The following is a 55,927-nucleotide window of genomic DNA, read 5'->3' on the forward strand; positions in this document are numbered from 1 at the left end:
ATCGGCCTAGCCGATCAACATCGGGGCCCGTCAGGGCTGGGACTTGGTGCGGTGGAGGAGCCAGTCGCGGTCGGTGCGGATGAGGGCGTAGCGGACGGGGCCGCGTACGCCGTGCAGCACGAAGACGAGCCGCTTGTCGGTGCGGCTCTCCTCCTCCCACCAGCCGATGTCGGCGATGGACTTGTCGGCGTCGGTGTAGGTCAGGTGGTCGAGGTCGTGGTCGGGCACGGCGACGGCGAGGCGGTTCTGGCCGGTGGCCTCGGGCAGGCCGCGGGGCACCGCCCACGAGCGGAGCACGCCGTCCTCCTCGAGCCGCAGGTCGAAGTGCGGCCGCGGCTTGCGGTGGTCGTGCAGCACGAACGCCGGCCGGTCGTCGGTCACCACCGCGACCTCGACCGGAGAGCGGGACGTCGCCGCGCGTACGCAGCGGTGGCCACGAGCGCGAGGCCGCCGACCGCGACCTCCGCCGACGAGCCGTGCACGCCGTCCCGTCGCAGCTCGACGAGGCGGCCGAAGACGTAGTCGTCGTCGGCCGGGGAACGCCGCGGGAGAGCCAGCGCCCGTTCGAGCGCCGCGTCGCGCGGGACGGTGCGGGTGCGCCACCACCGGTCCTGCCAGACGACCGAGTCGGACAGCGGGTCTGCCTCGAGCCGCCACCACGGCCCGAGGCGCTGGACGCCGCCCGGCTCGACCGAGCGCGGGGCGCCGCCACGCTCAGCGCGGACCAGCGCAGCGGCGGAGCCCTCCCGCGGCCACGTCCACCACACTGGCAGTGCGCACGCGGCCACCACCAGCGCGAGCGCCGCGAGCACGACGCGCCGGGGGAGTCGCCGTCGCCGTGCAGCCCGACCAACGACGAGGGCGCCCGCCCCGGTTGGCACCGGCACGGACGCCCTCATGGCGAGGAGCCTCAGCTCTCGCCGAGGGTGTTGCCGGCCCCTGCGGCGCGGATGTCGCCGAGCTGGTACTTCTCGACGGCCTCGCGGGCCGCCTCGGGCTTGACCCCGCCCTGCCTGGCCAGCTGGGCCAGCGTCGCGACCGTGATGGAGGCGGCGTCGACCTTGAAGTGCCGGCGCAGCGCTCCGCGGGTGTCGGACATGCCGAACCCGTCGGTGCCGAGCGAGGTCCAGTCGTGCTGCACCCACGGGCGGATGCCGTCGGGCACGGCCCGCATGTAGTCGGACACCGCGACCACGGGTCCCGGCGCGCCCGCCAGCTTGCGGGTCACGTAGGGCACGCGCTGCTCGCCGTCGGGAGAGAGCAGGTTGGCCGAGTCGCAGTCGAGGGCCTCGCGGCGCAGCTCGGTCCACGAGGTGGCCGACCACACGTCGGCCGACACGCCCCAGTCGTCGGCGAGCAGCTGCTGGGCCTCGAGCGCCCAGGTCAGCCCCACGCCCGAGGCGAGGATCTGCGCCTTCGCCGCGTCGGCGCCGAGGTCGGGCCCCGGTGCATAGCGGTAGAGGCCCTTGAGCAGCCCGTCGAGGTCGAGGTCGGCGGGCTGGGCCGGCTGGAGGTAGGGCTCGTTGTAGATCGTGAGGTAGTAGAAGACGTCCTCGGGGCTCTCGCCGTACATCCGCCGCAGGCCGTCGCGGAAGATGTGGCCCGCCTCGAAGGCGAACGCCGGGTCGTACCAGACGGCGGCCGGGTTGGTCGCCGCGATCAGCGGCGAGTGCCCGTCCTCGTGCTGGAGGCCCTCGCCGTTGAGCGTGGTGCGGCCGGCGGTGGCGCCGAGCAGGAAGCCGCGGCCGAGCTGGTCGCCCAGCTTCCACATCTGGTCGCCGGTGCGCTGGAACCCGAACATCGAGTAGAAGATGTAGATCGGGATCATCGGCTCGCCGTGCGTCGCGTAGGACGTCGCGGCCGCGATGGTCGAGCCCATGGAGCCGGCCTCGGTGATGCCCTCGTGGAGCAGCTGGCCCTGGACCGACTCCTTGTAGGAGAGCAGCAGCGCGCGGTCGACCGCGTCGTAGCGCTGGCCGTGGGGCGAGTAGATCTTCGCCGTCGGGAACAGCGCGTCCATGCCGAAGGTGCGGGCCTCGTCGGGGATGACCGGGACGAAGCGCGACCCGATCTCCTTGTCCTTCATGAGGTCCTTGATGAGCCGGACCAGCGCCATCGTGGTGGCGACCGGCTGCTTGCCCGAGCCCTGCGCCATGGATGCGTACGCGGCGTCCCCGGGCAGCGTGAGCGTGCGCGGGGCGTCCACCCGGCGCGGCACCGAGCCGCCGAGCGCGGCCCGGCGGGCGCGGACGTACTGCACCTCGGGGGAGTCCTCGGCCGGCCGGTAGTAGGGCGGCAGGTCGGCGAGGTCCTCGTCGGTGAAGGGCATCTGCAGGACGTCGCGGAAGCGCTTGACGTCGTCCTTGGTGAGCTTCTTCATCTGGTGCGTGGCGTTGCGCGCCTCGAAGGACTGGATGCCCCAGCCCTTGACGGTCTGCACGAGGATGACGCTCGGGCGGCCCTGGTGCTCGGTCGCAGCCTTGAACGCCGCGTAGACCTTGCGCGGGTCGTGGCCGCCGCGGCGCAGGCTCTTGAGCCGCTCGTCGCTCCAGCCCTCGACCATCGCGGCGAGCTTCGGGTCGCGGCCCCAGAAGTGCTCGCGGAAGTAGGCGCCGGACTCGACCGAGTAGGTCTGCCACTGGCCGTCGGGCACCTCGCCGAGCGCCTCGGTGAGAACGCCGTCGACGTCCTGGGCGAGCAGCTCGTCCCACTCGCGGCCCCAGACGACCTTGATCACGTTCCAGCCCGCGCCACGGAAGTAGCCCTCGAGCTCCTGGATGATCTTGCCGTTGCCGCGGACCGGGCCGTCGAGGCGCTGCAGGTTGCAGTTGACGACCCAGGTGAGGTTGTCGAGGCCCTCGCGGGCGCCGACGCCGAGCGCGCCGAGCGACTCGACCTCGTCCATCTCGCCGTCGCCGAGGAATGCCCACACCCGGCAGCCGGAGACGTCCTTGATGCCGCGGTTGGTGAGGTACTTGTTGAACCGCGCCTGGTAGATCGAGTCGATCGGGCCGAGGCCCATCGACACGGTCGGGAACTCCCAGAAGTCCGGCATCAGCCGGGGGTGGGGGTAGGACGGCAGGCCGCGGCCGGGGCCGGTCAGCTCCTGGCGGAACGAGTCGAGGTCGTCCTCGCTCAGGCGGCCCTCGAGGAACGCACGGCCGTAGACGCCGGGCGACGCGTGGCCCTGGAAGAAGATCTGGTCGCCGCCGCCGGGCGCGTCCTTGCCCTGGAAGAACGAGTTGAAGCCGGTCTCGTAGAGCAGCGCGGACGACGCGTAGGACGCGATGTGCCCGCCGACGCCGACTCCCGGGCGCTGCGCGCGGGTGACCATGACCGCGGCGTTCCAGCGGTTGATCGCCTCGATGCGGGCCTCGAGCGCCTCGTCACCGGGGAACTCCGGCTCGGCCTCGACCGGGATCGTGTTGACGTAGTCGGTGCGCACCAGCGAGGGCAGCCCGATGTCGGACGCGCCGGCGCGCTCCAGCAGCGTGCGCAGGACGAAGCGGCTGCGCTCCGGCCCGGCGTGCGCGACGAGGGCCTCGAGCGAGTCGAGCCACTCCTGGGTCTCCGCCGGGTCCGCGTCGGGGTGCGACGGGGCGACGGTCTGGGCCGGGGAACTGGGTACGCCCACCGGTGTCTGCTTGTCTGCCACGGGTCCAGTGTCCTACCCGACCGCCCCATCCGTCACCACGGGGTCCTCCGGCCGCTGGTGAGAGGCTCCTCGCATGCAGACCCTGGTGCTCCACGTCCCCACCGGCGGGCGCGAGGCGGCCGTCGACCTGACCCGCCGCTGCGCCCAGTTCGTCGCCCAGGCCAGCGGCGGGGGCGACGGGCTGCTCTCGCTGTGGGTGCCGCACGCGACGGCGGGGATCGCGGTCATCGAGACCGGCGCGGGCAGCGACGACGACCTGCTCGCGGCGCTGCGCGACCTGCTGCCGGCCGACGACCGCTGGCGCCACCGGCACGGTACGCCGGGGCACGGCCGCGACCACGTGCTGCCTGCGCTGGTGCCGCCGCACGCCACCGTGCCCGTCCTCGGCGGGCACCTGGCCCTGGGCACCTGGCAGTCGCTGGTGCTCGTCGACACCAACGTCGACAACCCGCAGCGCGAGGTGCGGCTCAGCTTCCTGTCGGGCTGACGGGAGCGCTACTCCTCGCCGTCCGCGCGGCGCAGGGAGGTGGCGCGCAGGCCGTGCTCGCCGGAGACGTACGCGACGGCGACCAGGTCGCCGACCTCGACGTCCCAGCCCTCGACGTCGTCGACGACGTCGGCGCTGACCGCGATCTCGCTCGGCACGCCGTGGGCGACGACCGCGCCGACCCCCTCGGGCGCGTCCCAGCGCACGACGCGTCCGGTGGCGTGCGAGGCGTCGCTGGTGCGGCTCATGGCCCGCATTCTGCCGTCGCGCCCGACCGGCCCGGCACGCCGGGGGAGCGCCAATACGGGCGTTGCGCTTGCGCATCGCTCCGCGTGGGGCGTTGACTACCCCGCAACCGGTCCCCGACCACGGGTGGGGCCACGCACGTGGAGGAGCACGGTGAGCGCGACCGCCGGTCCCACCGAGGGCCAGCGCACCCTGGCGTCCAGGCTCGGCATGCAGCCCGGTCAGGTCGTCCAGGAGCTGGGCTACGACGACGACTGCGACGCCGAGCTGCGTGCCTCCATCGAGGAGGTCACGGGCAACGCCCTGGTGGGCGAGGACCCCGACGACGTCGTCGACGTGGTCGTCATGTGGTGGCGCGAGGACGACGGCGACCTCGTCGACGCCCTCGTCGACGCCCTGACCGACCTGGCCGACGGCGGCGTCGTCTGGCTGCTGTCCCCCAAGACCGGCCGCTCCGGGCACGTCGAGCCGAGCGACATCGGCGACGCCGCGCCCACCGCCGGCCTCTCCGCCACGAGCAGCATCAGCGCGAGCCGCGAGTGGCAGGGCACCCGCCTGGTCGCTCCCAAGGCCTCTCGCAAGTGAGGCTGGGCGACCCCGCGCCCGCCTTCACCCTCGAGGACACCCACGGCACTCCGGTCTCGCTCGCGAGCCTGCGCGGCACCCGCGTGCTGCTCGTCTTCTTCCCGCACGCCTTCACCCCGGTCTGCACCGGCGAGGTCGCCGAGCTCGACGGGCTGCGCGAGGCGCTGGCGGGCCACGGCGTACGCGTCCTCGGCGTCTCGTGCGACCCCGCGCCCGCGCTGCGGGCCTTCGCCGAGCAGCAGGGCTTCGGCTTCGACCTGCTCTCCGACTTCTGGCCGCACGGCGCCGCGGCCCGCTCCTACGGCGTCTTCGGCGAAGCCCGGGGCATCGCCGGGCGCGGCAGCTTCCTCGTCGACGAGGACGGCCTGCTGCGCTGGTCGGTCCTCAGCAGCGGCGGGGAGCCGCGCGACGCGGCCGGCTACCTGGCTGCGGCGGCTGCTCTAGGCTGAGCACGCGCTGACGGGCCTGTAGCTCAGTGGTAGAGCATCTCGTTTACACCGAGAGGGTCGGCGGTTCGAAACCGTCCGGGCCCACCGTCCCTCGCGAGGAGGTCGTCCTGCACCGCCTGCACTGCACCCGGTGCCACGCGTCGTGGCCCGACGAGTCGGGCGGCGACCCGTCGACCCGCGTGTGCCCGGTCTGCTCGCTCGAGGTGACCGGCAACCCCAACGCCCACGGCAGCCCCTCGCCCGCCGAGGACCTGCTGGCCACCGAGCTGGAGCCGCCCGCGTGACCGCCACGCTCGCGCAGGTCGTCGCGGCGCTCGAGGGCCTCTGGGACCCGCGCACCGCCGAGAGCTGGGACGCGGTGGGCACGGTCTGCGGCGACCCTGACGCCGAGGTCCGACGCATCCTGATGGCGGTCGACCCCGTCGAGCAGACTGTCGACGAGGCGGTCGAGGACGGCTTCGACCTGCTGGTCACCCACCACCCGCTCTACCTGCGAGGCACCTCGACGGTGTCGGCGGCCACACCCAAGGGCCGGCTGGTGCACCGGCTGATCCGCAGCGGCGTCGGCCTGCACGTCGCCCACACCAACGCCGACGCGGCGGTGCCCGGCGTGTCCGACGCGCTGGCCCGGGCGGTCGGCGTCGAGGGGCCGCTGGAGCCGCTCGACCCGCAGCCGGCCGACCCGCTCGACAAGATCGTCGTCTTCGTCCCGGCAGCGCAGGCCGAGCAGGTGGTCGACGCTCTGGCGGCCGCGGGCGCCGGGGAGCTCGGCGACTACTCGCGCGCCGCCAACCTCTCGGACTCGACCGGTACGTTCCGGCCCGGTCCCGGCGCGCACCCGAGCGTCGGGCGCGCGGGGGAGTCGGCGTACGTCGCGGAGACCCGCGTCGAGATGGTGCTGCCGCGCGCGCGGCGGGCGGCGGTGGTGGCGGCCATGCGCGCGGCGCACCCCTACGAGGAGCCGGCCTTCGACGTGCTGGAGCTCGCGCTCCCTGCCGGTCCCCGCGGCATCGGGCGGGTCGGGCGGCTGGCCCGGCCCGTGGCGCTCGACGAGTTCGCCGCGCGGGTGGCCTCGGCGCTGCCGCCCACGGTGGTCGGCGTGCGCACCGCGGGCGATCCTGACGCGGTCGTCGAGCGCGTGGCGGTCTGCGGCGGGTCGGGGGACTCCTTCGTCGCGGCGGCGACGGCGGCGGGCGCCGACGCCTACGTCACCGCCGACCTTCGTCACCACCCGGTCTCCGAGTCGCAGCTCGCAGGGGGTCCGGCGCTGCTCGACGTGGGGCACTGGGCCAGCGAGTGGCCGTGGCTCGCCCAGGCGGCGCAGCAGATCGTGACCGTGCTGTCGGAGTCCGGCACTACGGTGGAGGTCGAGGTCTCGGAGACCTGCACCGACCCGTGGACGATCCAGAGCAGCGTCCCCGACTGGTGACCGGAAGAGCAGCGAGGAGCAGGCGTTGAAGGCAGACCCGTCGGAGCAGCTGCGGCTGCTCGACCTGCAGGCCCTCGACACCCGGCTCGACCAGCTCGAGCACCGGCGGCACTCCATGCCGGAGCTCGCGGAGATCGCCGCCCTCGACAAGGAGCTCGCGCACCTGCGCAACCTGCTCGTGGCGGCCGAGACCCAGCTCTCCGACCTCGAGCGCGAGCGGGCGCGGGCCGAGACCGACGTCGAGCAGGTGCGCACCCGCGTGCGCCGCGACCGCGACCGCATGGACTCCGGGCGCATCACCAACTCCAAGGAGCTCGTCGAGCTGTCCTCCGAGCTCGAGTCGCTCGCCCGGCGCCAGTCGGTGCTCGAGGACGTCGAGCTCGAGGTCATGGAGCGCATCGAGGTCTCCTCGGCCGAGCACCAGCGCGTGAGCGTCGACGTGGCCGCGGTCGAGGAGAAGCGGGCCGCCGCCGCAGGCCGCCGCGACGCCGTGCTGGCCGAGGTCGACGGCGAGGCCGCCCTCACCACCTCGGCGCGCGAGGCCGTCGTGCGCGACATCGGGCCGCAGCTGCTCGCGCTCTACGACAAGGTCCGCGCGTCCTCGGGCGGGCTCGGCGCCGCCGAGCTCAAGGCGCGCCGCTGCCAGGGCTGCCGGCTCGAGCTCAACACCGTCGACCTGAGCACCTTCCGCGACGCCGCGCCCGACGAGGTGCTGCGCTGCGAGGAGTGCCGCCGCATCCTGGTGCGCACCCCCGAGTCCGGGCTGTGACGGTGCCGGAGCTGTGACGGGTCGCAGGCTGGTCGTCGAGGCCGACGGCGGCTCGCGCGGCAACCCCGGGCCCGCGGGCTACGGCGCGCTGGTCAAGGACGCGGTCACGGGCGAGCTGCTCGCCGAGCGGGCCGAGGCCATCGGCAGGGAGACCAACAACGTCGCCGAGTACCGCGGCCTGATCGCCGGGCTCGAGGCCGCCCGCGAGATCGACCCGGAGGCGCGGGTCGAGGTGCGCATGGACAGCAAGCTCGTGGTCGAGCAGATGAGCGGGCGCTGGAAGGTCAAGCACCCTTCGATGCAGCCGCTGGCCCTGCGGGCGCGCGCGGTCTTCCCGCCCGGCCAGGTGTCGTTCTCCTGGATCCCGCGCGAGATCAACAAGCACGCCGACCGGCTCGCGAACGAGGCGATGGACGCGGCCGCGCGCGGCACCACGTGGGTGGCGCCGGGCCTGTCGCCCGAGCGCGGCGAGCCCGCACAGCCGGAGCCGGTGCAGGAGCCGCGCGCCGGCTCCCGGCTCGTCGGCTGGGACGACCCCGGCGCGCCGACCACGACGGTGCTCGTGCGCCACGGCGAGACGGCACACACGGTGGCCAAGGTGTTCTGCGGCCGCGACGGCCTCGACCCCGGTCTGACCGAGCGCGGCCGCGCGCAGGCGGCGGCGGTCGGCCGGGCGCTCGCGGCGGGCTTCACCGACGACGCACCGGTCGCGGTGGTCTGCTCGCCGCTGCGCCGGGCCCGCGAGACCGCCGACGAGGTCGCGGCGGCGCTCGGGCTCGAAGTGCGCGTCGACGACGCCTTCGTCGAGGCGTCGTTCGGGCAGTGGGACGGGCTCGGCTTCGCCGCTGTGCGCGAGCGGTGGCCGGCCGAGCTGCAGGCCTGGCTCGACGACTCGGCCGTGGCGCCGCCGGGCGGCGAGAGCCTCGACCAGGTGCACCGGCGGGTGCGCCTCGGTCGCGACAAGCTGCTCGCGCGCTACCCCGGGCGCACCGTCGTGGTCGTGAGCCACGTGACGCCCATCGGCCAGCTGACGCGGCTCGCGCTCGACGCCCCACCGGCCACCGTCTACCGCGTCGAGCTCTCTCCGGGCTCGCTCCACGTGCTGCGCTGGTGGCCCGACGGCGGGTCCTCCGTGCGCGCGCTCAACGCGACGACGCACCTCGCGGGCATCGCCGCGCCCGACTTCGTCTGACGTTCAGCGCCAGGCCAGCGCGAGGCACCCGCTGACCACGGCGAGCGGCGCCACGAGCAGGCCCTCGCGGGCGAAGGCGAAGGCACCGACGCGTACGCCGCGGCTGGCGCACCGCTCGCGCCACAGCAGCGTCGCGAGCGAGCCCCAGACGAGCACCAGCGGGCCGGCGTTGACGCCGACCAGCAGGGCGAGGACCTGGGTGGTGCCGTGCGCGACCGGCTCGACGGCGAGGAACGCCGGCAGGTTGTTGACCAGGTTCGAGGCGACCGCTGCCACGCCGCCGAGCCGCAGCAGCCCGCCGGTCGAGCTGCCGCCGGCCCCGGCGAGGTCGGAGATCGTGCCGTCGAGACCGTGCTCGAGCAGCGTCTGCACCACCAGGAAGAGCCCGAGCGTCATCAGCACCAGCTGCCAGGGCAGCAGGCCCGCCAGCCGGCGCGGGCGCACGGACGCTGGGCGGCGCGCGGCGAAGCCGGCGACCAGCACCACCGCCGCCGCCGTTGCCACGACCCACGGCGCGAGCCCGGCCACGAGCAGCGGGCCGACGGCCAGCGTCACGACCGCGCTGAGCCGCAGCAGCACGCGGTCCTCGACCGCGACCTCCGGAGGCGTCGAGTAGCGGCCGCGCAGCGTACGCCGGTGGCGCAGAAGCAGCACGGCGAGCGTGACGACGAGCAGCGCGAGCTGGGCGGGCCACGAGTGCGACGCGAACTCCACGGCTCCGAGCCCGGTCTTCGTCTCGGCCAGCAGGTTGGTGAGGTTCGAGACGGGCAGCAGCAGGCTGGCCGTGTTGGCCAGCCACACGGTCGCGAAGGCGAAGGGCAGCGGGTCGAGCTCGAGCGCCGACGCCAGCGCCAGCACGACCGGCGTCAGCAGGACCGCTGTGGTGTCGAGGCTCAGCACCGTCGTGGTCGCGGTCGCCAGGACGCAGACGAGGAGGAAGAGCGTGCGGGTGCGTCCGCGCCCGAGCAGCGCCGCCCGCCGGGCGGCGACGTCGAACAGCCCGGCCTCGTCGCTGAGCTCGGCCACCACGGTGATCGCGACGAGGAAGCCGAGGACGGGCAGCGTACGGTGCGCCACCTCGCTCGCGCCGTGCCGGGACAGCGCGCCGGTCAGGACGGCGAGCAGCCCGGCGAGGGCTGCGGCGATGGGCACGAGGCGGAAGCGTACGGTGCGCGGCCCGTCGGGCACGCTGCCGCTCCGGTAGCACCGGACGCCGCTCCGGTAGCATCGGGAGCGGACGAGCCGGCCGGGCGGTCGCGTCGTCGCAGCTCGCTGCGGCGCCGAGGAAAGTCCGGACTCCACAGGGCAGGGTGGTGGCCAACAGCCACCCGGGGCGACCCGCGGGACAGTGCCACAGAGAACAGACCGCCGGCACGCGCGCTCTCGGGCGTGCGGCGCCGGTAAGGGTGAAACGGTGGTGTAAGAGACCACCAGCGTCCGGGGTGACCCGGACGGCTCGGCAAACCCCACCCGGAGCAAGGCCAGACAGGGAGCGATCGGCGGCTGCTCGCAGCTGCCGGGGAGGGCTGCCCGCCCGAGCTCCCGGGTAGGCCGCTCGAGGCTGTCGGCAACGGCAGCCCTAGATGGATGGCCGCCGGGACCGCTCTCGCGGTCCTACAGGATCCGGCTTACAGGCCGGCTCGTCCCCCGCCTGCCGCTCGCATGATCTGCCCCCTTCGAGGGCATCTGCCCCGCACCACCACCGGGAGCGGGGAGCAGACATGCCAGACGCACGCACCACCACCCGCCGGGCGGTCCTCCGCAGCGGCGCAGCCGTCACCGGGGCGGCGGCGCTGGGCGCAGCGGCGCCGGCCACCGCCCAGGCCGCCCCGGAGCCACCCCGGCCGAGGGTGACCGCGAAGGTCGGCTTCGTGCTCTCGCACGAGCAGTTCCGCACGCAGTCGCTGGTCAGCTGGGCCTCGCAGGCCGAGGCCGTCGGCTTCAGCCACGTGTGGACCAGCGACCACCTCCAGCCGTGGGAGGACGTTCAGGGCCACTCGATGCACCCGTGGATCACCCACGGGATCATCAGCCACACGACCTCCCGGGTGCACTTCGGCACCGGCGTGACGTGCCCGACCTACCGCCACCACCCCAGCGAGGTGGCGCAGGCCTTCGCCTCGCTGGGGATCCTGGCGCCGGGCCGCGTCTTCCTCGGCGTCGGCACCGGCGAGGCGCTCAACGAGCAGGCCGGCACGGGCAGCTTCGGCCCCTACGCCGAGCGCGCCGCCCGGCTGGTCGAGGCGGTGCAGCTGATCCGCCGGCTCTGGGAGGGCCAACGCGTCAGCTTCCGCGGCACCTACTACACGGTCGACCAGTTCCAGCTCTACGACGTGCCCTCGAAGCCGGTGCCGATCCTGATGGCGGCCAGCGGCCCGAAGAGCGCCTACAACGCCGGGCGCTACGGCGACGGCTGGATCTGCAGCGCCAAGGACCTGATGAAGCCCGAGCTCCAGGCGGCGTTCGCGCAGGGTGCACGCGACGCGGGCAAGGACCCCGACACGATGCCGAAGTACGCCGAGAGCTTCGTCAACATCGGCGGCCCGGCCGAGCTGCTCTACTCCGGCGTGCGCTGGCGCTTCACCTACGACTCGTGGAACCCCGAGCTGCTCTACGAGCCCAACCCGCTGCGCATCCAGCAGAAGGCGGCCGCGTCGTTCTCGCTCGCCCAGGCGACCGCCGCCTGGCCCAAGGGTCCCGACCCCGACGTCCACATCAAGGCGGCGCAGAAGATCCTCGACATGGGCGGTACGCCGTTCATCCACTCCGGCGAGCACGACCAGCCCGGTGTGATCGAGTTCTACGGCAAGAACGTCCTGCCCCGGCTCACCGCCTGAGGACCGACTCCACCTCGGCCGCCGTCGCCAGGGCGGCGCGCGCTCCCACGGCGCGCGTCGCCAGGGCGCCGGCAGCGCACGCCTGCTCGACCGCGTCGCCGAGGGGACGCTGCGCGGCGAGCGCCCAGGCGAGGGTGCCGCTGAACGCGTCGCCCGCTCCGGTGGTGTCGACGGGGCCGCCGGCCACCGCGTACGCGTCGTGGTGCTCCTGCCCCTGCGCCGTCACGACGTCGGCGCCGGCGGCGCCGCGGGTCACGACCACCGCACCGACACCCGCCTCGAGCAGGGCGGGCGCCCCGCCGGGGGAGAGCAGGCCCAGCTCGTGCTCGTTGGGCGTGAGCACGTCGACGAGCGCCAGCAGCTCCGCCGGCAGCGGCTGGGCGGGCGCAGGATTGAGCACGAAGCCCCATCCCCGCTGCCGGGCGGCCCGCGCTGCCGCGTGCACCGTCTCCACCGGCACCTCCAGGCAGGCGAGCACCACGACGTGCTCGCCCGGCAGGGGCGCGAGCGCACCGGCCACGTCGTCCGGAGAGAGCCGGGCGTTGGCGCCGGGCACCACGGCGATGGCGTTCTCGCCGTCGCCTTCGAGGAGGACCAGTGCCGTGCCGGTCGGCTCTCCGGCCGTCGGAAGCAGCGCCGCGCAGTCGACGCCGTCATCCTCGAGCGCTGCGCGGGCCGCGGCGCCCTCGGCGTCGTCGCCGACCCGACCCACGAAGCGGACGTCGCCGCCGAGCCGGGCAGCGGCGGCCGCCTGGTTGCCGCCCTTGCCGCCCTGGCGTCGCTCGAGTCCGCTCGCGGTCAGCGTCTCGCCCGCCCGGGGGATCCGCTCCAGCGCGACGACGAGGTCGGCGTTGACCGATCCCACCACGACGACGACGCCCGGGCCGGCCACGCCGGTGCTCGCTGCGCTCACCGCCCGGAGTGTAGGAGGGATCGCTGCCCGCAAGGGCGTTGACGAGCCGCGGACCCGATGGGACGGTGATCAGGAGAGCAGGGACGGTGGCATCCGATGGGCTCCTCGCAGCACGACAGCTCCCGTGGCTTCCACGCCTCGGCGCCATGGCGGGCCCTCCGGGCGTTCGCCCGGGTGGTCGACCAGCGCCGCGGCTGGGACCGGCTGCCGCTGCCGCTGAGCCTCGTCGTGCTGATCGGCCTGCGCGACTCCTTGCGCCGCGACAACCTCTACGACCCCGCCGATCCGGCGTCCTACGTGCCGCCCGCGGCGCCGCCCACGACCGTGGAGGCGTGGACGACGCGCACCGTCGACGGCAGCTCCAACGACCTCGACGACGTCACCGCCGGCATGGCGGGTCGGCGCTTCGGCCGCAACGTCCCGCCCTCGGTGCTGCACCGCCCGACGCGGGACGAGGTGCTGCACCCGAGCCCGCGGGAGGTCAGCCGCGCGCTCATGACCCGGGTCGACGGCCGCATGGTGGAGGCGCCGGGCGCGAACGCCCTGGTCTCCGCCTGGCTGCAGTTCATGATCCGCGACTGGTTCAGCCACGGTCCAAGCGTCAAGGACGACCCGTGGGAGGTCGACCTGGTCCCGGGCGACGCCTGGCCGCGGCGCACGGTGACGGTGCTGCGTACGATGCCCGATCCGACGGTGCCTCCGGGCACCCAGCCGCCGTTCCCCACCTCGGTCAACACCTGCACGCACTGGTGGGACGCCTCACAGGTCTACGGCACGACCACCGAATACCAGCAGATGACGCGCACTCACGTCGGCGGCAAGCTGGTCATCGGACCCGACGGCCGCCTCCCGGTGCCCCAGGGCGAGGACGGACCGACGAAGGAGCCGGGCTTCTGGGTCGGCCTGGCGATGCTGCAGACGCTGTTCACCCTCGAGCACAACGCGATCTGCGACATGCTCAACGCCGCCTACCCGTCGTGGTCCGACGAGCAGACCTTCCAGCGGGCGCGTCTCGTGCTCGCGGCTGTCACGGCCAAGATCCACACCGTCGAGTGGACTCCGGTGGTCATCGGTCATCCCACGACGAAGTTCGCGATGCGAGCCAACTGGTTCGGGCTCCAGGGTGAACGGCTGCACCGCAGGTTCGGCCGTCTGTCGAAGAGCGAGGTCATCAGTGGCATCCCCGGCTCGGAGCTGCAGTCCTACGGCGTCCCCTACTCGCTGACAGAGGAGTTCGCTGCGGTCTACCGCATGCACCCACTCGTACGCGACTGGTACGACCTGCGCTCGGTCCGCGACGACAGCCTCCACGCGCGTCGCTCGCTGCGTGACCTCTCCGGGCAGGGCGGGGTCGACGTGCTGTCCGAGGTCTCGCTCGAGGACCTGTTCTACTCGTTCGGCACCGAGCAGCCGGGCGTGGTCACGCTGCACAACTTCCCGCACTTCCTGCAGGAGTTCGAGCGCCCCGACAACGGCGAGCCGATGGACCTGGCGGCCACCGACATCCTGCGCCACCGTGAGATGGGGGTGCCGCGCTACTGCGAGTTCCGCCGCCAGCTGCGCCTGCGCGCCCCGCGCAGCTTCTCCGAGATCACCGACGACGTCGACGCGGTGCGGGAGATGAAGCGCATCTACGGCCCCGACGGCATCGAGCGGCTCGACCTGATGGTCGGGCTGTTCGCGGAGCGGCGGCCCGAGGGCTTCGCCTTCAGCGACACCGCGTTCCGCATCTTCATCCTCATGGCGTCGAGGCGGCTCAACAGCGACCGCTTCTTCACGACCGACTACCGGCCGGAGGTCTACACCCGGCAGGGCATGCGCTGGATCGCCGACGCGAGCATGGCCTCGCTGCTGCGCCGCCACTACCCGGCGCTGGCCGCGTCCATCGGCACCCGAGCGAACGCCTTCGAGCTCTGGGACCGGGCGCGGACCTGACCCACCCCTCGAAAGAGGCGCGGCGTCAGTCGGCGAGCGCCTGCTCGAGGGTCGGCACGAGGGTGAAGACCTGGTCGAGGGCGGTCAGCTCGAACAGCGTGAGCACCACGGGCCGGTCGCTGACGATGCGGATCTCGCCGCCCTCGGGCAGCAGCCGCTTGTGGGCGCTGACCAGCACGCCCAGCGCGCTGGAGTCGAGGAACGAGACGTCGGTGAAGTCGAGCACGAGGCGGTGGCGGCCGGCGTCGACCGCGTCGTGCAGTGCTGTGCGCAGTGCCGGCCCGGTGTGGGCGTCGATCTCGCCCTTGACCGACAGGACCGTCCAGGTGCCCTCGTCGCGGCGCTCGACACTGAGCTCGGGAGGAGGTTCCTCCGACATGGCGCTCCCTGGGGTGAGGCTGGACCGGTCTCCGCACGCCGGTCCCTGCTTGACCCGACTGACGAGTGCCAGTATGCCCAGCCCGTGATCGTCTGACCAGCCCGTCGACCGCTGCCCCTGCGGCCGCTGTGACGAAGCCGTCGTTCGTCGCAGGCGTGGCGAACGCCTCGCAGGGGGTAGAACGGGCTCGACCGCCATCCGCGCCGGCTCCGCTGCGGCGACCCACCTCCAGACACGGGGGCCCCTGCTGTGTGCAGCACCACCGCACCTGTGCAGCTGGTGCTGGCCCCGCGGACCGACTCGGGCGCGGTGGCCCGGCGGTTCCTGCGGGCCGCCACGTGCGCCGACCACCCGGGCGCCATGCTCGACGACGCCGCGCTGCTCGTCTCCGAGGTCGTCGCCAACGCGGTGCGCCACGGCGCACCCCCCATCGTGCTGAGCGTCGAGTGCCTCTCGGCCCGGGAGCTGGAGGTCGCAGTGCGCGACGGCAGCCCCACCGACCCCCTGCCCCGCGTCGCGTCGGAGCTCGACGAGAGCGGCCGGGGCATGGCGCTGGTCGCCGCGCTCAGCGAGAGCTGGGGGACCCGGCACGACGCCACCGGCAAGCAGGTGTGGTTCCGGGTCCGCAAGACCGCCTGAGTCGCCGGCGCCGGTCGCTCAGCGCTGGCGCGCGACCGGTGTGGTGGCCGGCTCGAGCACGACTCCGACCAGCCGCTCGGCACGACCGTCGGGCCCGGGCAGGGCCCGGCCGCGCACCTGCAGCCGGCGCAGGGAGCCGCCACCCTCGCGTACGCGGTAGTCGGCGACGAGGTCGCCGACCGTGGAGACCGCGGTGTCGACGGCGCTGCGCAGGCGCGGGACGTCGTCCGGGTCGACTGCGGCGAGGAACCGCTCGAAGGTGCCGGTGGTGCCGCGCCACCCCGCGTCGTGCATCACGACGAGCAGCTCGTCGGCGACCAGCTCCCCGCTCGCGACGGTGAGCTCGAACGAGCCGATGCGTGCGGCCTGCATCGCCTGGTCGAGGCGCACGGAGACGGTGTAGGTGCGGACGTTGTCGAGCGCCACGCCGGCCCGGCGCCCGACGTCCTCGACGGTCGCGACGTCGTCGACCGGCAACGGGTGCGGGCCGGGGCGCGCGACGGACACGGCGCCGACCGCGCCGCCGCGCGAGACGAGCGGGACGACGATGCACTGCTGCCGGGAGCCGGCGCCACCGGGCCCGCCGGCGCCGGGCACGTCGGCGAGGTCCTCGACGAGGCGGGTCGCCCCGGAGGCCATGACCTCGCGCACCGTCGGTGAGCCGCCGTCCTGCGCGAAGCGGGCGAAGACCTCGGCCGTCCCCGGCGCCCGACGGGCGTCGTCGCTCCGGCGGGCGAGCGGGCACCAGACCCGGCCGTGGTCGCCGACCAGGTGCACCGCGACCCACTCGCCGTAGCGCGGCACGAGGGCGTCGGCGACGGCGTCGAGCACCGCGGCCGGGCTGCGCGAGGCGGCCAGCGCCTCGCCCAGGCGGGCCAGGCTGCGGCTGCGCTCCTCGGCCTCCCTGACACGCTCGAGCGCGTCGCTGCGCGCGACCGCCTGGGCGGTCTGGGCGGCCAGCCCGTCGAGGTAGGCGCGCTCGGGCGCGGAGAACACGTGCGCCCTCGGGAAGGAGAAGCGCAGCGCGCCCACGACCTCGCCGGCGACCAGCAGCGGCGCGGCCGCCACCGCGAGGGCGCCGGGCTGCATGGAGACCAGGTGGGGGAAGCGGGCGTCGTACTCGTCGCGGCTCTCCACGTAGACGGCGCGCCCCGTGCGGATCGCCCGCGTCGAGGGCCCCGCCGGCCGGTTGGGGTCGAAGCCGTAGCGGGCACCGAGCCCTTCGTCGACGCCGCGCTCGAGGATGGGCAGCGTGAGGCCGCCGCCCGGGCGCGACAGCGTGCCGCCGGCCGCCCGCAGCGCGAGCATGCCCTCGCTGACCGCGGCCTCCGCGATGTCCATCAGCGTCTCGGCGGCGGCCAGCCGGGCCGTGACCTGCTGCAGCTGGGCGGCCAGCGCGCTGTCGCGGTAGCGCTGGTCGAGGCTGCGGACCTCGCGCAGCAGCCGCGCCTCGAAGCTCTCCGCCGGCTGGACCGGCCGGCCGGCCTCGGCGTCGCGCAGTCCGGCGACCAGCCCCTCGACGTACCACTCGCGCAGCACCCGGAACTCGACCGGCGACTCGAGGCTGAGCAGGCGCTTGTCCTGCGCCACCGAGTCGGCCGCCGCGAGCGCGCGCAGGTAGCCCTCGCCGGCATCGGCGAGCTCGACGGGCAGCGTGAACCGCAGCGTGACGCGGGGGAGCCGCTGCTCGAGGGCGTCTGCCAGCAGGGCGCGGATCTGCACCCGGGCGACGGTGAAGCGGGCGACGGCGGCGCGGATGTCCTCGACGACGCGGTGCGGCAGCGCACCCCCCTCGGTCGTGTCGGCCAGCGCCAGCTCGCGCAGCACGCCGTCGAGGTGGTCCTTGGCAGCGGCGAGCAGCTGGGTCGGGGCCTCGCCGACCGTCACGCGGTGCCCGACCGGGCCGGGCACCTCGACGTCGTCGCCGAACATCGCGAGCAGCGCCTCGGGGTCGATGTCGGGGCCCTCGGGCTCGGCGACCCCGCCGCCGAGCTCGCACCACACGACCTTGCCCGGCCGGCCGTCGGCGCGGGGCCCCGCGCCCCACGAGCTGCTGACGGCGCTGAGCAGGTTCAGCCCGCGTCCGGTGGTGCCGCCGTCGCTCGCCTTGCGGCGGACCGGCAGCGCCGGGTTGGTGTCGAGCACCTGGAGGCGCACCCCCTGCGGCTCGCTGGCGACCTCGACGACGGCCGGGCCGGGCGCGTGCAGCACCACGTTGCCCACCAGCTCGCTGACCGAGAGCTCGGCCTCGTCGACCAGGTCGTCGTGGCCCCACCCGACCAGCAGCCGGCGCAGCCACCGGCGCACCTCGGGCACCACCGCCGCGCTGGACTCGAGCGCGAGGGACTCCCTGCGCGCGAGCTCCTCGTGGGCCATGGGGCGAACTGTATTGAATGGTGCGCCAGCGCACCTCTCCTACCCGCCAGAAACCGTGAACTCGACCGGTGCACCGGGTTCGTTCCTCGCCCGAGCAGGGGCCTGTGTGTGCGTCAGCGCGACCCCAGGTGCACGCACTGCGCTCCGCTAGCCTCGCCCCCATGCCCGTGCAGCGCGTCGCCTCCCCTTCCCGCTACGCCCCGGTCATCGGGTTCTCAGCCGCCGTGCGCGCGGGGGACCTCGTCTTCGTCGCCGGCACGACCGCGGTCGACGGCTCGGGCGAGGTCGTCGGGGGTGACGACGCGTACCTCCAGGCGCAGGACGTCTTCCGCAAGATCGGCGCCGCGCTCCAGGGAGCGGGGGCGAGCATCGACGACGTCGTGCAGACACGCATGTTCCTCGCCCGGGCGGGCGACTGGGAGGCCGTCGGCCGCGCCCACGGCGAGGCGTTCGCCACCGCGATGCCTGCGGCGACGATGGTCGAGGCGCGCCTGCTCGACGAGCGGATGCTCGTCGAGGTGGAGGCCGTCGCCTCCGTCGGTGCCTCGGGGCAGGGCTAGCGCGCGAGCGTCGCCGGGTCCTCGTCGCGCACGTCGACGATGCGCAGCGGCCGCAGGTAGTGGGCCGCGCGGGTGCCCCTCGTCTCCTCGACGATCCAGCTCGCGCCCTTCGCCGTGGTCGACGGCTCGTCGGGCAGTGCGACGGCACCCGAGTCCCGCCAGCGCTCGAGCAGTGCGCTGAGCACCTCGCCGTGGGTGCAGAAGAGCGTGCCCTGGGCGGCCGGCTCCGCCAGCAGGGCGTCGAGGGCGGCCGCGTCGGACTCCGGCGCGAGCAGCGGCTCGTCCTCCGGCTCGGTGCCGAGCGCGGCGGACAGCGGCACGAGCGTCTGACGGCACCGGCGGTAGGGGCTCGTGCGCAAGGAGGTGACCGGCAGCTCCCGCAGCAGCTGGGCGAGGCCTTCGGCCTGCTGGTGGCCACGGGCGCTGAGGGGACGGTCGACGTCGCCGAACGGCCACAGTCGCTTGTCGCCGGCGTGCGCGTGCCTCACCAGGATCAGCAAGCCGGGCTCCTCGCGTTGCCGTGCTCTCGACAGTGCCGAGGCAAGTAGACGCTCTCCGGCCACCTGCAGGCAACCTGCCCTCGGGCGCCGGACCTCAGGGCTCGACGAGGCGGTCGCGCTGTGCGGCGAGCCAGCGCTCGTCGAAGCCGGTGCGCGCGGCGGTGTGGGCGACGGAGTAGCCCTGGCGGAGCAGGTCGACCGCCTGCTCGGGCGTCCACCCCTGCTTGGGGACGTTGGCCTGGCGCACGACGACGTCCCCGAACGCGGGGGTTCCGTCCGTGGGGCGGGTGGCGCCGAGCCGAGGCATGATCACATCGTACGCGCCCGTGGTCTGTCAGGGGAGTGCGCGAGACTGGTCGTCCGGGTCGAGACCGTGCGACGAGAGGTCGACCCGTGCCGCCCCCAGCCTCGCTCCCGCGACCGGTCGAGGTGCGCCACCAGGGCCGCTGGGTGCACGGTTCGCTCCTCGCGGTCTACCGCCGCGGCGGCCGCTGGCGCGCCGTCGTGCGCTACTCCGTCGCCCCGGGCGAGCAGTACCAGCAGGCGCGCTGGGCCGACGACGTACGCGCGGCGGGGGCCCAGCAGGAGGCAGGGCGGGCGCAGCGGTAGGGCGGGCGGGCTTAGGGGGAGACGGCGCCGGGCAGGACGCCCTCATGTTCGAATCGGAAAGCATCACCCTCTGGCGCGACGCCGACGTCATCGACCCCAAGGGCGACAAGATCGGCTCCCTGGAGTCGGTCTACGTCGACACCGCCACCGACGAGCCCTTCGTCGCCGGGCTCAAGGTCGGCATCATCGGCCGGCACCGGCTGGTGTTCGTGCCGCTCACTGCCGCGACCGTGGGGCCGGGCTACGTGCGCGTGCGCTACGACAAGGACCTCGTCCGCAACGCTCCCGGCATCGAGACCGACGGCGAGATGGCTGCTGACATGGAGCCGACGATCTTCGCGCACTACTCGATGGACTACTCGCCCGGCGCGAGCGGGGAGCGCAGGCTGGCTCGCCGCTGACGGCGCGTCGCGAGCGCTAGGCCGAGGCGCGTACGCCGGGCAGCGTCAGGACGTCGGCGCCCGTGTCGGTCACCACGAGCGTGTGCTCGAACTGAGCGGTGCGCCGGCGGTCCTTGGTCAGCACGGTCCAGCCGTCGTCCCACATGTCCCAGGCGATCGTGCCGAGCGTGAGCATCGGCTCGATGGTGAAGACCATCCCCGGCTCCATGACGGTGGTCGCCGCGGGATCGTCGTAGTGCGGGATGACGAGGCCCGAGTGGAACGCCGGACCGACGCCGTGGCCGGTGAAGTCGCGGACGACGCCGTAGCCGAAGCGCTTGGCGTAGGCCTCGATCACCCGGCCGATGACGTTGACCTGGCGGCCCGGGCGCACCGCCTTGACGGCCCGCTCGAGCGCTTCGCGGGTGCGCTCGACGAGCTGGCGCGACTCCTCGTCGACCTCGCCCACGAGGTAGGTCGCGTCGGTGTCGCCGTGCACGCCGTCGACGAAGGCGGTCACGTCGATGTTGACGATGTCGCCGTCGCGCAGCACGGTCGAGTCGGGGATCCCGTGGCAGATGACCTCGTTGACCGAGGTGCAGCACGACTTGGGGTAGCCGCGGTAGCCCAGTGTCGAGGGGTAGGCGTCATGGGCCACGAGGTAGTCGTGGCAGACCGCGTCGAGCTCGTCGGTGGTCACGCCGGGAGCCGCGACCGCAGCGGCGGCCTCCATCGCCTCGGCGGCGATGCGTCCGGCGTGCCGGATTCGTTCGACGGTGGCGGGGTCCTGCACGTGGCTGCCGGTGTAGGGCGCGGGCCCGGGACGCCCGACGTACTCGGGCCGGGGGATGCGGGCAGGGACCGGGCGCTGGGGGGACAGGGTCCCGGGTACGAGCGTGGGCATGATGGGCGCGAGTCTAGTTGGCCGCACAGTGAGCGAGAGGGACGAGATGGCCGAGTTCTGGTACTGCCTCAAGCACGGAACGGTCGAGGACGAGCCGCGCTGCCAGGGTGCTGACCGGATGGGTCCCTACGCGACCCGCGCCGAAGCGCAGAACGCGCTGCAGACCGCGGCGCAGCGCACCGAGGCGTGGGACGAGGACCCGAAGTGGAAGGACGAGTGAGCGACGAGCAGGCTCCGCGCGTCGGGGTGCTCGGCGGCACAGGTGACCTGGGTCGCGGCCTCGCGCGCCGGTGGGCGGCGGCAGGCGTACCCGTCGTCCTCGGCTCCCGCGACGCGGCGCGCGCGCAGGAGGCGGCCGACGCGCTCAACTCCGAGCTCTCGCCCGACGTGCCCGTCGCTGGCGCCGCCAACGCCGACTGCGCCCGCGCGGCGCAGGTGGCAGTGGTCGCGGTGCCGTGGGAGGGGCACGCGGCGCTGCTCGAGGAGTGCCGCGACGCGCTGGCAGGCAAGGTCGTCGTCGACGTCGTCAACCCGCTGGGGTTCGACGAGCGAGGCGCCTTCGCGCTGCCGGTCGAGCAGGGCAGCGCGTGCCAGCAGGCCCAGGCGCTGCTGCCCAGCAGCACCGTCGTCGGCGCGTTCCACCACGTGTCGGCGGTGCTCCTGCTCGACCCCGAGGTGACCGCGCTCGAGCTCGACGTGCTCGTGCTCGGCGACGACCGCGCGGCCACCGACACCGTGCAGGCACTGGCGGAGCGGCTGCCCGGGGTGCGCGGCGTCTACGGCGGCCGGCTGCGCAACGCCCACCAGGTCGAGGCGCTGACCGCCAACCTCATCTCGGTCAACCGGCGCTACAAGACCCACGCCGGCGTGCGCGTCACGCGCCCCTAGCTGTAGGAGTTCTCCTCCGACGGCCAGGTGCCCGAGGTGACGTCGGCGGCGTACGCGGTGGCCGCCTCGCGCAGCACGCCGCGGACGTCGGCGTAGCGGCGGACGAACTTCGGCACCGGTCCGCTGGTCAGGCCGGCCATGTCCTGCCACACCAGCACTTGGGCGTCGGTGCCGGGACCGGCGCCGATGCCCACGGTCGGGATGTCGAGCTCGGCGGTGACCTTGGCGCCGAGCTCGGCAGGCACGGCCTCCAGCACGACGGCGAAGGCGCCCGCCGCCTGGAGGGAGCGGGCGTCCTCGAGCAGGCGCGTGCCGGCGTCGCCGCGGCCCTGCACCTTGAAGCCGCCGAGCTGGTTGACCGACTGCGGGGTCAGTCCGAGGTGGCCCATGACGGGGATGCCAGCGGCGACGAGCGCCTGCACCTGCGGCACGACCGCAGCCCCGCCCTCGAACTTCACCGCGTGGGCGCGCCCCTCCTTGAGGAACCGCGACGCCGTGGACAGCGCCTGCTCGGGGCTGGCCTGGTAGCTGCCGAAGGGCAGGTCGGCGACGACGAGGGCGCGGCGGGTGCCCCGCACGACCGCGGCCACCATGGGCAGCAGCTCGTCGACCGTCACGGGCAGTGTGGTCTCGTAGCCGAGAACGACGTTGGCCGCGGAGTCGCCGACGAGCAGCACCGGGATGCCGGCCTCGTCGAAGATGCCTGCGGTCAGGGCGTCGTAGGCCGTCAGCATCGGCCAGCGCTCGCCCTCGAGCTTGGCGGCCGAGATGTCGCGGATGGTGACACGCCGGGTGGCCGGCACGTCGGCCAGCGGGTGGTGGGAACTCGCCATCAGTGGCGCTCCTTGCGATCTCGAGGCGCTCTGCCGCGTCCCCGGACTGCTCCCTATCGTGCCACTTCCTTCGGTGCCTCGTGGGAGGCGCCGGGCGCGGGCTCGCGCCAGCGGCTGGTGATGGGGAGGCGCCGGTCGCGGCCGAAGTTGCGCACCGAGATCTTGGGGCCCGGCGGGTACTGCCGGCGCTTGTACTCGGCCGCGTCGACCATGCGCAGCACTCGCTCGACCAGCTCGGGGTCGAAGCCGGCCGCCACCAGGTCGGCGCTGCCGAGGTCCTGCTCGACGTAGGCGTCGAGCAGCGCGTCGAGCACCGCGTAGTCGGGCAGCGAGTCGCTGTCGCGCTGGTCGGGGCGCAGCTCGGCCGAGGGCTCCTTCGTGATCGAGCTCTCCGGGACCGGCGGGGTCTCGCCGCGCGACTCGGCGTCGGCGTTGCGCCAGCGGGCGATCTCCCACACCAGCGTCTTGGGCACGTCCTTGATCGGGGCGTAGCCGCCGACCGCGTCGCCGTAGAGCGTCGAGTAGCCGACCGCGAGCTCGCTCTTGTTGCCGGTCGCGAGCACGAGGTGCCCGTGCTGGTTGGACAGCCCCATCAGCGTCGTGCCGCGCACCCGGGCCTGGACGTTCTCCTCGGCCAGGCCGGTGAGCTCGACCGAGCCGAGGAACGCCTCGACCATCGGTGCGATCGGCACGGTCGAGAAGTGCAGGCCGGTGCGCTGGGCCAGCTCGGCCGCGTCGTCCTTCGAGTGCGCGGAGGAGTAGCCGCTGGGCAGCGACACCCCGTGCACCGCGTCGGCGCCGAGGGCGTCGACCGCCAGCGCCGCGACGACGGCGGAGTCGATGCCGCCCGAGAGGCCGAGGACCACCGAGCGGAACCTGTTCTTCTGCACGTAGCCGCGCAGCCCGACCACCAGTGCTCCCCACACCTCGGCGCAGTCGGGCAGGTGCTCGGCGACCGTGCCGGTGACCGGCTCGCCGAGCTCGCGCGGTGCGGTGGGAACCGCGGTGCGGGTGATGCGTACGCGCCTGCCGTCGCGCGCGGTCTGCGTGCTGTCCTCGTCGCGCAGCGGCGCGGTGGCGGCCGGCAGGTCGACGTCGAGGACGAGCAGCTCCTCGCGGAACTGCGCCGCGCGCGCCAGGATCTCGCCGTCGGGCGCGACGACCAGCGAGTCGCCGTCGAAGACCAGCTCGTCCTGGCCGCCGACGGTGTTGACGTAGGCGAGCACGCAGCCGGCCTCGGCGGCGCGCTTGCGCACCAGCGCCAGCCGGGCGTCGTCCTTGTTGCGCTCGTAGGGCGAGGCGTTCGGCACGACCAGCAGGCCGGCCCGCGCCTCGCGCGTCACCGCGGCCGGACCGCCCTCCTGCCAGAGGTCCTCGCAGATCGCGATCGCGACGTCGACGCCGCGGAAGCGCACGACGGCGGAGGCCAGCCCCGGCACGAAGTAGCGGGCCTCGTCGAAGACGCCGTAGTTGGGCAGGTGGTGCTTGGCGTAGCGCGCGACGACCCCGCCACCGTGCAGGAAGGCCGCGGCGTTCTGCGGCCAGCCGGCCGGCTTGCCGAGCTCGGGCACGGCGTCGGGGGAGTGGTCGAGGTAGCCGATGACGACAGCGGTCCCGCCGAGCCCCTCGTCGCCGAGACGGACCGCCAGCTCCTCGAGCGCCGCGGCCGAGGCGCGCTGGAACGAGCGGCGCAGGGCCAGGTCCTCGACCGGGTAGCCGTCGAGGGCCAGCTCCGGCAGCACCACGAGGTCGGCCCCGGCGGCCGCCGCGCGGCGGACGGCGTCGAGCGCCCGGTCAGCGTTGCCGGCGAGGTCGCCGACCACGATGTCGATCTGGGCGAGGGCGAGGCGCAGCGTGGGCACGGCCCGACTCTAGTGCGGCGCGCCGTAACACGGATTTAACACTCGGGCGGCAGACTCCGCGCTCATGGGACGGCAGGAAGAGTTCGTACTCCGCACGATCGAGGAGCGCGACGTCCGCTTCGTACGGCTGTGGTTCACCGACGTCCTGGGCTTCCTGAAGTCCGTGGCCGTGGCGCCCGCGGAGCTCGAGGCCGCCTTCACCGAGGGCATCGGCTTCGACGGCTCGGCCATCGAGGGCTTCGCCCGCGTCTCCGAGTCCGACATGCTGGTCAAGCCCGACCCCTCGACGTTCCAGATGCTGCCGTGGCGCTCGGAGTCCCCGGGCACCGCGCGGATGTTCTGCGACATCCTCATGCCGGACGGCACGCCGTCCTACGCCGACCCGCGCTACGTCCTCAAGCGCACGCTGTCGCGCGCCGCCGAGCTCGGCTTCAGCTTCTACACCCACCCCGAGATCGAGTTCTTCCTCTTCGAGCGCCAGCGCGCGGCCGACGGCCGCCCGGTGCCCGTCGACCAGGCCGGCTACTTCGACAACACGCCCCACGGCGTGGGCCACGACTTCCGCCGCCAGGCCATCACGATGCTCGAGTCGATGGGCATCTCGGTGGAGTTCTCCCACCACGAGGGAGCGCCGGGCCAGCAGGAGATCGACCTGCGCTACGCCGACGCGCTCACCACGGCCGACAACATCATGACCTTCCGCCTGGTGATGAAGCAGGTCGCGCTCGAGCAGGGCGTCGAGGCCTCGTTCATGCCCAAGCCGTTCACCGAGTTCCCCGGCTCGGGCATGCACACCCACCTCTCGCTGTTCGAGGGCGACAGCAACGCCTTCCACGAGGCCGGCGCCGAGTACCAGCTCTCCAAGGTGGGCCGCGCCTTCATCGCCGGCGTCCTGCGCCACGCCGCCGAGATCACCGCGGTCACCAACCAGTGGGTCAACTCCTACAAGCGGCTCTCCGGCGGCGGCGAGGCCCCGAGCTACGTCTGCTGGGGCCACAACAACCGCTCGGCCATGGTGCGCGTGCCGCTCTACAAGCCGCAGAAGGGCGGGTCGACGCGCATCGAGGTGCGCTCGCCCGACACCGCGACCAACCCCTACCTCACCTTCGCCGTGCTGCTCGCCGCCGGGCTCAAGGGCATCGAGATGGACTACGAGCTGCCCGAGGGCGCCGAGGACGACGTCTGGTCGCTCACCGACGCCGAGCGCCGCGCGCTCGGCATCCCGCCGCTGCCGGCCTCCCTCGACGAGGCGATCCGCGTCATGGAGGGCAGCGAGCTGGTCGCCGAGACGCTGGGCGAGCACGTCTTCGACTTCTTCTTGCGCAACAAGCGCCAGGAGTGGCTCGACTACCGTCGCCAGGTGACCGCGTTCGAGCTCGATCGGCTCCTCCCCGTCCTGTGACCGCCGGGTCCCCGAGCCGCAGCGCGCTGATCGGCGGCCGACGCTGACCGAGCGCGGAGTGCTCCGGCTGGCGCGGCTCGGGTTCGGCGACTCGGAGCGCGCCGCCGCGCTGCTCGCGGGTGGCGCGCTGGCCGAGCTCGCCGACGACTCCGCCGTCGTCGCCGCGCTGGGCGGAGCGGCCGACCCGGACCTGGCGCTGCGCACGCTCGCCGACCTCGCCGCGGCGCAGACCGAGCCTGCGGCGCTGGTGGACGCACTGCGTACCGACCCGGCGCTGCGTACGCGGTTGTTGGCGGTCCTCGGCACCACCGCCGCGCTCGGCGAGACCCTCGTGCGGCACCCCCCGCTCTGGCGCGAGCTCGCTGGCGCCGCACCGCTGCGGCTCCCGGACCTGCGCGCGACGATGCTCGCCGCGGTCGACGCGGCGCCGGCGCCGGTCGACGCGCTGCGGCGCGAGTACCGCCGCCTGCTCCTGCTGGTCACCGCCCGCGACCTGACCGGTGAGGACGACCTGGCCGCGACCGCCGCGTCGCTCGCCGACCTCGCCGGCGCTGCCCTCGACGCCGCGCTCGCCGTGGCCCGCGCCGCGGAGCCGGACGGGGGAGCGGGCGTCCGGCTGGCCGTCATCGGCATGGGCAAGTGCGGCGGGCGCGAGCTCAACTACGTCAGCGACGTCGACGTGGTCTACGTGGTCGAGCCGGCGGAGGGCACCGACGAGAGCGAGGCGCTGCGGGTCGGCACCCGCCTGGCGCAGGGGCTCATGCGCGCCTGCACCGCCCCCTCGCCGGAGGGTGCGCTGTGGGAGGTCGACGCGGCGCTGCGTCCCGAGGGCAAGCAGGGCCCGCTGGTGCGCACGCTCGCGAGCCACGCCGCCTACTACGAGCGGTGGGCCAAGGGCTGGGAGTTCCAGGCGCTGCTGAAGGCACGGCCGGTCGCGGGCGACCTCGAGCTGGGTGCCCGCTACGTCCAGACCGTCTCGCCGCTGGTGTGGCGGGCGGCCGCCCGGGAGGGGTTCGTCGCCGACGTGCAGGCGATGCGCCGCCGTGTCGAGCAGCTCGTCCCCAAGACCGAGCAGGCCCGCCAGCTCAAGCTCGGCCGCGGCGGCCTGCGCGACGTCGAGTTCGCGGTGCAGCTGCTGCAGCTCGTGCACGGCCGGGCCGACGAGACGCTGCGCTCGGGCACGACGCTGGCCGCGCTGGCCGCCCTCGGGCACGGTGGCTACATCGGGCGCGAGGACGCCGCCGCCTTCGACGAGGCCTACCGGTTCCTGCGCACGCTCGAGCACCGCATCCAGCTCTTCCGCCTGCGCCGCACGCACCTCGTGCCCGAGCGCGAGGAGGACCTCCGCCGCATCGGGCGCTCCCTCGGGATGTCGGGCGACCCGGCGGCGGCGCTCGTCGACCGGTGGCGGCGCTACGCGCTCGAGGTGCGGCGCATCCACGAGAAGCTCTTCTACCGCCCGCTGCTCGACGCGGTCGCGCGGCTCTCGGCCGGGGAGGCGCGGCTGACGCCGGAGGCTGCGCGGGCCCGGCTCGAGGCGCTCGGCTACGCCGACCCCGCGGGCGCGCTGCGCCACCTCGAGGCCCTGACGAGCGGGCTGTCCCGCCGGGCGACCATCCAGCGCACCTTGCTCCCGGTGATGCTGGGCTGGTTCGCCGAGGCGGCCGAGCCCGACGCCGGTCTGCTCGCCTTCCGCCGGGTCAGCGACGCGCTCGGCGAGACCCACTGGTACCTCCGCGACCTGCGCGACGAGGGGCTGACCGCCGAACGGATGGCGCGGGTGCTGGCCTCCAGCCGGTTCGCCGCCGACCTGCTGCTGCGCGCTCCTGAGGCCGTCGCGATCCTCGGCGACGACGCGGAGCTGCAGCCGCGTACGCGTGCCGCCCTCGTCGACGAGGTGCGGGCAGCCGTCGGCCGGCACGACGACCCGACCGCCGCGGCCGCCGGTGCGCGCGCGGTCCGCCGCCGCGAGCTGTTCCGCACCGCGGCGTCCGACGTGCTCGGCCTGCTCGACCGGCGCGGCGTCGGCGCGGCGCTCACGGACGTCGCCGTCGCCACCCTGCGCGGTGCTCTCGACGCGTCGGTGCGCTTCGTCGAGGGCGAGCGGCGCGGCCCGCTGCCGGTGCGCTTCGCGGTGGTCGGCATGGGCCGGCTCGGCGGCGGCGAGATGGGCTACGGCAGCGACGCCGACGTGCTGTTCGTGCACGACGCCCTGCCCGGGGCCGACGAGCGCGACGCGACCGACGCGGCCTACGCGGTGGCCAACGAGCTGCGCCGGATCCTCGCGCTCCCGGCGCCGGACCCGCCGCTCCTGGTCGACGCCGACCTGCGGCCCGAGGGCCGGCAGGGGCCACTGGTGCGCTCGCTGTCGTCCTACGCCGCCTACTACCGGCGCTGGGCCGTGGTGTGGGAGCGGCAGGCGCTGCTGCGCGCCCGCCCGGTGGCCGGCGACGTCGAGCTCGGGCGCGAGTTCCTCGAGCTGGTCGAGCCGCTTCGGCACCCGGCGTCAGGCATCACCGACGCCGACGTGCGCGAGGTGCGGCGCATCAAGGCGCGGGTCGAGGCCGAGCGCCTGCCGCGCGGGGTCGACCGGTCTCGGCACCTCAAGCTCGGGCCCGGCGGCATCGCCGACGTGGAGTGGGTGGTGCAGCTGCTGCAGCTGCGCCACGCCGGTCGCGTGCCCGGGCTGCGCACGGCCAGCACCCGGGACGCGCTCGCGGCGGCCGTCGAGGGCGGGTTGCTCGCCGCGGACGACGCGGCGGCGCTGGGTGCCGCGTGGGAGTTCGCTGTCACCGTGCGCGACGCGGCCGTGCTCGTGCGCGGCAAGGCGGGCTCGGAGCTGCCGAAGGACCTGCGCGAGCTGCGCGCGGTGGCGCAGCTCGCGCTGGGACGCGACAGCACCGCCGGCGATCTCCTCGAGGAGCACCGCCGGACGGCGCGTCGCGCACGGGCGGTCTTCGACCGCGTGTTCTTCGTCTGAGCGCTCGTCACGTCCTCAGATGCGGGCGCGGCCGCGGCCGTTGGCGGCGCGGTAGACCAGCAGGGCGATGACGGCGCCGATGACCGAGCCGATGAGGCCCGAGGGCTGGAAGGCGCCCTCGTCGAGGTCCTTGCCGAAGATGACGTAGCCGAGGAAGCCGCCGATGAACGAGCCGACGAGGCCCAGCACCAGAGTGCCGACCACGCCCATCGGGTCGCGGCCCGGCACGATGGCGCGCGCGAGGAAGCCGGCGACGAGGCCGACGACGAGGAAGACGATGAGCGCGCCGATCACGGGGACCTCCATGCGGTGAGTACGTCGTTGCAGCGTCGATACCCTGCTGTGCAAGGGAATTAACGAGTTCTTCCCCCGAGGTCGTGACAAAGCGAGTGGGGCGTGCCAAGGTCCCACCTGTCGGTCCACCTCAGGAGGGCACTGCATGCACGTCTCACGTCTCCGCGCCTCGGCCGCACTGGTGGGCGCGGTAGCCCTCCTCGCCGGCGCCCAGGTAGGCACGTCCGCCGCAGCGTCAGGGCCGGGGCGCACGCTCCCGCCGTGGCCGGCCGCCCAGCGGTACTCGCCCTCGACCGGCCCCTCGGTGTCCGCGTTCGCGCGCTCCGAAGGGGGCGACGGCGACGGCGACTCGGGTGAGGAGAAGGCCAGCGAGATCATGGACGGCGCCGAGCAGTACGCGTACGCGCGCACCGCTCCCGCCGCCTCCCTGCCTCCCGCCGCGCTCGCGGCGGCGAAGGCGGCTGCTGACGCCCTGCCGGTCGCCAACCGGTCGTGGAAGGAGGTCACCGACCAGCCCTACGACTCCGAGCCGGCCGGGTTCGACGACCCCTTCTGGTCCAACGCCGGTGCGGGCACCGGGCACGCTGCAGGCCGCATGACCGCTCTGGCCAGTGACGGCGTCTCGCAGGTCTACGCCGGAGCCGCCATGGGCGGGGTGTGGCGCACCGGCGACGGCGGTGCCCACTGGAAGCCGGTGTTCCAGGACCAGGCGAGCATCTCCATCGGCGCGCTGGCCGTCGACAAGGCCGACCGCTCGCTGTGGGTCGGCACGGGCGAGTCGAACACCAGCCAGGACGCCTACATGGGCCAGGGCGTCTACCGCTCCGACGACCGGGCGCGCAGCTTCGCCAAGGTCGGCGGCTCCGAGCTCGACGGCACCACGATCTCGCGCCTGGTCTTCGACGGCTACGGCACCGTCTACGCCGCCACGAGCGGCGGGCTCTGGCGCCACGCGGCCGGCACGGCGTCCGGAGCGTGGCAGCTCGTGCTGAAGCCCGACCCCAACCCCGACGGCTCGCCCTACCGCCAGTCGTTCATCAGCGACGTGGTCGTCCGGCCGGGGTCGCACGGCAAGAACGTGCTGGCAGTGCTGGGATGGCGCGGTGGAACGGCGGCCAACGGGTTCTACCTGTCCACCGCCTACGGCGCGGCCCACACCTTCGGCAAGATCACGCCGACGGGCGACATCGACGTCGACGACATCGGCCGCACGACGCTGGCCTACTCCTCCGACGGGCGCCGGCTCTACGCCATCATCGAGTCGCCCGAGCGGCTGGCCGACGGTGACGACTCGGTGCTGCAGGGCGTCTTCGTCTCGCGCAGCGGGCGTCCCACCGGTCCGTGGTCGCTGATCGCCGACACCGACAAGCTCGCGGCGTCCGGCTCGGCCATCGCCGACCCGGGCTACCGCCCCGGCGTGCAGGCTTGGTACAACCAGGCGCTCGCGGTCGACCCGAAGAACTCCGACCACGTCTACGTGAGCCTCGAGGAGACCTACGAGACGCGCAACGGCGGCAGCACCTTCCAGACCATCGCGCCCTACTGGAACTACGGCCTCGCCTGCGGCGACGACTGCCCGATGACGACCCACCCCGACCAGCACGCGCTGCTCATCAGCGGCGGGCAGGTCTGGCAGGGCAACGACGGCGGTGTGTTCCGCCGTCCGCTGACCGCGACGGGGCTCGGCTCGTGGACGAGCACGAACGACACCCTGCACACCCTGCAGTACTACGGCGTCGACACCAGCGCGCTCGGCAAGGACACCGCCTACTGGGGCGGCCTGCAGGACAACGGCACCTCGCTGCTGCTCGGCGACAAGGCGCCGACGATGCTCGAGCCGGCAGGCGGTGACGGAGGCAAGACGATCTCCGACCCGGGCAACGCGGACAACGCGCTCGGCGAGTACGTCGACCTCGACATGTACATCACCCAGGACGGCGGCCACTCCTTCCGCCAGGCGACGCCGACCTGCGAGTCGAACCCCGACTTCGCCGACTGCGACCCGTCGGCGCGCTTCATCGCCCCGGTCGTGCAGGACGTCGACGACCCGACGCACTGGGTGTCCGGCGGCAGCCGCATCTGGGACGACACGGTCGGCTGGGACACCACCTGCGACGAGGACTCGTGCGACTGGAAGCCGGTGCACGACCTCGGCACGGACGCCGTCGGCGGCGAGAACGTCGCGACGGCGCTGGCGGTCAAGGGCGGCGTGACCTACGCCGGGTGGATCGACAGCGGCGGCAACCCGAGCCCGAGCTTCGCCACGGGCATCGACACCAACTACGGCGGCACCTGGCACCGTGTGACGGCGCCGAACCTCCCGCAGCGCATCGTCGCTGCGCTGCAGGTCGACCCGACCGACGCCGCGCACGTCTACGCGGTCTACGGCGGCTACTCGCGGCGCTGGATCCCGGACGGCGGGCTCGGGCACGTGTTCGAGTCGCACGACGGTGGTACGTCGTGGACCGACATCACCGGCAACCTGCCCGACGTCCACGCCGGAGCAGCCGTGCTCGACGGCGGATGGCTCGTCGTCGGCACCGACGTCGGCGTCTTCGCCACCTCCGCGGCGTCTCCGGGCACGTGGACCCGTCTGGGCAAGGGTCTGCCGACGGTGGCGGTCGACGACCTGAACGTCACGCCGGACGGGCGGTACGTCGTGGTCGGCACCCACGGTCGAGGCATCTGGAAGGTGCGCCTCTAGGCCGCCTGCGACCCGACCGACCGGCCGGCCCGGACCTCTCGACGAGGTCCGGGCCGGCCGGCTGTCGGGCGGCCGCGACGGTGGACGTGGCGCATCTCGCCCAGGTGGCCCAACCGCGCCTGCTCAGGTGCTCGGAGCAAAGGCCGATGAGTGCTGCCGACGGGACGGCTGGCAGTAGGGGGACTGATGCGCTGGAGGCGGAGGTCCCTCGCGCGCCGGCTGCGGGTGCGCGAGGCCCAGCAGCGTGCCACCGCCCAGCTCGGTCAAGCCGCGCTCTCGGGCCGTCCGCTCGCGGAGCTGCTGCCCACGGCAGTCGCGTCCGTGGCCCGCGTCCTGGACCTGCCGGTCGTCAACGTCTTGCGCTCGGCGCCCGGCGCAGAAGCCTTCACGTTCGTCGCCGTGCACGGCTGGGACAAGCCCGTGGGATCGACGGCGCCCATGGGCGGCGGTCCGGTCACCCAGCTGCTCAGCTCCGGCGGGACGCTCGTCGTCGAGGACACCGAGTCCCTCGACGAGCCCGGCCGCACCACCTTCCGGCGGCTCGGGCTGCGCTCGAGCGCCTCGGTGCTGGTCGCCTCGCACGACGGCAGCCGCTGGGTCGTCGCTGCCCACGCGCGTACGCCTTCCGCCTTCACCCCTGACGACACCGCCTTCCTGCGCGCCATGGCCAACGTGCTGGCCGCCGCCGCCGGCCGCGAGGCGGCTGAGGCGGAGGTGCAGCGCCGCGCGACGCACGACCGCCTGACCGGGCTCGCCGACCGTGAGCTGTTCCGCAGCCGGGTGGGGACGGCGCTGGAGCGCCCCGGCGAGGCGGTGCTGGCGCTGCTGCTGCTCGACCTCGACAACTTCAAGGACGTCAACGACTCGCTGGGCCACGACGTGGGCGACCAGGTGCTGCTGGCGACCTCTCAGCGGCTGCGCGACGTCGCGGACGAGGGGCTCGCCTGCCGGCTGGGCGGCGACGAGTTCGCGTTGGCGCTCAGCGGCGACCTCGACGAGATCGGCGCGCGGGTCCAGGCGGTCAGCGAGCAGCTGCGACTGCCCATCGAGACCGCCGTCGGGCCGGTCACCGTCTCGGGCAGCGTGGGCGTCTCGCTCTCGCCGCGGGACGGCGCCTCCGTCGCCGACCTGCTGCGCCACGCAGACCTGGCGATGTACCGCGCCAAGCGCCAGCGGGCCGTCGTCGCGTGGTACGACCCCTCGACCGACCTCGACCCCTCGCGCCGGCTGCGCGCGGTGCAGGACCTGCGCGAGGCCATCTCCGACGGCAGCATCACGGTCGCCTACCAGCCGTGCGTCGACCTCGTCACGGGCGTCGTCACCACGGTCGAGGCGCTGGCCCGGTGGAACCACCCGACGCTCGGGCCGCAGTCGCCGGCGGAGTTCGTCGCCCTCGCCGAGGAGACTGGGCTGATCCTGCCGCTGACCGACTGCATGGTGCGCCAGGCGGCGGGGCAGACGGCGCGGTGGCTGCGAGAGGGTCGTCGGCTCGGGGTCTCGGTCAACATCCCCGGCTCGGTGCTCGAGGTGGAGGGCTACCCGGACCGCCTGCGCGCGCAGGTCGCCGCGAGCGGCCTGCCCATCGAGCTGATGCGCATCGAGGTCACCGAGACCGCACTCGTCAACGAGGGCGCGGTCGACGCCCTGCGCGAGCTGGCGCGCGACGGCATCCGCATCGCCATCGACGACTTCGGCACGGGCTACTCATCGCTCGGCCGGCTCAAGCAGCTGCCCGTCAAGACCATCAAGATCGACCGCAGCTTCGTGACGGACCTCGGCCGCGACAGCCGGGACGCCGCCATCGTGCGGGCGGTCGTCGCGCTCGCAGCGGACTTCAACCTCAACGTCGTGGCGGAGGGCGTCGAGACGGTGGAGGTCGCCGACCAGTTGCGCGTGTTGGGCGTCAACCGGGCACAGGGCTACCTGCACAGCCGACCGCTGCCGGCCGCGCAGTTCGCCGCGTGGCACGACCAGTGGTTGGCGCAGACGACCCTCTGCTCCGCCTAGAGCTGCGGTCGCAGGAAGTCGACGGTCGACTCCTCGCCCTTCCAGGCGATAGTGGTCTCGGCTGGTCTGGTACGCGCGACGACCTTGCCGTCGCGCAGCACCAGCAGGCGTCGAGGGACCAGGCGCAGCGCGTCGGCCTCGGTGGGCGCGTCGTGCACCACGAGGTCGGCCGGGCCGCCCACACGGATGCCGTAGCCCTCGAGCCCCAGCGCCGCTGCGGGCGCCGTGGTCACCATGGACAGCAGCCGGCGCAGCTCCTCGTCGCCACTCATGTGGCCGACGTGGACCAGCACCATCGCGGCTTGCACGGGATCGGCGTAGCCCAAGGGGTACCACGGGTCCATGACGGAGTCGTGCCCGATGGCGACGTTGACGCCGGCCTCCTGCAGCTGCTTGACCCGGGTGAGGCCCCGGCGCACGGGCCCGGTGTCGAAACGACCCTGCAGCACCGAGTTGTCGAGCGGGTTGACCACCATGTGGAGGCCCGCACGGGCGATGTTGCTGACCAGGCGGTAGGCGTAGGCGGCGCCGTAGGAGCCCATCGCCGTGGTGTGGCTCGCGGTGACGCGGCCCGACATCCCTCGCCGCAGCGTCTCGGCGACCATGACCTCGACGAACCGGGAGTGCTCGTCGTCGGTCTCGTCGCAGTGGATGTCGACGCGCAGGCCGTGCTCCTCAGCCAGCGCGAACGCGAACTCGACCGAGGCGACACCGTCCTCGCGGGTCATCTCGTAGTGCGGGATGCCGCCGACGACGTCGGCGCCGAGCTCGACGGCCCGGCGCATGAGGTCCTTGCCGCCGTCGTAGCCGAGGATGCCCAGCTGCGGGAAGGCGACGATCTGGAGGTCGACGACCCCGCGCGCCTCTTGGCGCAGCTGGACCATCGCGCGCAGCGCGGTGAGCTCCGGGTCGCAGACGTCGACGTGCGTGCGGACGTGCTGGACGCCGTTGGCCAGCTGCCAGCGGAGCACCTCGCGGGTGCGGGCCAGCACGTCGTCGACGGTGAGGTCCTTGACGCGGTCGGCCCACACCGCGATGCCCTCGAACAGCGAGCCGCTGACGTTGGGCCGCGGCTGGCCCACGGTGAGGACGGCGTCGAGGTGGATGTGCGGCTCGACCAGCGGGGGAGTGACCAGCCGCCCCTCGAGGTCGAAGGTCTCGCGGGCCAGACCATCGGCGGGCGGGTCGACGAGGACGCCGCCCGAGACGGCGAGGTCGGTGAGCCCCTCGGTCCCTGCGACCTGCGCGCGGCGCAGGAGCAGGTCGACGGGCCCTGCCGAGGTGGGCTCGCTCATGCTGCTGACGCGGAGGTCGTACGGCTGCGGCGGGTCTCCCACGTGTGCACCGCGACGTAGACGGCGAGCGAGACGACGAACCCGACCTCGAAGGTGAGGTCGCCGACCTTCGGGGCGTGGTCGGGCACCACGCCGACGTACTTGGTCTGGTTGGAGAACAGCGGGATGGAGACCGCCATGCCGACCGCCATCGCCAGCCACCCGGCGAGCGGGTTGTGGGTGCGGTCGAAGAGCAGGCCCTCGAGCCGGCCGCCCCTGCGCAGCCACTGGTCGGCGAAGAAGACGCCGAGCCACGGTCCGATCCAGTAGGCGATGATCAGCAGGAAGTTCTCGTACTTCGCACCCGCGTCGTCGAGCGAGGTGAGGGCCAGCACGAAGCCGATGGCACCGAAGCCGACGGCGACGATGGCGCGGCGCAGGGCCAGCGGTAGGCGTACGCCCAGGGCCAGGAACGACATCGAGCCCGAGTAGATGTTGATCGCGTTGGCCGAGACCGCCCCGATCGCGATGCAGAGCAGCGTGAGCTTCGCGAGCAGCGTCGGGAGGTGCGAGGTGAACTCGGAGGTGGGGCTGCCGCTGCCGTAGGCGCCGATGGTCATGGACGCCGCTCCGGCGATCTCGAGCACGCTGCAGGAGACGAAGACGCCCAGGCCGGCGTAGAGGCCGACCTTGACGCGGTCGGCGGAGCGGGGGAGGTAGCGGGTGTAGTCGGAGGCGTAGGGGTTCCAGCCCGCGGCGTAGCCGAACGTCGCGCCGAGCAGCACGAGGAAGCCGCCGATGCCACCGCCACCGCCGTGGGCGCCGGGGTGCGACTTGGCGAGGATGACGACGGTCGTCACCGCGAAGACCACCGCGAGCAGCGGGAACGCGTAGCGCTCGAACGCGTGCACCATGTTGTGGCCGAGGAACGCGACGGCCAGCTGCGCGGCCACGATGATGCACAGGCACAGGGAGTTCGGCAGGTCGGTCAACGAGCCGAGGGCCAACGCGCCGCTCACGCTGTTGACGGCGAACCACCCGATACCAGCGGTGAGCGCGTTGAGCCCGGCGGGCAGCACGTTGCCGCGGAAGCCGAACGGCAGGCGGCTCAGCACCATCTGCGGCACGCCGAAGGACGGGCCGCGGGCGCTGAGGACGCCGTGCGTGATGCCGCCGAGCGCGGAGCCCAGCAGGATGGCGGCGACGGCCTGCCAGAAGCTCAGCCCGAAGGCGAGCAGCCCGAGCACGCCGACGAACACGGTCGCGAACTCGAGGTTGGGCGATGTCCAGGTCCAGAACAGCTGGACGGGCGAGCCGTGCCGCTCGTCGTCCGGGACGACCTCGGCACCACCGGGCTCGACCGCCGCGACCTTCGTGCCGTAGTGGCCCTCGCGGACCTCGACCGGGCCGGCGGGCTCGGGCGCGTAGGGACGGGTCGTCGTGCTCATCGGCATGCCTCTCGGTACCTGCGGGGGCGCAACGGTGAGCAGGATGCCTCGGGCGTGTTACGGGGAGATGTCGGGGGGTGCCGTCTGGGAGTCAGAGGAGCCGCACCTGCGCAGCCTCGGGCAGCTTCGCCCACCAGTGCGCGTAGCGGGAGTAGGCGGTGGGCTCGCGGTCGGCGAGCAGCGCCGTGAGGACGTGCGCCTCGGCGGCCAGGCCGTCCCACGCCGCGGCCGGGAGCGGCTCGAACGCGGTCGCCTCGACGCGCCCCTCGACCGGACGCCACACCCCGGCCACGCGTCCGTCCACCAGCAGGGTGGGCAGCGAGTCCCCGTTGACCCGGCCGACGAGCCGGCGGTGCTCCTCCGGCACCACCCGGGCGCGGTCCCCGTGGGCCAGCAGCGCGCTGTCCCACATGCCGAGCAGCCGGGGAGGTGCCGGCTCGTCCTCGTCAGGCAGCGCAGCGCCCGCGAGGTCGACGAGCTCCTCGCCCGACGGGCCCTCGTAGCGCACGAGCTCGTCGTCGAGCGCCTCGAGAGCGGCTCGCACCCGCGGCCGGTGGACCATGGCGAAGGCCCACACGTCGGCGACCGTGGCCGGCCCGAAGGCCGCGAGGTAGCGGCGGACCAGGTGCACGACGCCGGCGGTCTGCTCGGACTCGCCGGGCACCTCGCCCGCCGCCTGGTAGGCGGGCCGGCGCCCGAACGACCACGAGCCGCCGGTCGGTGCGTGGCGCACGGGCGCGTAGGTCTTCAGCGCCCACCAGAGCCGCTTCGCGGTCTCGGGGTCGCGGTGCCCGGCGAGCGCGGTCTCGACCTCGGCCCCTGTGCGCGGCTGCTGCAGCAGGTCGAGCACCTCGGGGAGCGCGTCGTCGGCGTCCTGCGCGGTGAGACCGGTGGAGGTGAAGCGGCGGTCAGCGAGGCGCGAGGCGCGCAGCGTACGCAGCACCGCCGCGTGCAGCGGCGCGCGCTCCGCGGCAGCGACGGCGTGCAGGGTGATGCGCATCAGCGTCGCCTTGACCAGGCGCCGTTCGGCGAAGGCCGTGTCGAGCTCGGCCGGGTCGAAGGCCTCGACGCGGTTCCAGAGCGCGAGGTAGGGAGAGGCCGGCTCCTGAGCCTGCAGGGCGCCCACGCGACGCACCGCGTCGACGACGTCGAGGCGCTCGCGCCGCAGCAGCAGCTGGCGGGCGAGGGTCGCCCGGCCGAGGCGGCGGGCCGACAGCTGGGGGCGGGGACCGGTCACGGTGCACATCCTGCCCCTGCGGTCTGACAGCCGTATCACTAGCTGAGACGTCATCCCGCTGGATGAGACACCCGGGCTAGCCTGCGCTCATGGAGACTCCACGACCGAAGGACACCGCCACCTACACCCACGGCCACGCCGAGGCGGTGCTGCGCTCGCACCGCTGGCGCACCGCCGAGAACTCCGCCGCCTACCTGCTGCCGCACCTGCGACCGGGGGACCGGGTCCTGGACGTCGGGTCGGGGCCAGGCACGATCACCGCCGACCTCGCCACGCGCGTACCCGCCGGGTCGGTGACCGCGCTCGAGACCTCGGAGCAGGCGGTCGACCTGACCCGCCAGGAGGTGCAGCGGCGCTCGGTCGGCAACGTGGACTTCGCGGTGGGCGACGTGCACGCGCTCGACTTCGCGGACGACAGCTTCCACGTCGTCCACGCGCACCAGGTGCTGCAGCACGTCGGCGACCCCGTGCAGGCGCTGCGCGAGATGCGCCGGGTGTGCCGGCCGGGCGGCATCGTCGCCGTGCGCGACAGCGACTACTCGGCGTTCACGTGGTTCCCGGCCTCGCCGGGCCTGGACACCTGGCTGGAGCTCTACCTGGGTGCCGCGCGGCGCAACGGCGGCGAGCCCGACGCCGGCCGCCGGCTGCTGTCGTGGGCGCACGCGGCAGGCTTCTCCGACGTGACCGCCTCGTCGTCGACGTGGTGCTTCGCGACGCCCGAGGACCGCGAGTGGTGGGGCGGCATGTGGGCCGACCGGATCCTGCACTCCGCCATGACCGAGCAGCTGCTCGCGGAGGGCACCCCGCAGTCGGTGCTCGACGAGGTGTCCGCGGCCTGGCGCGCCTGGGCAGCGGAGGCGGACGGCTGGTTCTCCTTGCTGCACGGCGAGGTGCTCGCGCGGGCGTGACCGCCCTGCGGCCACGCACGGAGGGTCGGCAGCAGCGGCGCACCGCGGCGTACTCCGCTCGGAGTACGCCGAAGTGCCTGCCCTGGGCAGACGCGTCACCCGCGCCCGCTCGGCAGCCTGGCTGTCATGACTTCGACCGTGAAGACGCCCGCCCGCTCCGCCGCCGACAGCAGACCGCGGAGGTCACGCACCAAGACCGTCCTGCCGTGGCTCGTGCTCGCCGTGTGGGTCGGGCTCCTGCTGGCCGGCACCTCGCTCGCCGGCAAGCTCGGCTCGGTGACCCGCGACGGCCAGGTCGACTACCTGCCGGCCAGCGCCCAGTCGACCAAGGTGCTCCAGGCCGAGGCCCAGCTGCCCGGCGGCGAGAACGGACTGTTCGTGGTCGTCTACCAACGACCCGGCGGCCTCCGGCCCGGTGACCGGGAAGCGGTCGAGCGCGGGCAGGCCGCGCTGGCGCAGCGGTTCGGCGACGGCACCGCAGCGGCTCCCGCCATCGTCGACTCCGACGACGGCACGGCCCTGATGTACGCGCTGCCGCTCGACCACGCGTCGGTGGACGACGAGGCTGCCGCCACCACGGCAGCCCGCGACCTGCTCGCCGACCGGCCGACCGGGCTGGACGCCTACGTCACCGGTCCTACCGCGATCGGGTCCGACATGGACGAGGTCTTCGACTCCGTCGACTCGACGTTGCTGCTCGCCACCGCCGCTGTGGTCGCAGTCCTGCTGGTATTGACCTACCGGAGTCCGGTGCTGTGGCTGGTCCCCCTGGCGGCGGTCGGCGCCGCGGCGGTCCTCTCGATGGGTGTCGTCTACGCGCTCACCCAGGCCTTCGACATCACCGTGACCAGCATGAGCTCGGCGCTGCTGATCGTCCTGGTCTTCGGCGCGGGCACGGACTACGCGCTGCTCCTCGTGTCGAGGTACCGCGAGGAGCTGCACCGCTTCGAGCACCCGGTCGACGCCATGCAGGCTGCGCTGCGCGGAGCCGGCCCGGCGGTCCTCGCCTCGGCGGCGACGGTCGTGGCCGGCCTGCTGTGCCTGCTCTTCGCGGACCTCAACAGCACCAGCGGTCTCGGGCCAGTGGGTGCAGCGGGCATCGGGTCCGCGATGCTCGTCATGCTGACGTTGTTCCCCGCCCTGCTGGTGGTGCTCGGGCGCCGGGTCTTCTGGCCCTTCGTGCCGCGGCTCGGGGACGACGCCCACGCGTCCGGCTCTCGATGGGGCCGGCTCGCCCAGCTGGTCGCTCGCCGCCGCGTCGTGAGCTGGGCAGTGCCGCTGGTGGTCCTCGGCGGGCTCGCGCTGGGCACGGTGGGGGCCAGCGGCTCGCTCCCGCAGCTGGACCAGTTCGCGCGTTCGACACCGGAGTCGGTGGTCGGTGCGCGGCTGGTCGAGGCGCGCTACCCCTCCGAGAGCGGGCAGCCGCTCACCGTGATGAGTCGACCCGGCCAGAGCCGAGAGGTCCTCGCCGCCGTCACGAGCACGCCGGGGGTGGCCGGAGCCGAGCTCGGCCGAGCCGGCGACGACTGGGCGGAGATCTCCGTGACCCCGGTCGACCCGCCGGACAGCGCGGGTGAGACGGCCACGATCCACCGACTGCGGGCAGCCGTGCGTGACATCGGCGGGGGATCGGTGCTGGTGGGCGGGCCGAGCGCCGAGCGGCTCGACGAGGCCTCGGCCAACTCGAGCGACCGCACCGTGGTGATGCCGCTGATCCTGCTGGTGGTGCTCGGCATCCTGGGCCTGCTGCTGCGAGCGGTCGTGGCTCCGCTGGTGCTGGTCGCCACCGTGGTGGTGTCGTTCTTCGGGGCTCTCGGCCTGTGCACCCTGGTCTTCGAGCACGTGCTCGGGTTCGCCGGGCTGGAGGCGTCGGTGCCGCTGATCGGCTTCCTCTTCCTGGTCGCTCTCGGTGTCGACTACAACATCTTCCTGATGACCCGGGTGCGCGAGGAGTCCGCGCGGCACGGCACCGTCGCGGGCACGAAGCGCGGCCTCGCCATGACCGGTGGGGTGATCACCTCAGCCGGCGTGGTGCTGGCGGCGACGTTCGCGGTGCTCGCCTCGTTGCCGCTCGTCCAACTCGTCGAGATCGGGATACTGGTCGCCGTCGGCGTGCTCGTCGACACCGTGCTGGTGCGCTCCGTCGTGGTCCCGGCACTGACGATGTCGTTGGGCTCGTGGACCTGGTGGCCCAGCAACCTGTGGCGCAAGGGACAGGACCGTGCCCATGACCTCGTGTGAACCATGATGGCGCTCCGGCCGCCCGCAGCCGACCGGCTGCTGGCGGCGGGCGCGTTCGTGCTCGGCGTCGTCGTCGCCGTCACGCTCGAGGCGCTCCTGGTCGAGGACGAGCGGAGCGTGGACCTGTGGGCGGTCGCACTCCTGGGAGCGATGTCGGCGCCGTTGCTGGGCCGCCGGCGTCGGCCGATCGCCGTCGTCCTCGCGGTCCTCGCCGTGTCGACGCCCTACCACATCCTCGACTATCCGCACGAGGCCACGATGCCGGCCCTGCTCGTGGCGGCGTTCACGGCGGCGCGCTACAGCGAGCTACCCCGTCCTGCCTACTCCGCACTAGTGGCGGTGGCCGCGGTGCTGCTGCCGGTGGTCGCGGCGTCGGGGCAGACCAGGTACGCGCTCATCGCCGTCGGTTGGCTGTTCGTGGCCTTCTTCGCGGGGCTGGCGGTCCGCTTCTACAGGAACTGGAAGGCTGCGGACACCGCGCGGCTCGAGCGGGAGCGAGCCGACGAGGTCGAGCGGCGCGTCGCCGAGGAGCGGGTCCTGATCGCTGCCGAGCTGCACGACGTGCTCGCGCACGGCCTCGCGGTCGCCAACGTCCAGGCGTCGGTCGCTGCGCACCTCATCGACCAGCTGCCCGGGCGCGGGGACGCCACGCTGCAGGAGCTCTCGACCACGCTGCACCACCTGTCGGACACGAGCCGGGCCACGCTGCACGAGCTCCGCGTCGTCCTGGACCTGCTGCACGGCGGCGAGGTCGAGCCGACCGAGCCGGCGCCCCACCTCGGCGAGCTGCAGCGCCTGGTGGAGATGGCCGAGGCGGCGGACCTCCGGGTGGAGGTGCAGGCCGACGCGCTGCCGGAGGCGCTACCGTCGACGGTCTCCGTCGTGGCCTACCGGATCATCCAGGAGTCGCTCATCAACGTCGTCCGGCACTCGACGGCGACGCACGCGACCGTCCGGCTCGACCGCGACGGCGACCGGCTGCGCATCGCGGTCGTCGACCGCGGAACGGCGCGACCGAGCTCGAACCTGACGCCGGCCGGCTTCGGGATCCTCGGGATGACCGGGCGGGCGCAGGCCGTCGGCGGCGAGCTGTCCGCCGGGCCGGGGGAGTCCGGCGGGTTCGAGGTCCGCGCCAGCCTCCCGCTGCCGCAGGTCTTGCGGGTGCCGTCGTGATCCGCGTCCTGCTCGCCGACGACCAGGCCCTGGTGCGCGGCGCGTTCGCACTGCTGGTCGGCTCCGTCGACGACATGAGCGTCGTCGGGGAGGCCGGCACCGGCGACGAGGCGGTGATGCTCGTGCGGGAGCTGCGCCCCGACGTCGTCCTGATGGACATCCGGATGCCGGGCACCGACGGCATCGAGGCGACCCGGCAGATCTCCGCGGACGATCGCTCGCGCGGGAGCAAGGTGCTGATCCTGACCACGTTCGAGAACGACACGAACGTCCTGCGCGGCCTGCGCGCGGGAGCGTGCGGCTTCCTGCCCAAGGACACGCTTCCGGAGGCGCTGCTGGACGCCGTCCGCACCGTCGCGGCGGGGGACTCGTTGCTCTCGCCCGGCGCGACGAAGGCGGTCATCACCCGTGCACTGAGCCGCCCTGACGCTCCCGCGCACGAACGGCTGGCCAGCCTGACCACGCGCGAGCGCGAGGTCCTCCAGCTGGTCGCCGCGGGCCTCACCAACCAGGAGATCGCGTCGGAGCTGGTCGTGAGCCCGCTCACCGCCAAGACGCACGTGGCCCGCATCCTCGCGAAGATGGGCGTCCGCGACCGGGTCCACCTCGTGATCGCCGCGTACGAGGCCGGCCTGCTCTAGGCGCTCCGGCTGCGGCGCCACCGTACGGGTCCGGCCCCCGCCGCGCCATCCCGTGAGGGGGTGCGGGGCGAGGGCCGGCTCGTGCGTACGGCAGTGAGAGGCCGAGTGGCCTCCACCGGTCAGATGTCGAAGTACATCTCGAACTCGTGCGGGTGCGGGCGCAGGCGGATCGGGTCGATCTCGTTGGCGCGCTTGTAGGCGATCCAGGTCTCGATCAGGTCCTCGGTGAACACGCCGCCCTCGGTGAGGTAGTCGTGGTCGGCCTCGAGCCGGTCGAGCACCTCGCCGAGCGAGCCGGGGACCTGGGCGATCTCCGCGTGCTCCTCGGGGGGCAGCTCGTAGAGGTCCTTGTCGATCGGCGTCGGCGGCTCGATCTTGTTCTTGATGCCGTCGATGCCCGCCATCAGCATCGCCGAGAACGCGAGGTAGGGGTTGCTCGACGGGTCGGGCACCCGGAACTCGATGCGCTTGGCCTTCGGGTTCGAGCCCGTGACCGGGATGCGGATGCAGGCCGAGCGGTTGCGGGCGGAGTAGACCAGGTTGACCGGCGCCTCGTAGCCCGGCACCAGGCGGTGGTAGGAGTTCACCGTCGGGTTCGTGAACGCGAGCAGGCTGGGCGCGTGGTGGAGCAGGCCACCGACGTACCAGCGGGCCGTGTCGGACAGCCCGCCGTAGCCGAGCTCGTCGTAGAACAGCGGCGCGCCGTCCTTCCAGAGCGACTGGTGCACGTGCATGCCCGAGCCGTTGTCGCCGAAGAGCGGCTTCGGCATGAAGGTCACGGTCTTGCCGTGGGCGTGTGCGACGTTCTTGATGACGTACTTGAACAGCATGACCTTGTCGGCCGACTTCGCCAGGCTGTCGAAGCGGTAGTTGATCTCGGCCTGGCCGGCGGTGCCGACCTCGTGGTGCGAACGCTCGACCTGGAGGCCCAGCTCGTCGAGCGCCACGACCATCTGGTCGCGCAGGTCGGAGTAGTGGTCGACCGGGGCCACGGGGAAGTAGCCGCCCTTGTAGGGCGTCTTGTGCCCGAGGTTGCCGCCCTCCTCGACCCGGCCGGTGTTCCAGGCGCCCTCGATCGAGTCGATGAAGTAGTAGCCGGCGTTCTGCTTGGTCTCGAAGCGGACGTCGTCGAAGATGTAGAACTCGGCCTCGGGGGCGAAGAACGCGGTGTCGGCGATGCCGGTGCCGCGGAGGTAGGCCTCAGCCTTCGCGGCGATCTGGCGCGGGTCGCGGCTGTAGGGCTCGCCGGTGTAGGGGTCGACGATCGAGAAGTTGAGGACCAGCGTCTTCTCGGCGCGGAACGGGTCGATGAACGCGCTCGTCACGTCGGGGATGAGCTTCATGTCCGACTCGTGGATCGCCTGGAAGCCGCGGATCGAGGACCCGTCGAACATCTGGCCCTCGGTGAAGAAGCTCTCGTCGACGGACTGCGCCGGCACGTTGAAGTGCTGCATGACGCCCGGCAGGTCGCAGAACCGGACGTCGACGAACTTGACGTCGTTCGCTGCGATGTAGGACGTGACCTCGTCCGCGTTGCTGAACATGCACCCTCCTGGTTGCCGCGGTCCGACGCCGCTGTGCGGAAAGGTAGGCACGGCGGATTGCGCGTCGGTGACCCGGTTGTTTCCGGTGTGTTACGGACCCGCCGCTGCTCCTGGTGCCGCGGCTCGGACCCGACAGTAGCCTGGTCGCATGGCAGCTCCCGTCGACCGTCGTGCACTGGGTTCCTGGCTCGAGGGGCCGCGCGCGGCCGCTCAGGCCGACGGCGTCGTCTTCGCCCCGCGCGGGGAGCGACTGGGCCTGCCGGCCGAGGGACCGGGATCGATCGCGCCCGTCGGGCGCCGGCTGCTCGCCCTGGTCGTCGACTGGCTCGCCGCCAGCCTGCTCGTGCTGGCGACCGGTACGCACACCTCCGACCGCGCCTACGGCTGGCTCGTGCTCGCCGTCTTCGCGGTGCTGACGACCGCGCTGCTCGCGACCACGGGACGCAGCCTCGGCCACGCCGCCCTGCGGATGCAGCTCGTCGACGCGCGCCCGCGGCGGCTGCGCCCGCTGCGCGTCCTGCTCCGTCAGCTGCTGCTGTGCCTGGTGGTGCCCGCGGTCGTCTGGGACGGTGACGGCCGCGGCATGCACGACAAGGCCGCCGGTACGGTGCTCGTCCGCAGCTGACGGCTCGCGCGTCGACGCGTGGGCGACGGCGTCGTCAGCGCATCTGGCGCGGTGCGCGCATCCCCTTGGGCAGCGGACCCTTCGGCACCTGCATGCCGAGCGAGCTCAGCGCCGAGATGCGTCGCTCCACGTCGGCGACCTGCGAGGGCTGCAGGATGCGCGGGAGCTTGACCAGCTTGCGCTGGAACTCCTTGAGCGAGATCTGACCCTCGCCGCTGCCGACCTGGAAGTCGATGACCGGTGCGTCCGGGGCGACGCGGCCGAGCTTCTTGCGCTCCTGCGCGAGCAGGGTGCCGACCCGCTGCGGCGAGCCCTCGCCGACCAGCACGATGCCCGGGCGGCCGATGGCCCGGTGGACGATGTCCTGCTTGGGCGTCGCGGCCACCGCGGGCTGCACGGTCCAGCCGCGCTTGAGCTGGTTGAGCACGGCGGCCGCTGCGCCGGGCTGGCCCTCGACCGTCGCGTAGGCGGCCTTCTCGGCGCGGCGCCCGAACACGATCAGGGCCGACAGCACCGCGAACGGGATGCCGACGATCGAGAGGTAGACCGGGTGGTCGAACACGATGCCCAGCACGACGAACACGGCCAGGACGGCCACGAACGTGCCGAGGACCCAGGCGCCGATCCAGCGGTCGGTCTTGCGGGTCATCGAGTACGCCTGGACGATCTGCCGAGCAGTCGCGAAGCGTTGCTTCTTGGGGGCCGGTCCGGGGTCCATCGCGCGCGCCATGCGCACCAGGGTACGGGCCCGCGGGCCGCTCAGCGCCGCGTACCCGACGGCGCCCGCTCAGGCCGAGGTGCGCGCCTCGACCGCCTGGGCGTAGAGCCGGCCTGCGCGGTAGGACGAGCGCACCAGCGGGCCGGAGAGCACGCCGGCGAAGCCCACGGCCTCGGCCTCGGCGTTGAGCTCGACGAACTCCTCGGGCTTGACCCACCGCTCGACGGGGTGGTGCAGCGGGCTCGGGCGGAGGTACTGCGTGATGGTGATCAGCTCGCAGCCGGCCGCGTGCAGGTCGCGCAGCGCCTCGGAGACCTCCTCGCGGGTCTCGCCCATGCCGAGGATGAGGTTCGACTTCGTCACCAGCCCGGCGGCGCGGGCCTGGGTGATGACGTCGAGCGAGCGCTCGTAGCGGAAGCCGGGGCGGATGCGCTTGAAGATGCGCGGGACCGTCTCGACGTTGTGCGCCAGCACCTCGGGCGCCGAGCCGAAGACCTCGGCGAGCTGCTCGGGGACGCCGTTGAAGTCGGGGATCAGCACCTCGACACCGGTGCCCGGGTTGAGCTCGTGGACCTGGCGGACGGTCTCGGCGTAGAGCCACGCGCCGCCGTCGGGCTGGTCGTCGCGGGCGACACCGGTGATCGTCGCGTAGCGCAGGCCCATCGTGGCCACGGACTCGGCCACGCGGCGCGGCTCGTCGCGGTCGAGCGCCAGCGGCTTGCCGGTGGCGATCTGGCAGAAGTCGCAGCGCCGGGTGCACTGGTCGCCGCCGATGAGGAACGTGGCCTCGCGGTCCTCCCAGCACTCGTAGATGTTCGGGCAGCCGGCCTCCTCGCACACCGTGTGCAGGCCCTCGCGCTTGACGAGGCCCTTGAGCTCGGTGAACTCAGGGCCGGTGCGCAGCCGGGTCTTGATCCACTCGGGCTTGCGCTCGATGGGCGTCTCGGCGTTGCGGGCCTCGATCCGGAGCAGCTTGCGTCCCTCGGGCGCGACCGTGGTCATGCCGCCCAGCGTACGTGCCGGTCGCCCACGTGCCCGTCGGAGCCGGTGGGTACGGTGCGCTGCGTGGACCTCCGCATCTTCACCGAGCCCCAGCAGGGTGCGACCTACGACGACCTCCTGCGCGTCGTGCGCGCGACCGAGGACCTCGGGTTCGACGCCTTCTTCCGCTCCGACCACTACCTCGTGATGGGCGACGGCGACGGGCTCCCCGGCCCCACGGACGCGTGGGTGACGCTGGCAGGGCTGGCGCGCGAGACCAGCCGCGTGCGCCTCGGCACCCTCATGACGGCAGCGACCTTCCGCCACCCCGGCCCGCTCGCCATCGCGGTCGCGCAGGTCGACGCCATGAGCGGCGGGCGGGTCGAGTTCGGCTTCGGCGCCGGGTGGTACGAGCAGGAGCACACCGCCTACGGCCTGCCGTTCCCCGCCCTGGGCGAGCGGTTCGACCGCTACGAGGAGCAGCTCGAGGCGATCGTCGGGCTGTGGGAGACGCCGGCCGGCGAGACGTACTCCTTCGACGGGCGCTACTACACGTTCACCGACTCGCCGGCCCTGCCGAAGCCGGCGCAGTCGCCGCGCCCGCCCGTGCTCGTGGGCGGCGGCGGCAAGCGGCGCACGCCCGCGCTGGCGGCCCGCTTCGCCGACGAGTTCAACATGCCGTTCCACAGCGAGGACGACACCGCCGCGCAGTTCGAGCGGGTCCGTGCGGCCGTCGCGGCGGCCGGGCGCGACGCGGGCTCGATGACCTACTCGGCGGCCCAGGTGCTGTGCTGCGGGCGCGACGACGCCGAGGTGGCGCGGCGGGCGGCGGCCATCGGGCGCGACGCCGACGAGCTGCGCGCCAACGGCCTGGGCGGCACGGTGGCCGAGGTGGTCGACAAGCTGGGCCGCTTCGGCGCGCTGGGCGCGACGCGCGCCTACCTCCAACTGCTCGACCTCTCCGACCTCGACCACCTCGAGCTGGTGGCCTCCGAGGTCATGCCGCAGCTGCGCGGCTGAGCACCTCGCGCAGGTGCCCCTCGACCAGGGGCAGCACGTCTCCGACGCCCACGTGGCGGCCCAGTTCGGCGCTCAGCGTCGTCACGCCGGCGTCGTCGATGCCGCAGGGCACGATCCGGTCGTAGGCGCTGAGGTCGTTGTCGCAGTTGATCGCGAAGCCGTGCATGCTCACGCCCTTGGCGACGCGGCAGCCGATCGCGGCGACCTTGCGCGCGCCCTGCTCGACCCACACGCCGGTGCGACCGTCGACGAGGCCGGTCTCGAGGCCGAGGTCGGCGCACGTGCGCTGCACGACCTCCTCGAGGCGGCGCACGTGCGCCACGACGTCGACGGGGTGGGGCAGCGCGACGATCGGGTAGCCGACGAGCTGCCCGGGGCCGTGCCAGGTGATGCGGCCGCCCCTGTCCACCTCGACGACGGGCGTGCCGTCGGTGGGCCGGTCGTACCACGCCGTGCGCTTGCCGGCGGTGTAGACCGGGGGGTGCTCGAGCAGCAGGACGGTGTCGGGCGCGTGGCCCGCGACGACCGCGGCGTGGAGAGCCCGCTGGCGCTCCCACGCGTCGGCGTAGTCCACCAGACCGGCACGGACCAGGCGGAGCGGCTCGTGCGGCATATTCACGAGCGTACGTGTCGGTCCCTGGCCCTAGGCTGGCGCGCATGGCGACGGGACTCGATCTTGGTTCACCGGGGACATCGTCCTCCGAACGCGGCCCTTCCACGCTCGTGCGGCTGGCGGCGGGCATCGGCGTGGTGCTGGTGTGGCTCGTCCTGGGCGGCGTGCTCGGCTCGCTGGGCGGCAAGCTGAGCGACGTCACCAAGGACAACGCCTCGGCCTACCTGCCGAAGTCGGCGGAGTCGACCAAGTCGCTCGACCTGGAGACCCGGTTCGCCGGCGCCCAGACGGTGCCGACCGTCGTCGTCTGGCAGCGCGACTCCGGGTTGACCGCCGAGGACGAGACGGCGCTGCAGGCGGCGGTGACCCGCATCGGCGAGGTGCCGGACCTGGCCGGGAAGCCGAGCCCGCTGGTCGTCTCGAAGGACGGCAAGGCGGCGCAGACCGTCGTGCCGCTCTCGGGCGAGGACGGCTTCGACGTCACGGAGCCGGTCAAGGGCATCGACCGGGCTTCCCGGGTGCAGGGCCTCGACTCCTGGGTGACCGGCACGGGCGGCCTGTCGGCCGAGTTCTCCAAGGCGTTCGAGGGCATCGACGGCAAGCTGCTCCTCACCGCCGGCGCGGTGGTCCTGGTCATCCTGCTGCTGGTCTACCGCAGCCCGGTGTTCCTGCCCGTGCTCGCGGCCGCAGGCCTCGCGCTGGGCGCGGCCCAGGGCGTCGTCTACCTGATCGCCAAGAACGACGTGCTCACCGTCAACAGCCAGAGCTCCGGCATCCTGCTGGTGCTGGTGTTCGGCGCAGGCACCGACTACGCCCTGCTGCTCATCAGCCGGTTCCGCGAGGAGCTGCACGTCCACGAGAGCTCCGCCGTCGCGATGCGCGTGGCGCTGCGGGCCGCCTTCCCGCCGATCCTGGCCAGCGGGGCCACCGTCATCCTCGGCCTGCTGTGCCTGCTGCTCTCCGACCTCGCCTCCAACAAGGCCCTCGGCCCCGTCGCGGCCGTGGGCATCGCCTGCGCCATGCTCTCGATGCTCACGTTCCTGCCGGCGCTGCTGGTCCTCGCCGGCCGCTACTGGTTCTGGCCGTTCGTGCCGCGCCACGACGAGCAGCTCACCATGGGCCACGGCGTCTGGGGCCGGGTGGCCGACCTCGTCGGTCGCCGCGCCCGCGCCGTCGCGCTCGTGACCCTGGTCGTGCTGGCCGTGCTGGCCGGCTTCTCCGGCAAGCTCGACGCCAACGGCATCACGCAGGCCGACTCGTTCACCACCAGCAACGACGCGGTCGTCGGCCAGGAGGTCTTCGAGCGGCACTTCCCCGCCGGTGACGGAGCGCCCACCAGCGTCATCGGGCCCCAGGCCGACCTCCAGCGCATCGTCGACACGGTGAAGGCCGACAAGGGCGTCTCCACCGCGACCGTCGTCACGCAGGACGGCAGCCCGCAGGGCCAGCCGAAGGTGCTCGACGGCAAGGTGCAGGTGTTCGCCACGCTGACCGACGGTGCCGACACCCGCGCGGCGCAGAAGACCGTCACCCGGCTGCGCTCCAGCCTCGACTCCATCGGCAAGGACGTGCTCGTCGGCGGCCCGTCGGCCATCGCCTACGACGTCGCGACCGAGTCGGCCCGCGACAACCGCATCATCATCCCGTCGGTGCTCGTGGTGATCTTCGTCATCCTCGTGCTGCTGCTGCGCTCGCTGGTGGCGCCGGTGCTGCTGGTGGCCAGCGTCGTGCTCTCGTTCCTGGCGACGCTCGGCGTGTGCGGGCTGGTGTTCCACCACGTCTTCGGCTTCGCCGGCGAGGACCAGGGCTTCCCGCTCTTCGCCTTCATCTTCCTGGTCGCCCTCGGCATCGACTACAACATCTTCCTGATGACCCGCGTGCGGGAGGAGTCGCACGCCCACCCGACGCGCGAGGGCATCCTGCGGGGCCTCTCGGTCACCGGCGGCGTGATCACCTCGGCGGGCCTGGTGCTCGCAGCGACCTTCGCCGCGCTGGCAGTGCTGCCCGTGGTCTTCCTGGCCGAGGTCGGCTTCGCGGTCGCGTTCGGCGTGCTGCTCGACACCCTCGTCGTGCGCTCGCTGCTCGTGCCCGCCGTCGTGCGAGGTCTGGGCGAGACCACTTGGTGGCCGTTCCACATCGCCCGCAGGCGGGCGGAGGAGCCGCTGCCCTCCCGCTCCTGACCCGTCGCCGGGGCGGCGCGCCGGCGGGCTAGATGCGGCGCGGCTCGATGCGGGTCTCGAGCACCAGGTCGCCCTCGGCGCGCACGACCTTCCACGCGGCGGCGCCGTCCCGGTCGGCGACCGCCTCGGTGAGCTCGGTCCCGCGGTAGACCAGTCCGGCGCCGTCGTCGGTCGCGTAGGCGTCGGGCAGCACCCCGTCGCGCACCAGGCGCTGCAGGAGCGGGCGGCGCTGCTCCTCGCTGTCGTAGTGCACGCCGTTGGCATAGGGCAGCAGGGCCAGCCCGTTGTGCACCGGGCGCAGGTCGGGGCCGAACGAGTCGGTCGTGCCGCCGACGTGCCAGCAGATCGAGCCCGCGCTCACCCCGCCGAGCACGACGCCCGCCTCCCACGCCGCGCGGAACGGCTCCAGCAGCCCGTGCAGGTGCCACATCGCGAGCAGTCCGGCGACCGAGCCGCCGTCGACCCACACGAGGTCCTGCGCCAGCAGGTGCTCGCGGACGTCGGCGACGTTGGGCATGGGGAACAGCGCCAGGTCGGTCACCTCGACCCCCGTGCCCTGGAACGCCTCGCGCACCTGCAGGCGCCGGTGCGCCTGGTCACCGCCCGCGGTGCCGACGAAGCACAGCCGCGGCCGGGCGGGCCGCCCGGCGAGGTCGCACATCAGGTCGAACACGGGGCCGGGCTCGAGCCAGGTGCGCACCCCGGGGCGGAATCCCATCGAGGTCGCGACGATGGTGGGCTCAGTGGCGGGCACGCAGGTCCTCCAGGACGGCTCGGGCAGCGCGACGCCCTGACACCAGGGCGCCCTGCTGCGAGGCGGTGTCGCGGTGGTCACCGGCGACGTAGACGCCGTCGCCCAGCGCGACCGGTCGGCGCAGTTCGGTCGGCGGGCGCTGCGCGGGCAGCGCGTGCGGCAGGTCGTAGGTCGCGACGAGCGACCAGGCGTCGGTCGGCACCGCGTACATCGTCGCGAGGTGCCGGCGCACCTCCGGCTCCTCCGCGCGACCGAGGACGGTGGAGCTGACGAGCACCCGGCCCGGTGCGTACGACGGTGCGACGTTCGTCAGGACGACGGAGTTGACGACGGGGCCGCGTGCGAGCCCGTCGACGACGATGGCGGGTTCGTCGCTGGGGGGCTCCGGAGCCAGGTGGTAGTAGGTGGTGAGCGCGTTGGTGGCAGGTCGGCCTGTCCCGGGCAAGAGCCTGGCAACCGTGACGGGGTCGGTCGCCACGACGACGGCGCGGCTCGACCGGCGCAGGCCGGTGAGGTCCTCGACGCGGTGGCCGAGGGTCAGGGTGCCGGCGGGCAGCCACGCGGCCAGCTGCTCGGGGATCGCCTGCATGCCCGCGGCCGGCACCGCGGGGTCGCCGCGGACGAACGAGCGCAGCACCAGGTCGACGAAGCGCCGGGAGGTCGTCAGCTCGCGCTCGCCCAGCACGCCGGCGAGGAACGGGCGCAGCACGCTCTCGAGCAGCGGGCCGCGGATCCCCGCCGCCTCGAACGCCTCGGCCGCCGAGACGTCGGGCAGCTCGCGCAGCTGGTGGGGCGCACTGCGGGCGGTGCGCACGGCGTAGGCGGCGAACCGCGCCTTGACCAGCGGCGAGCCGGGTGACACCGCCGACGAGAGCGCCCAGCCGGGCACGCGGCGCGGGTCGCCGACGCGTACGTGGCGCCCGGCCCTCGCGACGACGACGCCGGCGCGGAAGTGGCGCAGCTCCAGCGCGTCGAGCGAGAGGACACGGCGGGCCTCGGGATAGGCCGGGTTGAAGACCTGGAAGCCGCGGTCGAGCAGCATGCCGTCGACGCGGTCGGTGCGCACCCGACCCCCGACGGCGTCGCCGGCCTCGAGCACCTCGACCTCTACCCCGGCACGCGTGAGGTGCAGGGCGGCGGCGAGCCCGGCCAGGCCCGCTCCGACCACCACGACGTCAGCCACGGGCGGGACCGTACCCCCTGTGGACAACCTCCGACGCCTCCGGGGCGGCCGAGCCATCCTGTCGCCATGCAGCTGCGCCGACGACCGCACACACCGCTCTCCCGGCAGGGGGCGGACGACGACGAGCTGATGCGGCGGCTCCGGCTCGCGCGCCACGAGCACCTCGCGCCCCTGCGCCTGGTCGACGACGCGGCCGGTGGGCGCCGGCTGTCGCGCGCGGGGGTGCCTCCGCTGGCTCTGTCGGACGTGCTGGCGTCGCGCGGGACCCTGCGCCCGGGCGAGGTCGTGACCGTGCTCGTCCCGGTCGCGCGCGCTCTGGCGGCGGTGCACGAGGCCGGGCTGGCCACCGCAGGCGTGGGCGTGGGCGACGTGCGGCTCGACCGGTCCGGCCGGCCGGTGCTGGCCTGCGTGCGCTGCCCGACGCTGCTCGAGCCGGCGGCGGCCGACGCCGACGTCCGCTCGCTCGCAGTGCTGGCGTGGCATTTGCTGACCGGCGAAGACCCGGGCGACGAGCCGCTGCCCGCACCGGTGCCCCGAGCGCTGGCAGCGCTCGTCACCAGCGTCCTCGACGCCGCCCCCGGCCGACGGCCCGACGCGGCCCTGCTGGCCGACGAGCTGTTCGCCGCGTGCGCTCCGGCGGCAGTGGGCCTGCCGCCCGCTGAGCCCGGGCCGCCGCACGCCACCGACGAGCCGCGGCCAGTGGCGGAGCCGGGGGCGGTCGAGCCCGCCGGAGTCGACCCGGTGGCCGCACTGCGCTTCGGCCTCACGCCCGGTACGCGTGCCGCCGAGACAGGCGCGCCGAGCGCAGGTGCTCGGCGAGCCGCGACGGCGCGGGCCGGCCGTCGCCGCGCTCCACGGCCGGCCCCGCGCAAGGGTGCCCGACGCGCCGGGTCGGGTCCGCAGCGGCCGGATCCGCAGCGCCCGGCGGCGCGGACCCAGGCGGCGCGGACCCAGGCGGCGCGGACCCAGGCGGCGCGGACCCGGGCGGCGCGGACCTCCCTCCTCGCGGGCGGTCGTGCTGCCGGCTTCCGTGGCCCGGCTGCCGGCATCGCCGTGGCGCTGGCCAGCTGCCTGGTCGTCCTGCTGGTCGTGCGGGCGCAGGGGCTCGTGCCCTGGGCGGAGGCCGCGACCCGGCCACCCACCGCTTCGGCGACGGGCCCTGCCGCGGCGACGGCTGCCGCGTCGCCGACCGCCACGCCGGCGACAGGGGTCGCGGTGCCAGCTGCGGCGTCTCCCGCGCCTTCGGCACCTCCCCAGCCGGCGGACGACTGGCCCGCCGTGCTCGCCTCGCTGGACCTGCGGCGGTCGGCTGCCTTCGAGGCGGCGGACCCCGTCGCCCTGGGCGTCGTCTACGCGCCCGGCGCCCCGGCCGCGGCCCGCGACCGGGCTCTCCTGGAGTCCTACCGCGCGGCGGGCGTGCGGGTCCTCGGGCTCCGGACGACCACCACCGCAGTGACGGTCCAGCAGCCGGGCGCAGACCGGGTGGTGCTGCGGGTGACCGACCGGTTGCACGGGTCGCTCACCCGGGCCGGGTCGCCCGCGCAGGAGGTCAGCCGCGGGTCGCGCACGTGGCAGGTGGAGCTGCGCCGCGCGGCGGGGGAGTGGCGCACGTGGGAGGTCGGCGCGACGCCGGGTGGGTGACGACGGGCCGACCCGATGCCGGGCGGTCAGCGTGAGTGAGGTGCGGCCGGTCAGGTGCGGCCGGTCAGGCGCGGCCGGCCGCGCGCTCCCGCCGCAGCGCTGCGACGATGCCCTCGACACCCGCGTCCTCGGCGACGAACCCCAGCTCGGGCAGCCGGGTGCTCACGACGCGCTGGCTGTCCAGGACGACGCGCGACATCTCGCCGAGCACCAGCCGCAGCACGGGGGCAGGCACCGGCAGGACTGCCGGACGCGACCACGCGGCGCCCAGCGCACGCACGAACGTGCCCATCTGCGCCGTGGTCGTCACCAGGTTGTAGGCACCGGTGGCCCGCTCGTCGTCGAGCAGCAGCCGCAGGGCCCGCACCTCGTCACCCAGCGAGATCAACGGCCACCACTGGCGGCCGGAGCCGAGCGGGCCGCCGAGCCCCAGGCGTACGAGCGGGAGCAGGCGCCCGAGCGCGCCACCGGTGGTCGTCGTGACGACGCCGGTGCGCGCGAACGCCGTACGGATACCCGCCTCCTGCGCAGGCGCGGCCGAGCGCTCCCACGCGGTGACGACGTCGGCGAGGAAGCCGGAGCCCCGGGGCGCCGTCTCGTCGACCACTCGGTCGCCGGTGTCGCCGTAGAGCCCCACGGCGGAGCCGGACACGAACACCGCGGGCGGGCGGTCGAGGGTGGCGCAGGTGCGCGCCAGCAGGTCGGTACTGCGGGTGCGGCTCTCGAGGATGCGGGTGCGCTGCGCGGCGCTCCAGCGCCGCTCGCCCACCCCGGCGCCCGCCAGGTGCACGACTCCGTCGACGCCCTCGAGGCCGGCCGGGTCGAGGGTGCCGACCGCGGGGTCCCAGCGGACCTCTCCCCGCGCGGCGGGCTCGCGGCGGACGAGCCGGACCACCCGGTGCCCGTCGGCTTCGAGGCTCGCCACCAGCGCCGAGCCGATCAGTCCCGACGAGCCGGTGACCGCGACCACCTGTGTCTGCCCCATGGCTCGATCGTGCCGCAGCGGGCTGTGCTCCGCCCGTCGGGGGTCCGGCGGGGTGCGAGAGCGGTGGGACGGACGACGACGCGAGGTGCCCCCCCACGACCGCAGGCCCCAGCTCCGGGAGGGGAGCGGGGGCCTGCGGGCCGGGAGTGCGGGGGGTCAGAGCCCCAGGTCGCCCTCGAAGGACGCCTCTTCCAGGCGCTGCTTGACCGCGCTGAGGAAGCGGGCCGCGTCGGCGCCGTCGACGATCCGGTGGTCGTAGGACATGGCCAGGTAGACCATCGAGCGGATCGCGATGGTCTCGCCGAGCTCGGGCGAGCTGACGACGACCGGACGCTTGACGACCGCCCCGGTGCCCAGGATGCCGACCTGCGGCTGGTTGAGGATCGGGGTGTCGAACAGCGCGCCCCGGCTGCCGGTGTTGGTCAGCGTGAACGTGCCGCCGCCGAGCTCGTCGGGGGTGACCTTGTTGTCGCGCGTGCGCTGCGCGAGGTCGGCGATCTTGCGCGACAGACCGGCGATGTTGAGGTCACCGGCGTCACGGATCACGGGCACCAGCAGGCCGCGCTCGGTGTCCACCGCGATGCCGAGGTGCTCGGCGCCGTGGTAGACGATCTCGTCGCCCTCGATGCTCGCGTTGACGACCGGGTAGCTCTTCAGAGCGTCGACCGTCGCCTTGGCGAAGAACGGCAGGAACGAGAGCTTCACGCCCTCGCGCGACTCGAACTCGCGCTTCGCGCGGGCCCGGAGCTGGGCGACGCGGGTCACGTCGACCTCGACCACCGTCGTCAGCTGCGCAGAGGTCTGCAGCGACTCGACCATGCGCGTGGCGATCACCTTGCGGAGGCGGGTCATCTTGACCCGTGTGCCACGCAGGGGCGACGGCGCCGGAGCGGAGCCGGGCGCAGCGGCGGCGGCGACCGCCGTCGGAGCGGCCGGACCGGCCTGCT

The 55,927-nt window shown here is 73.9% G+C and carries 51 protein-coding genes, 1 tRNA gene and 1 other RNA gene (1 of these 53 running past the window's edge); 28 read left to right on the plus strand and 25 right to left on the minus strand.

What is annotated here, in order from left to right; genetic code table 11:
- Positions 1 to 30: 30 nt before the first annotated feature.
- The 3 genes from CLV35_RS12150 to aceE form a co-directional block, all read right to left on the minus strand.
- Positions 31 to 381, minus strand: a complete 351-nt coding sequence (locus CLV35_RS12150; RefSeq protein WP_121193922.1) for a DNA polymerase ligase N-terminal domain-containing protein — start codon at positions 379 to 381, stop codon at positions 31 to 33.
- Positions 378 to 812 (minus strand): hypothetical protein, encoded by a 435-nt coding sequence (locus CLV35_RS12155; RefSeq protein ID WP_121193747.1) that lies wholly within the window; start codon positions 810 to 812, stop codon positions 378 to 380. The genes CLV35_RS12150 and CLV35_RS12155 overlap by 4 nt, the downstream gene beginning before the upstream one ends.
- A 98-nt stretch (positions 813 to 910) precedes the next feature.
- Positions 911 to 3,655 (minus strand): pyruvate dehydrogenase (acetyl-transferring), homodimeric type, encoded by a 2,745-nt coding sequence (gene aceE / locus CLV35_RS12160; protein ID WP_407938205.1) that lies wholly within the window; start codon positions 3,653 to 3,655, stop codon positions 911 to 913.
- A gap of 73 nt (positions 3,656 to 3,728) precedes the next feature.
- Here aceE and CLV35_RS12165 point away from each other — a divergent pair, with 73 nt between their 5' ends.
- A complete protein-coding gene (locus CLV35_RS12165; protein ID WP_121193748.1) occupies positions 3,729 to 4,142 on the plus strand; it encodes a YjbQ family protein in 414 nt (137 codons plus the stop codon).
- An 8-nt stretch (positions 4,143 to 4,150) separates the two neighbouring features.
- Here CLV35_RS12165 and CLV35_RS12170 read toward each other — a convergent pair whose 3' ends face one another.
- Positions 4,151 to 4,390 carry a hypothetical protein gene (locus tag CLV35_RS12170; RefSeq protein ID WP_147431955.1) on the minus strand — a complete coding sequence of 80 codons (240 nt, stop codon included), beginning with the start codon at positions 4,388 to 4,390 and terminating at the stop codon, positions 4,151 to 4,153.
- Positions 4,391 to 4,541: 151 nt separating this feature from the next.
- Here CLV35_RS12170 and CLV35_RS12175 point away from each other — a divergent pair, with 151 nt between their 5' ends.
- The 6 genes from CLV35_RS12175 (at position 4,542) to CLV35_RS12200 (ending at position 8,812) form a co-directional block, all read left to right on the plus strand.
- Positions 4,542 to 4,973, plus strand: coding sequence for a DUF3052 domain-containing protein (locus CLV35_RS12175; protein ID WP_121193750.1), 432 nt, complete (start codon positions 4,542 to 4,544; stop codon positions 4,971 to 4,973).
- Positions 4,970 to 5,422 (plus strand): peroxiredoxin, encoded by a 453-nt coding sequence (locus tag CLV35_RS12180; RefSeq protein ID WP_121193751.1) that lies wholly within the window; start codon positions 4,970 to 4,972, stop codon positions 5,420 to 5,422. The genes CLV35_RS12175 and CLV35_RS12180 overlap by 4 nt, the downstream gene beginning before the upstream one ends.
- Before the next feature lie 12 nt (positions 5,423 to 5,434).
- Positions 5,435 to 5,506: transfer RNA gene (locus CLV35_RS12185), tRNA-Val, on the plus strand.
- Positions 5,507 to 5,702: 196 nt separating this feature from the next.
- Positions 5,703 to 6,851 (plus strand): Nif3-like dinuclear metal center hexameric protein, encoded by a 1,149-nt coding sequence (locus CLV35_RS12190; RefSeq protein ID WP_121193752.1) that lies wholly within the window; start codon positions 5,703 to 5,705, stop codon positions 6,849 to 6,851.
- 25 nt (positions 6,852 to 6,876) lie between these two features.
- The gene (locus CLV35_RS12195; RefSeq protein ID WP_121193753.1) at positions 6,877 to 7,620 is read left to right on the plus strand and encodes a zinc ribbon domain-containing protein; all 744 of its coding nucleotides are present in this window, start codon (positions 6,877 to 6,879) and stop codon (positions 7,618 to 7,620) included.
- 13 nt (positions 7,621 to 7,633) lie between these two features.
- Positions 7,634 to 8,812, plus strand: a complete 1,179-nt coding sequence (locus CLV35_RS12200; protein ID WP_121193754.1) for a bifunctional RNase H/acid phosphatase — start codon at positions 7,634 to 7,636, stop codon at positions 8,810 to 8,812.
- A 3-nt stretch (positions 8,813 to 8,815) separates the two neighbouring features.
- Here the strand turns inward: CLV35_RS12200 and CLV35_RS12205 are convergent, their stop codons facing one another.
- The gene (locus tag CLV35_RS12205; protein ID WP_121193755.1) at positions 8,816 to 10,000 is read right to left on the minus strand and encodes an SLC13 family permease; all 1,185 of its coding nucleotides are present in this window, start codon (positions 9,998 to 10,000) and stop codon (positions 8,816 to 8,818) included.
- Positions 10,001 to 10,050: 50 nt separating this feature from the next.
- Between CLV35_RS12205 and rnpB the strand changes: the two genes are divergently transcribed.
- Both rnpB and CLV35_RS12215 read left to right on the plus strand, forming a co-directional pair.
- Positions 10,051 to 10,459: RNase P RNA component class A (rnpB, locus tag CLV35_RS12210), an RNA gene on the plus strand.
- A gap of 74 nt (positions 10,460 to 10,533) precedes the next feature.
- Entirely contained in the window at positions 10,534 to 11,649 is a 1,116-nt protein-coding gene (locus CLV35_RS12215) for a TIGR03557 family F420-dependent LLM class oxidoreductase (RefSeq protein ID WP_121193756.1), read from the plus strand.
- On the opposite strand, the gene CLV35_RS12220 is transcribed toward CLV35_RS12215, so the two are convergent.
- Entirely contained in the window at positions 11,639 to 12,562 is a 924-nt protein-coding gene (locus tag CLV35_RS12220; protein WP_231121747.1) for a ribokinase, read from the minus strand. The genes CLV35_RS12215 and CLV35_RS12220 overlap by 11 nt on opposite strands.
- A 96-nt stretch (positions 12,563 to 12,658) precedes the next feature.
- Here CLV35_RS12220 and CLV35_RS12225 point away from each other — a divergent pair, with 96 nt between their 5' ends.
- Positions 12,659 to 14,497, plus strand: a complete 1,839-nt coding sequence (locus CLV35_RS12225) for a peroxidase family protein (protein ID WP_121193758.1) — start codon at positions 12,659 to 12,661, stop codon at positions 14,495 to 14,497.
- A 25-nt stretch (positions 14,498 to 14,522) separates the two neighbouring features.
- On the opposite strand, the gene CLV35_RS12230 is transcribed toward CLV35_RS12225, so the two are convergent.
- Complete coding sequence (locus tag CLV35_RS12230) at positions 14,523 to 14,876, minus strand: STAS domain-containing protein (RefSeq protein WP_121193759.1); 354 nt, start codon at positions 14,874 to 14,876, stop codon at positions 14,523 to 14,525.
- Between the two features lie 270 nt (positions 14,877 to 15,146).
- On the opposite strand from CLV35_RS12230, the gene CLV35_RS12235 reads away from it, so the two are divergent.
- Positions 15,147 to 15,515 (plus strand): ATP-binding protein, encoded by a 369-nt coding sequence (locus tag CLV35_RS12235; RefSeq protein WP_183061950.1) that lies wholly within the window; start codon positions 15,147 to 15,149, stop codon positions 15,513 to 15,515.
- An 18-nt stretch (positions 15,516 to 15,533) separates the two neighbouring features.
- Here the strand turns inward: CLV35_RS12235 and CLV35_RS12240 are convergent, their stop codons facing one another.
- Positions 15,534 to 17,891 carry a GAF domain-containing protein gene (locus CLV35_RS12240; RefSeq protein ID WP_121193761.1) on the minus strand — a complete coding sequence of 786 codons (2,358 nt, stop codon included), beginning with the start codon at positions 17,889 to 17,891 and terminating at the stop codon, positions 15,534 to 15,536.
- Between the two features lie 161 nt (positions 17,892 to 18,052).
- Between CLV35_RS12240 and CLV35_RS12245 the strand changes: the two genes are divergently transcribed.
- Positions 18,053 to 18,451 (plus strand): Rid family hydrolase, encoded by a 399-nt coding sequence (locus tag CLV35_RS12245; protein ID WP_121193762.1) that lies wholly within the window; start codon positions 18,053 to 18,055, stop codon positions 18,449 to 18,451.
- On the opposite strand, the gene CLV35_RS12250 is transcribed toward CLV35_RS12245, so the two are convergent.
- A complete protein-coding gene (locus tag CLV35_RS12250) occupies positions 18,448 to 18,951 on the minus strand; it encodes a SixA phosphatase family protein (protein WP_121193763.1) in 504 nt (167 codons plus the stop codon). The two genes, CLV35_RS12245 and CLV35_RS12250, sit on opposite strands and share 4 nt — an antisense overlap.
- Positions 18,952 to 19,045: 94 nt before the next feature.
- Positions 19,046 to 19,258, minus strand: a complete 213-nt coding sequence (locus CLV35_RS12255) for a hypothetical protein (protein ID WP_121193764.1) — start codon at positions 19,256 to 19,258, stop codon at positions 19,046 to 19,048.
- Between the two features lie 86 nt (positions 19,259 to 19,344).
- On the opposite strand from CLV35_RS12255, the gene CLV35_RS12260 reads away from it, so the two are divergent.
- Both CLV35_RS12260 and CLV35_RS12265 read left to right on the plus strand, forming a co-directional pair.
- Positions 19,345 to 19,560, plus strand: a complete 216-nt coding sequence (locus CLV35_RS12260; protein ID WP_121193765.1) for a hypothetical protein — start codon at positions 19,345 to 19,347, stop codon at positions 19,558 to 19,560.
- Positions 19,561 to 19,604: 44 nt separating this feature from the next.
- The gene (locus CLV35_RS12265) at positions 19,605 to 19,961 is read left to right on the plus strand and encodes a PRC-barrel domain-containing protein (protein ID WP_121193766.1); all 357 of its coding nucleotides are present in this window, start codon (positions 19,605 to 19,607) and stop codon (positions 19,959 to 19,961) included.
- A 16-nt stretch (positions 19,962 to 19,977) separates the two neighbouring features.
- Here the strand turns inward: CLV35_RS12265 and map are convergent, their stop codons facing one another.
- Positions 19,978 to 20,844 carry a type I methionyl aminopeptidase gene (map, locus tag CLV35_RS12270; protein WP_121193767.1) on the minus strand — a complete coding sequence of 289 codons (867 nt, stop codon included), beginning with the start codon at positions 20,842 to 20,844 and terminating at the stop codon, positions 19,978 to 19,980.
- Positions 20,845 to 20,872: 28 nt separating this feature from the next.
- On the opposite strand from map, the gene CLV35_RS12275 reads away from it, so the two are divergent.
- Together CLV35_RS12275 and npdG are read left to right on the plus strand one after the other, a co-directional pair.
- Complete coding sequence (locus tag CLV35_RS12275) at positions 20,873 to 21,064, plus strand: hypothetical protein (protein WP_147431956.1); 192 nt, start codon at positions 20,873 to 20,875, stop codon at positions 21,062 to 21,064.
- Complete coding sequence (npdG, locus tag CLV35_RS12280; protein WP_231121748.1) at positions 21,061 to 21,732, plus strand: NADPH-dependent F420 reductase; 672 nt, start codon at positions 21,061 to 21,063, stop codon at positions 21,730 to 21,732. The genes CLV35_RS12275 and npdG overlap by 4 nt, the downstream gene beginning before the upstream one ends.
- Here the strand turns inward: npdG and panB are convergent.
- Both panB and CLV35_RS12290 read right to left on the minus strand, forming a co-directional pair.
- Positions 21,729 to 22,565, minus strand: a complete 837-nt coding sequence (panB, locus tag CLV35_RS12285) for a 3-methyl-2-oxobutanoate hydroxymethyltransferase (protein ID WP_121193770.1) — start codon at positions 22,563 to 22,565, stop codon at positions 21,729 to 21,731. The two genes, npdG and panB, sit on opposite strands and share 4 nt — an antisense overlap.
- A gap of 53 nt (positions 22,566 to 22,618) precedes the next feature.
- Positions 22,619 to 24,427, minus strand: a complete 1,809-nt coding sequence (locus tag CLV35_RS12290) for an NAD+ synthase (protein ID WP_121193771.1) — start codon at positions 24,425 to 24,427, stop codon at positions 22,619 to 22,621.
- Between the two features lie 64 nt (positions 24,428 to 24,491).
- Between CLV35_RS12290 and glnA (CLV35_RS12295) the strand changes: the two genes are divergently transcribed.
- Both glnA (CLV35_RS12295) and CLV35_RS12300 read left to right on the plus strand, forming a co-directional pair.
- The gene (gene glnA, locus CLV35_RS12295; RefSeq protein WP_121193772.1) at positions 24,492 to 25,829 is read left to right on the plus strand and encodes a type I glutamate--ammonia ligase; all 1,338 of its coding nucleotides are present in this window, start codon (positions 24,492 to 24,494) and stop codon (positions 25,827 to 25,829) included.
- Positions 25,830 to 25,887: 58 nt separating this feature from the next.
- Positions 25,888 to 28,809: a bifunctional [glutamine synthetase] adenylyltransferase/[glutamine synthetase]-adenylyl-L-tyrosine phosphorylase gene (locus CLV35_RS12300; RefSeq protein WP_231121749.1), complete on the plus strand. Its 2,922-nt coding sequence runs from the start codon at positions 25,888 to 25,890 to the stop codon at positions 28,807 to 28,809.
- A 15-nt stretch (positions 28,810 to 28,824) separates the two neighbouring features.
- Here CLV35_RS12300 and CLV35_RS12305 read toward each other — a convergent pair whose 3' ends face one another.
- A complete protein-coding gene (locus tag CLV35_RS12305; protein WP_231121750.1) occupies positions 28,825 to 29,115 on the minus strand; it encodes a GlsB/YeaQ/YmgE family stress response membrane protein in 291 nt (96 codons plus the stop codon).
- A gap of 133 nt (positions 29,116 to 29,248) precedes the next feature.
- Between CLV35_RS12305 and CLV35_RS12310 the strand changes: the two genes are divergently transcribed.
- Both CLV35_RS12310 and CLV35_RS12315 read left to right on the plus strand, forming a co-directional pair.
- Entirely contained in the window at positions 29,249 to 31,807 is a 2,559-nt protein-coding gene (locus CLV35_RS12310; protein ID WP_121193774.1) for a beta propeller repeat protein, read from the plus strand.
- A gap of 186 nt (positions 31,808 to 31,993) precedes the next feature.
- Positions 31,994 to 33,814 (plus strand): putative bifunctional diguanylate cyclase/phosphodiesterase, encoded by a 1,821-nt coding sequence (locus CLV35_RS12315; protein WP_121193775.1) that lies wholly within the window; start codon positions 31,994 to 31,996, stop codon positions 33,812 to 33,814.
- On the opposite strand, the gene codA is transcribed toward CLV35_RS12315, so the two are convergent.
- From codA to CLV35_RS12330, 3 genes are all read right to left on the minus strand, one after another.
- Complete coding sequence (gene codA / locus CLV35_RS12320) at positions 33,811 to 35,109, minus strand: cytosine deaminase (RefSeq protein ID WP_121193925.1); 1,299 nt, start codon at positions 35,107 to 35,109, stop codon at positions 33,811 to 33,813. The two genes, CLV35_RS12315 and codA, sit on opposite strands and share 4 nt — an antisense overlap.
- On the minus strand, positions 35,106 to 36,536 hold the full coding sequence (locus CLV35_RS12325; RefSeq protein WP_121193926.1) for a purine-cytosine permease family protein: 1,431 nt from the start codon (positions 36,534 to 36,536) through the stop codon (positions 35,106 to 35,108). Before CLV35_RS12325 ends, codA begins: the two co-directional genes overlap by 4 nt.
- A gap of 91 nt (positions 36,537 to 36,627) precedes the next feature.
- The gene (locus CLV35_RS12330; RefSeq protein WP_121193776.1) at positions 36,628 to 37,782 is read right to left on the minus strand and encodes a winged helix DNA-binding domain-containing protein; all 1,155 of its coding nucleotides are present in this window, start codon (positions 37,780 to 37,782) and stop codon (positions 36,628 to 36,630) included.
- 80 nt (positions 37,783 to 37,862) lie between these two features.
- On the opposite strand from CLV35_RS12330, the gene CLV35_RS12335 reads away from it, so the two are divergent.
- The 4 genes from CLV35_RS12335 to CLV35_RS12350 all read left to right on the plus strand — a co-directional run bounded on the left by CLV35_RS12335 (position 37,863) and on the right by CLV35_RS12350 (position 42,736).
- On the plus strand, positions 37,863 to 38,681 hold the full coding sequence (locus tag CLV35_RS12335) for a class I SAM-dependent methyltransferase (protein WP_121193777.1): 819 nt from the start codon (positions 37,863 to 37,865) through the stop codon (positions 38,679 to 38,681).
- A 126-nt stretch (positions 38,682 to 38,807) separates the two neighbouring features.
- Positions 38,808 to 40,922 carry an MMPL family transporter gene (locus CLV35_RS12340; protein WP_121193778.1) on the plus strand — a complete coding sequence of 705 codons (2,115 nt, stop codon included), beginning with the start codon at positions 38,808 to 38,810 and terminating at the stop codon, positions 40,920 to 40,922.
- A gap of 3 nt (positions 40,923 to 40,925) precedes the next feature.
- On the plus strand, positions 40,926 to 42,095 hold the full coding sequence (locus CLV35_RS12345; RefSeq protein ID WP_231121752.1) for a sensor histidine kinase: 1,170 nt from the start codon (positions 40,926 to 40,928) through the stop codon (positions 42,093 to 42,095).
- The gene (locus CLV35_RS12350; RefSeq protein WP_121193779.1) at positions 42,092 to 42,736 is read left to right on the plus strand and encodes a response regulator; all 645 of its coding nucleotides are present in this window, start codon (positions 42,092 to 42,094) and stop codon (positions 42,734 to 42,736) included. The genes CLV35_RS12345 and CLV35_RS12350 overlap by 4 nt, the downstream gene beginning before the upstream one ends.
- A gap of 119 nt (positions 42,737 to 42,855) precedes the next feature.
- Here the strand turns inward: CLV35_RS12350 and glnA (CLV35_RS12355) are convergent, their stop codons facing one another.
- Entirely contained in the window at positions 42,856 to 44,280 is a 1,425-nt protein-coding gene (gene glnA, locus CLV35_RS12355) for a type I glutamate--ammonia ligase (protein ID WP_121193780.1), read from the minus strand.
- Between the two features lie 148 nt (positions 44,281 to 44,428).
- Between glnA (CLV35_RS12355) and CLV35_RS12360 the strand changes: the two genes are divergently transcribed.
- A complete protein-coding gene (locus tag CLV35_RS12360; protein WP_121193781.1) occupies positions 44,429 to 44,905 on the plus strand; it encodes an RDD family protein in 477 nt (158 codons plus the stop codon).
- A gap of 34 nt (positions 44,906 to 44,939) precedes the next feature.
- Here CLV35_RS12360 and CLV35_RS12365 read toward each other — a convergent pair whose 3' ends face one another.
- A complete protein-coding gene (locus CLV35_RS12365; RefSeq protein WP_231121753.1) occupies positions 44,940 to 45,635 on the minus strand; it encodes a DUF4191 domain-containing protein in 696 nt (231 codons plus the stop codon).
- A gap of 57 nt (positions 45,636 to 45,692) precedes the next feature.
- Complete coding sequence (lipA, locus tag CLV35_RS12370) at positions 45,693 to 46,625, minus strand: lipoyl synthase (protein WP_121193782.1); 933 nt, start codon at positions 46,623 to 46,625, stop codon at positions 45,693 to 45,695.
- Positions 46,626 to 46,688: 63 nt separating this feature from the next.
- On the opposite strand from lipA, the gene CLV35_RS12375 reads away from it, so the two are divergent.
- Positions 46,689 to 47,624, plus strand: coding sequence for an LLM class F420-dependent oxidoreductase (locus CLV35_RS12375; protein WP_121193929.1), 936 nt, complete (start codon positions 46,689 to 46,691; stop codon positions 47,622 to 47,624).
- Here the strand turns inward: CLV35_RS12375 and lipB are convergent.
- Positions 47,602 to 48,237, minus strand: coding sequence for a lipoyl(octanoyl) transferase LipB (gene lipB, locus CLV35_RS12380; protein WP_121193783.1), 636 nt, complete (start codon positions 48,235 to 48,237; stop codon positions 47,602 to 47,604). The genes CLV35_RS12375 and lipB overlap by 23 nt on opposite strands.
- Before the next feature lie 44 nt (positions 48,238 to 48,281).
- Here lipB and CLV35_RS12385 point away from each other — a divergent pair, with 44 nt between their 5' ends.
- The gene (locus CLV35_RS12385) at positions 48,282 to 50,417 is read left to right on the plus strand and encodes an MMPL family transporter (protein ID WP_121193784.1); all 2,136 of its coding nucleotides are present in this window, start codon (positions 48,282 to 48,284) and stop codon (positions 50,415 to 50,417) included.
- A 28-nt stretch (positions 50,418 to 50,445) separates the two neighbouring features.
- Here the strand turns inward: CLV35_RS12385 and CLV35_RS12390 are convergent, their stop codons facing one another.
- Positions 50,446 to 51,171, minus strand: a complete 726-nt coding sequence (locus CLV35_RS12390) for a Type 1 glutamine amidotransferase-like domain-containing protein (protein WP_121193785.1) — start codon at positions 51,169 to 51,171, stop codon at positions 50,446 to 50,448.
- Positions 51,158 to 52,354, minus strand: coding sequence for an NAD(P)/FAD-dependent oxidoreductase (locus CLV35_RS12395; protein WP_231121754.1), 1,197 nt, complete (start codon positions 52,352 to 52,354; stop codon positions 51,158 to 51,160). Before CLV35_RS12395 ends, CLV35_RS12390 begins: the two co-directional genes overlap by 14 nt.
- A gap of 66 nt (positions 52,355 to 52,420) precedes the next feature.
- On the opposite strand from CLV35_RS12395, the gene CLV35_RS12400 reads away from it, so the two are divergent.
- Positions 52,421 to 53,995, plus strand: a complete 1,575-nt coding sequence (locus CLV35_RS12400) for a serine/threonine-protein kinase (protein ID WP_147431957.1) — start codon at positions 52,421 to 52,423, stop codon at positions 53,993 to 53,995.
- 64 nt (positions 53,996 to 54,059) lie between these two features.
- Here CLV35_RS12400 and CLV35_RS12405 read toward each other — a convergent pair whose 3' ends face one another.
- Positions 54,060 to 54,980, minus strand: a complete 921-nt coding sequence (locus tag CLV35_RS12405) for a TIGR01777 family oxidoreductase (protein ID WP_121193787.1) — start codon at positions 54,978 to 54,980, stop codon at positions 54,060 to 54,062.
- Positions 54,981 to 55,136: 156 nt separating this feature from the next.
- Positions 55,137 to 55,927: the end of a 2-oxoglutarate dehydrogenase, E2 component, dihydrolipoamide succinyltransferase gene (gene sucB / locus CLV35_RS12410; RefSeq protein WP_121193788.1), read on the minus strand. It continues 1,126 nt past the right edge of the window; the window shows 791 of its 1,917 coding nt (coding positions 1,127–1,917); its start codon lies beyond the right edge, outside the window; it ends in the stop codon at positions 55,137 to 55,139.

The sequence above is a fragment of the Motilibacter peucedani genome, assembly GCF_003634695.1.
Lineage (GTDB): Bacteria > Actinomycetota > Actinomycetes > Motilibacterales > Motilibacteraceae > Motilibacter > Motilibacter peucedani.

What these genes read in the sequence shown, in the direction of transcription:
- CLV35_RS12165 (WP_121193748.1), top strand. Translation starts at nt 3,729, where the DNA reads ATGCAGACCCTGGTGCTCCACGTCCCCACCGGCGGGCGCGAGGCGGCC.
- CLV35_RS12170 (WP_147431955.1), bottom strand. Translation starts at nt 4,390, where the DNA reads ATGAGCCGCACCAGCGACGCCTCGCACGCCACCGGACGCGTCGTGCGC.
- CLV35_RS12215 (WP_121193756.1), top strand. Translation starts at nt 10,534, where the DNA reads ATGCCAGACGCACGCACCACCACCCGCCGGGCGGTCCTCCGCAGCGGC.
- CLV35_RS12225 (WP_121193758.1), top strand. Translation starts at nt 12,659, where the DNA reads ATGGGCTCCTCGCAGCACGACAGCTCCCGTGGCTTCCACGCCTCGGCG.
- CLV35_RS12230 (WP_121193759.1), bottom strand. Translation starts at nt 14,876, where the DNA reads ATGTCGGAGGAACCTCCTCCCGAGCTCAGTGTCGAGCGCCGCGACGAG.
- CLV35_RS12240 (WP_121193761.1), bottom strand. Translation starts at nt 17,891, where the DNA reads ATGGCCCACGAGGAGCTCGCGCGCAGGGAGTCCCTCGCGCTCGAGTCC.
- CLV35_RS12245 (WP_121193762.1), top strand. Translation starts at nt 18,053, where the DNA reads ATGCCCGTGCAGCGCGTCGCCTCCCCTTCCCGCTACGCCCCGGTCATC.
- CLV35_RS12255 (WP_121193764.1), bottom strand. Translation starts at nt 19,258, where the DNA reads ATGCCTCGGCTCGGCGCCACCCGCCCCACGGACGGAACCCCCGCGTTC.
- CLV35_RS12265 (WP_121193766.1), top strand. Translation starts at nt 19,605, where the DNA reads ATGTTCGAATCGGAAAGCATCACCCTCTGGCGCGACGCCGACGTCATC.
- map (WP_121193767.1), bottom strand. Translation starts at nt 20,844, where the DNA reads ATGCCCACGCTCGTACCCGGGACCCTGTCCCCCCAGCGCCCGGTCCCT.
- panB (WP_121193770.1), bottom strand. Translation starts at nt 22,565, where the DNA reads ATGGCGAGTTCCCACCACCCGCTGGCCGACGTGCCGGCCACCCGGCGT.
- glnA (WP_121193772.1), top strand. Translation starts at nt 24,492, where the DNA reads ATGGGACGGCAGGAAGAGTTCGTACTCCGCACGATCGAGGAGCGCGAC.
- CLV35_RS12305 (WP_231121750.1), bottom strand. Translation starts at nt 29,115, where the DNA reads ATGGAGGTCCCCGTGATCGGCGCGCTCATCGTCTTCCTCGTCGTCGGC.
- CLV35_RS12310 (WP_121193774.1), top strand. Translation starts at nt 29,249, where the DNA reads ATGCACGTCTCACGTCTCCGCGCCTCGGCCGCACTGGTGGGCGCGGTA.
- CLV35_RS12315 (WP_121193775.1), top strand. Translation starts at nt 31,994, where the DNA reads ATGCGCTGGAGGCGGAGGTCCCTCGCGCGCCGGCTGCGGGTGCGCGAG.
- codA (WP_121193925.1), bottom strand. Translation starts at nt 35,109, where the DNA reads ATGAGCGAGCCCACCTCGGCAGGGCCCGTCGACCTGCTCCTGCGCCGC.
- CLV35_RS12325 (WP_121193926.1), bottom strand. Translation starts at nt 36,536, where the DNA reads ATGAGCACGACGACCCGTCCCTACGCGCCCGAGCCCGCCGGCCCGGTC.
- CLV35_RS12330 (WP_121193776.1), bottom strand. Translation starts at nt 37,782, where the DNA reads ATGTGCACCGTGACCGGTCCCCGCCCCCAGCTGTCGGCCCGCCGCCTC.
- CLV35_RS12335 (WP_121193777.1), top strand. Translation starts at nt 37,863, where the DNA reads ATGGAGACTCCACGACCGAAGGACACCGCCACCTACACCCACGGCCAC.
- CLV35_RS12340 (WP_121193778.1), top strand. Translation starts at nt 38,808, where the DNA reads ATGACTTCGACCGTGAAGACGCCCGCCCGCTCCGCCGCCGACAGCAGA.
- CLV35_RS12345 (WP_231121752.1), top strand. Translation starts at nt 40,926, where the DNA reads ATGATGGCGCTCCGGCCGCCCGCAGCCGACCGGCTGCTGGCGGCGGGC.
- glnA (WP_121193780.1), bottom strand. Translation starts at nt 44,280, where the DNA reads ATGTTCAGCAACGCGGACGAGGTCACGTCCTACATCGCAGCGAACGAC.
- CLV35_RS12360 (WP_121193781.1), top strand. Translation starts at nt 44,429, where the DNA reads ATGGCAGCTCCCGTCGACCGTCGTGCACTGGGTTCCTGGCTCGAGGGG.
- CLV35_RS12365 (WP_231121753.1), bottom strand. Translation starts at nt 45,635, where the DNA reads ATGGCGCGCGCGATGGACCCCGGACCGGCCCCCAAGAAGCAACGCTTC.
- lipA (WP_121193782.1), bottom strand. Translation starts at nt 46,625, where the DNA reads ATGACCACGGTCGCGCCCGAGGGACGCAAGCTGCTCCGGATCGAGGCC.
- lipB (WP_121193783.1), bottom strand. Translation starts at nt 48,237, where the DNA reads ATGCCGCACGAGCCGCTCCGCCTGGTCCGTGCCGGTCTGGTGGACTAC.
- CLV35_RS12385 (WP_121193784.1), top strand. Translation starts at nt 48,282, where the DNA reads ATGGCGACGGGACTCGATCTTGGTTCACCGGGGACATCGTCCTCCGAA.
- CLV35_RS12400 (WP_147431957.1), top strand. Translation starts at nt 52,421, where the DNA reads ATGCAGCTGCGCCGACGACCGCACACACCGCTCTCCCGGCAGGGGGCG.
- CLV35_RS12405 (WP_121193787.1), bottom strand. Translation starts at nt 54,980, where the DNA reads ATGGGGCAGACACAGGTGGTCGCGGTCACCGGCTCGTCGGGACTGATC.